The following is a 57,671-nucleotide window of genomic DNA, read 5'->3' on the forward strand; positions in this document are numbered from 1 at the left end:
CATATCATGGAGAATAATAACGACCCCTTTCGTGCCGGCTTTTTCGGTTTCGGTATAAACACCGAGGAATTTTTTTTCACCGGACTCCAGCCAGAGCGCCTTACCGATAGTCAGCGTCTTGTTAATGCCTTCGGCAAAATCGGCTTCCCGCTTTTCATCGCCGGCCCAACAGACATCGCCAAGCAAGTAGCCCATGCACAGCACAAAAACAACAGCCCTAAGCGACTTCATCGGCTCACTCCAGGCCGTAAAAATCGCTGTAGCGATATAAATCATGCACATGCCGTAACAACACCATAATGACCGACGCAACCGGCAATGCCAGCAGTATGCCCAGAAAGCCGAACAACTGGCCTCCGGCCAATACTGCGAACATAACCGCAACCGGATGCAGGCCGATTTTATCGCCCACCAGCATCGGCGTTAACACCATGCCTTCCAGCGATTGTCCGATGATGAAAACAATACCGACCGGCACCAGTTGTATTAAGTCATGAAATTGCACCAAGGCCGCCACGCAGGCCGTAACGATACCGACAATCGACCCCAGATAAGGCACGAAACTGACCAACCCGGCCAACATGCCAATCAACAAAGCCAAATCGAGGCCGGTCATCCACAAGCCGATACTGTAAATACAGCCCAAGGCCAGCATGACATAGAACTGCCCGCGGACAAAAGCCGCCAATACCGTATCGACTTCGCGTGCCAACTTGGAAGCGGTGGGCGCGACACGCCGGGGCAATAAATCGTGGATTTTGGCAATCAGACCGTCCCAATCGCGCAATAAATAGAACGTGACCACAGGGATGAGCAGCAGGTTCATCAGCCATGCGGCTATCACCCCCCCGGAATGCGAAACCGAGCTCATGACCGTTGCGGCAATGCCGCCTGCTTGCTCCCAATGGCCTTTAATCAGATTAATAATCTGGCTAAGATTAACCGGCCTGATGCCCAGGTGAAACCGCCGCTGCAACCAGGGAATGACGGTCTCATTGAGCCATGCGACATAGGCGGGCAGGTTGCTTACAAAATGCTCGACCTGGTATTCCAACAGCGGCACAAGCAGCAATAAAACCAATGCCAAAACCAGCGTCATCACGGCAAAAACCACCAACACGGCCTTGGTTCTGGATAATTGATAGGTTTCCAGCTTATCGGTTAACGGATCGCCGAGGTAAGCCAACATCGCTGCAAACGCAAACGGCATCAATACCGGGGCCAACAGGTAAACCAACCAAGCCGAACCTGCGATAAAAGCGAAAACCAGCCATTTTTGTGAATCGGTCATTACAAAACCTCAATGCAATATGTATCTGTGTAGTTTAGTACCGCCAATTACCGCCGCCGCAACAGGAAGAACAACCGATATGATTGGCGCAATAAATGTTCGCCGCATTCCTTTTGCAGTCTAACTGCGTATAAAGCCATATCGATATTAAGGATCGTGCATAAATTAATTTAGGCAATTACCATGAAGAGCATGAAGGGCATGAAGACTTAAACCTTTCATGCCGCTTCATGTCCTTCATGGTTAAAAAATGAAAAATAAAACTTGCTCAAGTTATTTCATGCATGTTTCTTAACAAACTCGTCCATTGCAAAAATAAGCGGCAATCGAACCGGTTTTTTTAGGACTTATCCGTTCCAGTGCGCAGGTCAACCGCCATGAACGCTTAATGCCGTCCTCCACCAGAATCGGCGCAGACATCGCCTCGACAGGCGTATGATGTAAAAAAGCGCTCCAACGCCTTGTTGCAGAACTTTTCATAACTACGGGTAGAAAGTGCCGTAGCACCGTGTATTCAATCGCTTATAAACAAGCCGATGCTTTCTGCCGCATCGGCTTGTAGAAAAACTTCCCCTACGATTACGGCGCCAGATTGAGCGCAACAACCGCAGCCGCGATAGCCACTAAGGCCAGTATTATCAGCACAATAGTGCCTTTCTTCGTACTGAAAAAATTAACTGGTTTATCTTCCAGAATTTCCACGCCTTCAATATAGGCATTAACCGCTTTGAACTTGCCCCGATTATCTCTTGCTACCTGGTAATGAATAACATCGCCGGTCAACGGGCGGCGACTCGTTCCCTTAAGCGCCGAAATATGAATAAAAATATCTTTTCCTCCATCATCAGGGCTGATGAAACCAAACCCTCGATCTTCTTTCCATGTTTTTAAAACTCCCTTAATCATTGTCTTTGTCATAAAATTTCTTTTGTTGTTTTTAGCCTTGTCCGCGCGAATGGATAAAAAGCGCCAGCCGTTTTACAGCTGTTTTTACGAAGCCTACAGCGAGTACCTGCTGTTTTATCGTTTAGCGAATCCAATCTCCGGCGCTTATAAAACAAATAATCCCGGTTAGATACAAGATCCAGCCGGGATATTTCGTGGCCTAGATTTGTTTCTTTATGATGACCTTATCATCGATAATCAACTCCGATATTCCGCCCAAAGACGCATGCAATGTACATGATGCCGTTTTGAACCCTTTTTCACCCACCCATTTCAACGTCACATAGGTTTCCTTATCGCTCTCGACTTCGGAAGGGAAAAATACCTGCTCCCCTGTTTGCTCCTTGATTTTTGGCGGACACTTTTCATTTGCCATGGTTTGCATTGCAACATTGTTTCTAATCTTAGCCGCAGCTTCGACTTGCTCAACAGGCTGATCTTCCTTACTTAAGCCAACCATAACAAAACCCATTACAAAAACGGCAATAACAGCCAGCATTATTTTTTGTGCTTCAGACATTTTTCTCTCCTCATTGTGACAATCGCCAACCATTTTACAGGTTGACCTGCGTATTTACCTTAAAATTCTATGAATGCAATCCATCCTCAACAATTTGCCTGCATTGTTGGCGCAACGCCTTTTAAAACTCAATCCCCTGTTCCGCCTTGATGCCTTGTTCATAAGCATGTTTTACTTTGACCATTTCGGTTACGGTATCGGCGCAATCGATGACCTCAGGCGCCGCATTGCGGCCCGTCAAAATCAAATGCATCCAGGCCGGTTTTTCATCGCGAATGAAATCGGCTATTTCCTGGCCAGAAATCCAATTATAGCCGCAGCAGTAATTGATCTCGTCCAGCAGCACCACGTCGAATTCTTCAGACAGGATCTTGGCTTTGCTAAACTCCCAAATCTCCCGGCTGGTTTTAATATCCTGCTCAGGATTTTTAGTATCCCAAGTAAAACCGTCGCCCAAGGCATGCCATTCGATATTATCAAAGCGTTCGGCGGCTTTTTGTTCGCCGGTTTGCCATTTCCCCTTAATATACTGGACCACGCAGATTTTCATATCCCAGCCTGCGGCACGGAACACCATACCTAAAGCACTGGAAGACTTTCCCTTGCCTGAGCCGGTATTGACCAAAACCAGCCCCCGTCGTCTATCTCTCGACTTCATAACACCATTCCGTAATTTGAGTATACATAAGAACTCTCGTCTTATAGCGACCGGCATTATCGCCTGAATCCAGTTAAAATCAAATGTCTGGCTTTGCACCGCACGCGCTGTTCAATCACGGAGCCGGATTTGCAGAACAGTTATTTCTAAACGCGCATGACATTGCCGTCATCAGGGACAGGAGGACCGGAACCGGGTTACAGCGGAATTTTCCAGCTAATGTTCAAGATGCGCGCGGTGGTAAAGCGGCGCTCGCAAAGATTTGAGGGATTTAAATGACTTCTACGCCGCCGCAATCGATTTTTGCGGCCCTTATAGTTTGTTAGCGACCAACACGGACGGCCTATTTTTATGGCGAGCGATGAGGATTATATACCATCGTGGTGTATTGAGATTTGATGCCTGTTTTTTGATAACACAGAGTTTGATACCTTGCCGTGCTTAGTTTTATTTTATAAGCACCGCTAAAATCGGCGCAGTGGCATCGATTAGCACTATTTTTTTTGCGCATCGCGGGCGCTTAACACCTCAAACTCAAGTTTTATGGCCCGCTGCACCCATACATCGCATGATAGTTTAAGTTTCCAGTTTTCCCGCTTTAACTTATAAATGTACTCGTTAGAATCTTTTAGATGGGACTCTATCACCTTAAGCTGGCTTTCAATCTCACCCAGAGTTTGAGTATTTCGTTTCAATGTTTCACGCAGCAAATGCTGAGCATGCTTGCTTTCGTTTAATTCAATTATTTTTTGATTTATTTCACTTTCAAGCTGCTCTATCTTGGTCACGCAAACTCCCCCGGCCATCGCCATAAAACTGCGGTATTGAAGCGGTTGTTCGATTCCTGTTTTTTATGCCCCGGATTACCTGATGCTCTGAATACCTGATGTTATGGTGCAAATAATTCCGTTATTTATTTGCACCTTATACATGCCCCAAAAACGCCAAACCGGACCTATCGAATTAAAACTCTTCCCATTCGCTATCGTCGTGTTTTGGCTCCCTATGAATAACGGGCGCTACCGGCTTTGGCCCCGCCACGCGAGCAACCGGAGCTTTGGCTTTTAGCGGAGCGGAAACTTTCTTTGATGAGTTTACTTTAAAAAAATTGAGCAACTTGGTCATGTTGGTGGACTGCTCGCTCATTGAAATACTGCCCGCTGCCGCCTGTTCCGCCAAAGCCGCATTTTGCTGGGTAATATCGTCCATTTGAGAAACCGCCTGGTTAACTTGTTCGATGCCTGCGGATTGCTCGGCGCTGGCGCTGGCGATGTGGGCGACAATGTCGCCGACTTTCGCAACGCTCTCGACAATTTCATTCAGCGCGGCGCCGGTTTCATTAACGAATGCCGTTCCGGCGCGGACTTTCTGCACACTGCTCTGAATCAGTTCGTTACTTTGCTGGGCGGCATCCGCGCTCCGCTGAGCCAAATTACGCACTTCCGTCGCCACAACCGAGAAGCCTCGCCCCTGCTCTCCCGCCCTGGCCGCTTCAACGGATGCGTTTAACGCCAACAGATTAGTTTGGAATGCAATTTCATCAATCACGCCGATAATCTCGGCAATCTTGTTGCTGCTGTCGTTGATTTCCTGCATGGCTGCGATAGCCGACTTAACCACATCACCGCCTTTTTGGGCCAATTGGCTGGCCGAATTAACAACCTCGGTCGCTTGAACCGTATTCTGCGCATTATTTTTCACGGTGCTGGCCAGCTGTTCCATGCTGGCTGCGGTTTCTTCGAGGCTCGCCGCTTGCTGCTCGGCACGGCCGGAAAGATTGTTGTTGCCGCTGGCCATTTCCTGCGATGAGCTGTCTATAAAATCGGCCGCATCCCGGATTTGAATAATAAAATCGCTCAATTTTGCCAGTGTGCCATTGATATTATTCTTGCATTCGGCATAGACGCCTTGGTAATCATTAGTGATAGAACTGGTTAAATCGCCTTGAGACATGCTTTCCATAACTCTATTGATGTCATTAAAGGCGCACTCTATGACATCCGTCAGTTCATTGATACCGGACGACAACATTTTGGCGAATCCTTGCTTGTCGCCCATGTTAATGCGGCTGCTCAAATCGCCTGCTTTAATATCCTGCACTAATTGTTCAATCTCCTGTTCAATTAAAATGTCCTGGGTTCTGTTCTTCCATTCCGCAACAAAACCGATGCGCTCGCCGTCATCATTAATAACCGGGCTGGCAACCACATTCATATGCTGGCCGGCAATAACCAGTTCCGAACTGTACGGTTGCGTTAGGCTTGCCAATAAGCGTCGCTGGTGAGCAGGGTCCTTGTGAAAACTATCGATATTGGCGCCGATCAGTTTATCGACAGCGAAATTCGGCAACTGCTTGCGAATATCCTGTTCGACTTCCTTGAGTATCTTCTCAACGCTCTCGTTGGTATAAATGATTTCCAGATTGTTATCGGCTACCATGACGCCGGACTGGACATTATCCAATGCCTGATTGATCCGCATGGCTTTTTCAGCAGCCTCTCTGGATTGCGCCAAATCCAGACTCAGATTTACTTCCATTGAATACAGGCCGCGCTGAAAATCGCCGACCAGATCATTCCGGGTTAAATCCTGCACATTGCCGAATCTCTTCTCTGCCAGACGATAAAAAATACCGATGGCTTTATTTAATACCGTGGTAAAGCTTTTGATCACATTGAAACCAATTGCCGATGCAACCGCAACTGATGCCGCAACACCGGTCAACAGCAAATAGTCCTGCACTAAAAACAACTGATACATCAGGTAAAAAACAGGTATCAGAAGCACCGCCAACGCCACCGCCATTTTTTTCCAGGCGTCCATCTCCTTGATTGACTTGACCACGGCAGCTAAACCGGTAGGCCTTATTGTTGCTTTCCTTGCATTAACCAGCTGATATAACTGTTCTGCCTTTTCAATTTTCTCACGGCTTGGAGCGCGCCGGACGGAAAGGTATTCATGAACTTTCCCATTTTTAAATACTGGCATTGCATTCGCTTCCACCCAGTAATAGTCGCCCGATTTCGCCCTGTTTTTTACCAACCCTTGCCAGGGTCTAAGCGATTTTAAAGTCAGCCACAAATCTTCAAAAGCGGCCGCCGGCATATCGGGATGACGAACAATATTATGACTTGCGCCTATGAGTTCATCGCGGGTAAAACCGCTGATATTGATGAACTCGTCATTGACGTAAGTAATAACGCCTTTCAAGTCGGTTCGAGTAATCAACAACCCACCTTTTTTCATCAGGATTTCCTGATTAGTTACAGGCATATTCATTTTCATTTGTGCTTCACCTTACGAACTAAAACATTCGTTATATTATTAATCGTTGGTTCGTACTTTCTAATTCAAGATTTGAAAGATACCCGCCGCACACCCTGCCTAACTCTTGGCGCTGATCACTTCGCACTCATGCCGTCAGTAAACTACGGTTTTTTCTCTTTTCCAGGATTTCCTCGACGCGCCCAATACAGCCCCCAATAACTGCCGATTTGTAATACTCGGATAACTTTCCGGTGGAATCGTGACTTTATCTATAACCTTTTTTATTTCCGATTTGGAAGCATAAAAACATAATGCTTTATTAGTTATATTGTTTTAGTTAACGAATTATTAAAACCCGGCTATCGGGAATACCCCCATCTCGGCGAACAACCGTCATTTATAATTGTACATAGCCATGTTGTTCTCAAGTGCTAAAACAGTTTTTAATCAACAATCCTGTTGCCCACTCTTTACCCGTAAGAATCATTAGCCGAACGTAAACAGCGTATTGCTGCATGGATTTCGCTCCGCACGCTGACAACGAAAAAGTGAAATACGGACTGACTGAATTTTTCTGCCGAAGAAGTAGCATGGCCGCGCGCTTAATAAAACTTCAAGAGGACATTCGTGAAATAAGCGACCCATTTTGGCTGGCGATTATGAGCCAAATCAGGACGGTTAGAAATCAGCCAACCGCCCTCAAATACATAAGACTCACAAGAAGCATTGTGTAAGCATATTCCTACACAACACAAATCAATCAGACAAATTTAATCACTCAAGCAAATCGTTCTTGAATGCGTAATGAATAATTTCGGCGTTTTTAGACATGTTCATCTTTTTCATCAGGCGGGTCCGGTAGGTGCTGATGGTTTTCACACTGAGCGACATCTGCTGGGCAAGATCAGTAATGCTTTTACCCGCACAAATGCCGCAAAAAACCTGAAACTCCCGGTCGGTCAGCGTAGCGTGCAGCGGTATTTCCTGGTTTGTATTCAATTCCGCAATCAGTTTTTCAGTCATCGTCGAGCTGATATATTTCCCTCCCTTGGCGACCTTGCGAATCGCCGCCACCAATTGCTCGGGAGCGCTCTCTTTGGTCAGATAGCCGTCCGCACCCGCACGCAGCATTCTGATCGCATACTGATCTTCAGGATACATGCTCAGGATCAGGATAGGCAACTGAGGAGATTGATGCTTCGCCAGCTTAATCAACTCCATGACATTTTTACCCGGCATGGCGATGTCGAGCAGCATGACGCTCCATCCCTCGCACCGTATAAGTTTCAAGGCCTCATCGCCGGAACCGGCCTCGCCGAATATTTCCATATCGGGAATATCGGCGAGGATTTGTTTCAGCCCTTGCCTGACAATGGCATGATCATCGGCAATCAATATTTTAATCATGGCCGCCTTCGGACGACTTTAGACGCATGTTTAACACGAGCGTGGTTCCCTTTCCCGGTTTACTGTCGATGGCGATTTCTCCGCCGCAATGGCGTGCGCGCTCATGCATGCCCAAAATACCGTATTTACCGGGTTTGTTCATCTGCGCCTCCGTCATACCGCAGCCGTTATCCGTTATTTTCATCACCAGACTATTTGCGGCGGTTTCAACATCAAGCGTTACTTTGGTCGCTCTGGAATGTAAAGCAATATTGGTTAATGCTTCCTGCATAATCCGAAAAATCGCTATATCCGTACCGTCATCGATCACGATATTATTTTCCGGCATCGTCAGAACGCATTGCATGCCGGTTTGCTGCCTGAATTCATCGAGTTTCCAGTCGATCGCGGCTAATAAACCCAGATGATCCAGAATGCTTGGCCGGAGGTCGGCAATAATACGCCTGACCGACCCAATCGCATCGTCCAATTGCCGATTCATCACCGTGATTTTTTCATGACATGCAGACCGGCCTGCCGGTAATTGTTTACTCAACCAGCTTAAATCCATTTTCAGCGCCGCCAGAAGGCTGCCCAATTCGTCATGAATTTCCCGCGCGATTCGGGTTCTCTCATCTTCCCTGGCCGTTTCCAGGTGACCGGACAAATCCCGTAGCGCTTCCTCCGCCTGCTTCCGTTCGCTTATATCATGTACCGTGCCGATAAAAAAATGACGCTGCTCGACGTCGAAATCACTGACCTTCAGTTCCATCGAAAAAACAGAGCCGTCTTTTCTGACACCGCTCACCTCGCGTTTGAAACCGAGTATTTTTGCCTTGCCGCCGTTCAGATAGGTTTTTAAATAAGTATCGTGCCGCCCCTGCTCAGGTTCAGACATCAACTTGTTAATATTATAACCGATCAATTCCTCGGCCGAATACCCGAAAAGCCTCTCGACAGACGGATTGATTTTTTCAATGATTCCAGATTCGTTAATAATGATAATGCCGTCGAATACGTTGTTAAAAATAGAGCGCATCCTTGCTTCGTTTTTACTCAACAAGTCTTCCATTTCGATACGCCCCGTCACGTCATTCTGCACTCCGACATAGTGGGTAATCTTGCCTTGCTTGTCGCGTATCGGCGAAATATAGACTTCGTTCAAGAATAAGCTGCCGTCTTTGCGATAGTTGCGCACAACCGCATGCCCATCGCGATAGCTGTGCAAGGCCTCGCGTAGTTCTGTAACGTTCGCTTGGTCTCGATCGCTCTGTTGCAGAAAACGGCAGTTTTGGCCCAACACGTCCTGCCTGGAATAGCCGGTTGTGCGCAAGAAAGCTTCATTAGCATAAATAATGGGAAAATCTTTATCCGCCAGCCCGGTAATAATAATGCCGTTGTTGCAGGAATCGATCGCGTGCTGCATCAGATACAATTCTTCTTCATTTTTTCGGCGGGAAGTGACATCATGCAAAACGCCGTATAACTGTACGACACCGCCATCAATCGGGTCGCGAACCGGCAATGAATGATCGCTGAAATAGCGGGTGTCACTGTCGTTAATGACCACCCGGTACTCGCTGATGTCTTCGCACCCCGCCAGTAGTTTTTCAAACCGGTCTTGAACGATTTTTATATCGTCCGGGTGAACCGGCAATACCCAATCGCAAGCCTGTTGTTTTGACTCGCCATCGAATCTTACACTGCCGATAAGCTTTTTTAACTGCTCCGTACTCCATTCCAATATTGGCTTGCCGTCCGGCGAAATAGTCATTGAATAAGCCAAGTCCGGCTCAAAACGGGAAATGAAAGGATCCCGTCTTTCATATCGCGGCGCCTTGCTTTCTGCATTTTTGCAAAATTCCGTTTTTTTTGTTTCCAGCAGGCTGGATTCTACCGCATCGAGTAACCGGCGCCTGTTGCGCTTGACAATATAATCGGCCATGCCGCTTTTAATCGCGGCGACTGCGATGTCTTCGCCGCCGGAATCGGTCAACATGATGACCGGTAAACAGGCATGGCTCGATTTAATTGCCTTAAACAAGGTCAGTCCGTCTGTCCAACCGAGCGTGTATTCTGTAATCGCCAGATCAAAACCGGTTTCGGCCATTTTTTCATCGAACACCTCACGGCTGCAAACCTCAACCATATCCGCATCGGCAAATTTACCGCGCAATGTTGCTATCGTTAACGAGCGCTCAACGGGGTCATCGTCAATAATCAGAAATCGCATGCTTTCTCTTATACATCATGTTGTGTTGCCCTATAAACCCACTGTAACTTGATATACGGCGGATGGAAACTCAAACCGCCTTGCCCTTCAAAAACGGCAAGGTGAAATCGGGCGCACCGCTCAGTCCGCCCCATACCCCGCCTTTCAGCCATCCCGCCCAAGTTGTTCGTTCGCTCTCCCTGTAAACGGCGGCGGCTTAGACCTTACATCACGTTCGGCAGGAATTTCCCGCTGGAAAGCACTTTCAGGCAGGCGTCCACAGCCGCACTGTCGAGCTTACCGCCCCGCATCGCAATAACTTGCCGTATCGCGTCGGCAATTTCCAACGACTGCCGGTAAGGACGATCCGAGGACATCGATTCCACGATGTCGGCGATAGTAACGATGCGCGCCTCCAACAGAATTTCATCCCCTTTCAAGCCGCGCGGATAGCCCGAACCGTCCAGGTATTCATGATGTTGGCGGATAATCTCGGCAATCGGCCAAGGAAAATCGATCTGGCTTAGAATCTTGTAGCCAACCTCTGGGTGTGTTTTGACCAAGCCGAACTCAGCAGCCGTCAGACGCCCCGGTTTAGCGAGGATATCGGCGGGAATGTGAATCTTGCCCAAGTCGTGAACGGTGGCCGCTAAATGCAGCCCGCGCAGACGGTGCTCCTCGAGCCCCATTTCCTTGCCGATGTCCATAGCCAAATCGGCAACGCGCTTTTGATGCCCGGCGGTATACGGGTCTCGCTGTTCCAGAGTGGAGGCTACGGCGAGCAATGTATCTTCCAGCGTTTTTTCCAGCTTGACGGCCTGATTAGCTATTTCCAGCAACGATCCTTCGTAGGCCGCGCGCGTCCTGCGCGACTGAATACCGAAACCGAGGTTGGAAACAAGCTCATCGAACAGACTGATTTCACTCTCGCCAAACGCTTCGGGATCTTTGGAATATACCGTTAGCACGCCGGCGATTCTGTCATCGACTTTGACCGGTAACGAAATCGAAGACCGGATGCCGAAATTCTCGGCTTTTTGCCGCCAAGGTGAAAAATCCGAACTTTCGAGGAGTTTGTTGCAGACCGTCGTCCGCCCAAAACGTATCGCCCTGCCGGCCGGCCCATTGCCGAACTTATCGTCGGCCCAACTGACATTGAGCCCGTCTATATAGTCGCGCGCCGCGCCGGACCCGGCGATAATTTCGACGCTACGCGTTTCATTCCGCCTAGCCCAGCCGAACCAGGCCAGCACATACATATCCTGCTGGGTAATCGCATCGCAAACAGCTTGCAGCAAATCGGCTTCCGTTTCGGAAAAAACCAGCGCTCTACCGCTGCAACGCAGCGCTTCCAACGCCCAGCTGCGACGCTTGAGCTGCTCGTTGGTACGCTTTCTTTCCGTGACATCATGAAAAATCACCACCACGCCGTTCACGTTGCAATCGCTGTCCAGCAGCGGCGCCTTGGTGGTGTGAATCCAGTGCTGCTCACCATCTCTGATATAGGGCTCCTCAATTGAAATGGTGACCTGTTCCGACATCACTTTACGGTCGTCGGCCCGATAGCGCTCCGCGAACTCTCTCGGGAAGAAGTCGAAATCGGTCCTGCCCTCAATATCTTCCGGCCGGATGTTAAGATCGCGGGCATAGCTTTCGTTGCAGGACACATAGACGGAGGCGGTGTCCTTGACCATGATCTTATGCGGCAAATGGTTTACCACTGCGCGGAATCTGTCGTCATTGAGTTTCTGAGCCTGCTTAACGACCAGCTGCTGTAACATATCGATGTATTCACCCTCCAAATGACCGACAATGTCATGCTCATTGAGAATCCCAACCATACATCCGCTTTCGTCCACCACCACGAAGCGGCGGATGTTCAATGCCTGCATTGCCGCCACCGCATCGACCAACAGCATGTCCTGCGTCACGCTATGCACCGGCCCGCTCATCACGTCGGCCAGCCGGGACTCCAGTTTTTGCAGGCGGAACAACCTGACCATGTCGCGCTCGGTGACGATACCGATAGGCTTTCGTTGTTCCAACACGACGACACAACCGATATTAAGTCTCTGCATTTCGACTGAAGCCTCCATAGCCGAATTATCGCCTCGCATGCCAAGGTGTTCCTGAGTCATCACTCCGGCGATATTGAGTGCGCCAACGAAGCGTTCGATACTGTAATTTTTACGAAAGTCGGTTTCAGTGACAATGCCGGTTGGCTTACCCTCGGCATCGGTTACCAGCAGGTGGCGGACACCATGCAGCACCATCCGTTGATAAGCCGAGTGCAGCTCTTCGGCTTCCTTGATGCAAATGACGCCGCGCGTCATCACCGCATCAACGGTTTGACTGACCGGAATCTTCCGATTCAGCGCCCGGATCACATCGCGTTCGGTCAATATGCCTATGATTTTGCCTGCGTCCTCGATCAACAAGCAGCTGATGCGCAAGGTTTCCATACGCTCTGCGGCCAACGCCAGCGTCAATCCGGCCGATACCGTAACCGGGTTGCGCGTGGTAATGTCGCGAACGAATTTTTGCCCTCCCTGCATCGAAGGGATATTAGCCGGATTATGATTGTTCATGTTTGCTTTCCCGGTTCAGGGAAGGTGTAACCTTTATCGCAAAACAGCCGGATACAGGCATTGATCACTTCAGGGTCGTAATGGCTGCCGCTGTAGATCTGCATTTGCCGCATCGCGTAGTCAATGTCATACGCCCGGCGGAAAGGCCGGTGCGACAGCATCGCCTCAAGCGCGTCACAGACGTGAATGATTTTCGCCTCGGGCAAAATCCGCTCATCGTTGAGCCCGCGCGGATAGCCTGAACCGTCTACATTTTCATGGTGTTGGTAAACGATTTCGGCAATCGGCCAGGGAAATTTGACGTCCCGCAGAATGTCGTAACCGGCCTCGCAATGCACCTTGATCAGCTCGAATTCTTCCGGCCCCAGCTTCCTGGGCCTAACCAATATTTCCGCCGGAACTTGGATTTGCCCGACATCATGCACCAGCGCCGCCAGATACAAGCCCTCCAGACGGTCCGGCTCAAATCCCAACTCTTTACCTACCGCCACCGCCAAATCGGCCACGCGTTTTTCATGGCCTGCGGTAGTCGGATCGCGATGCACCATAGCCGAAGAAAGAGCGCCGATGGATTGCTTGAGGATTTCATTCAATGTCTGGGTTTTCCGGCCGGATTCGGCTACCGCCTGCAAACGCTCATCCAGCAGCTTAAGCAAACCGCCGAACAGCATAGTGGATACAAACTGTACTAAGAACACTGTCATACCGATTTTATGGAATATCGACAGGCCGCCTGAAGGCCCTGGAATCAACAGTAGAGACAAGGATTCCGAAATACCGACGGCAATCCCCGCCAGCAGAATAGTTCCAAGCCGGACATCATTGGAAGCATTTTTTGCTCGGGAAAGCGCCACAAGGATTGCCGAAAGCAGAAAGCAGCCCATGATCCCAAGCAAACCTGCAAGCGCCGCCGCTCCCCCGATACGCCACCGGTAAACGGCTTCAACCACTGCTGTCGCAAATCCCACCCAATAGCCGCCGAAAATGTTTGCTATCGCAATGGCGGCGCCTCGAAGATCGACGATGACATCGTCTCCTATGTTCAGGTGAAATGTAAGCGCTACTATACCAAACAGAACAAATACGATATTTCTGACCTGTTTTCTGCTTTTGTCGGGAAAACCGGGTGGAAGCAACAGTTCCAAGACGATAAAAAAACCCAAAAAAGCCAGCATGACGCCGGTGGACAATAAAATGTATTGCAATTCTGACATGTGTTTTGTTGTCTTTTAGTTAATCGAGCCGCCCAATGGGCTGCGCAACGTGTTTTTACCGCTCTCGGCATTTATTTTTACTCGCATAGCTTATCATTAATAAAACAAAACAATACTTTAAGCCTACTTACGGGATAAGGCCGATATTGTGCGATAGTTTGGCTGATACGGCATGGTTATACCAATCCCAATAAGTTTTTATTTGCCCCCTCAACCTAACCTTCTCCCGCTGGAGAAGGGATAATATGCGAACTTATTGGGATTGGTATTACTTTATATTGCCCATGACGTTTTTCGCCCAGTTGATACTGTGAATATAAGTGTCGCCGATGATGGCTTGGTCGACATCCTTAAATGCTATTGATGAAATATCCCAACGTTCGTAACTGATAACGCAATCAAGCGCTTCCCCGCCCAGTCCTTCTTTGTGCAATATGGCGGAGACAATCTCATCGGCCAAAGGCAGTTGATTAAGCGCTTCATCCAAAGGCACATCCAGCAAGCTGTCCAGGTTGGATAAGATGCCGATCAGAAAAAAATCACCTGATTTATTGCCCGTCAGGCCCGCCAGTTCCTCGCACATTTTGCCGCGTATCAAGGCGTTTTGCATAACCGCTTCCGGCTTGCTGGATAAGGATGCCAGCATCAATATATTTATCCAGCGTCTCATTTCCTTGAGTCCCAGATAAGAAATGGCATGGCCGATGGATGAAATTTTATTGGGCAGGGCGAAAAACGCGGAATTGATGTAATGCAGCAACTTATAGCTAAGCCCGACATCCAGGGAGATTATCTTGGTCATGTCTTCAAATTCGACATCCGGGTTGTTGGCTGTGTTTAACAATTGAATGGCTGTCGCTTGATTAACGCTCATGCGCTTGCCGGAAACCGTATTGGGCTTGTTGAAAAAGAAGCCCTGGAAATAATCGCAGCCCAGTTCAACGAGGTATCGGTACTCGGCGTATGTCTCTACTTTTTCCGCCAGCAATTGTACGTTGTAAGGTTTCAGCCGATTGATCAGCTCGCGCGTTTTTAACTCGCCCATTTCCAGAATATCCAGCTTGATAATGTCGGCAAATTCGACCAGCGGCGTCCACATCTCGGAGAAAACGAAGTCGTCCAGCGCAATGATATAGCCCAATTCCGACAACTCTTTTAAGTTGGCGATAATTCTTGAATCGATTTCAACATTTTCCAGTACTTCAATGACTATTCTATCCTTAGGCAGGTGCAAAGGCGTTTTGTCCAGGATGTTCTGAGTCGTAAAGTTAATGAAGGCTTTATGAGGCCCCACTATGGTATTGAGGCCAAGCTCTAAAATCGTGTCGGTAATAACCTGCTGGGTCGCTTTGGCGGCGTCGTCCTTATAATTCAGGTTAAAGTCATTGCCTCTAAAAAGGAGCTCATAGGCGCAAACATTCAGCTTTTGATCGAAAATCTGTTGCCGCCCAATTATTATGTCTGCCATTTAAATTGTTTAAAGGATTAAATTAAAAAACAGGATGGAGCTTGCGCCCTATTCCAATAAGTTGTACCGGTTTCAATCGTCAAATCTACAGAACATCGCGAAATGCAAGGAAAGGCCTATTTTTTATAATGCGCTTTAGAGCGGAACAGGATCAGGTCGTTTTGCAACGCAATACCTGCTTTTTGTATACCGTTTCAATGGCCTCCAACCTCCGCCAAAGCTTCGTTATGACTTCTTGCCTTTTCACGCATCAAAACTCCTCCCAACCGCCTCCATCCTCATAGAAGCCTTCCCACTCATCATCATTCTCCTCGGTAACCGGCTTGGTCACTGTTGCTATCGGACGTTTCCAGACCGTATGAACGAACAAAAAAACTGTCTCTTTGGGTAATAAAAGACCACCCAGACATCGGCAATAATCCGGCGTATCGGGAAATGAAACTATTGTTACTTTGGGCAGGGAGGCTGCATAAAAAGCGTCGTTTAAAATCATTGCATCACCTCTAATTTGAAATGGGTTACTGCTTGGGTTTTATCGCTTCGTCTTGACTCTGCCTCCGGTGCATCCCGATCAACTCAAGCATCGGGTCGTCTTTTGCCAGCGTCTTGATAATGCCTATTTTCTCGGTCGCGGGGTCCGCCAGATCAAGAAGGCGGGCTTCCGGCAGCAACTGTTTTTGGGTATCGGCGACAATGCGCAATACCGGGCGTAACGGCTCTTGCGGATGGGTATCGGCAACCACGCCAACCTCTCCGGTATTAAGTTCGACCACACAATCCAGCGGATAAATACCGATCATCCTGATGAATTTTTCCACCAAATGCGCATCAAATCCCGATTTCACCGATCGATACAGATGCCTCAATGCTTCGGTCGGCGATAGCGTTTCTGCGTAAAGACGCTCCCGCGTTAACGCTTCATACACGGAAGCGAGCGTTACCATACGCGTTAGCAGGCTAATTTCTTTGTCTTGCAATTTTTTCGGGTAGCCATTGCCGTCCATTCGTTCATGATGGGAATGAACGATTTTTAGCACATCCACTGGGATGCCGGGCGTTTGGGTCAATACCGTCAAACCATATTCGGTATGTTTTTCCATGATCTTGCGTTCGGCGGTTGTCAACGGCTGTTCTTTTAATAAAATTCTGTTTGGAATCATCACCATACCGATGTCATGCAACAGCGCGCCAAAACCCAGCGTATACATTTTGTCTTTCGGAATACCTATATGCTTGCCGAAAGCCAACGCCAAGATACAAACATTGACCGATTTGCGCGCCAAGCCATCGTTTTTATCTTTAAGCCGCGTCAGACCGATCATAGCCTGGCTGTCTTTTACAATGTTGACGGTCAACTCTTCGACTATTCCCCTGATCTTGGGATTATCGATACTGCGCCCCAGCCTGACATCATTTAAAACTCCGGTTAATATTGTTTGGCTTTCATCGTAGACTTTTTTACACGAATTATTTTCAGGGCTTGTGTCAGATGGCTCGTCTTTGCGCGGCTCGATTATTGTCCTAGCTTCCGATCGGCTAATGACGTCAACACCTTTTTGGGTGTCGATATAAACCGACTCGCAATACTCCTGTAATATGTTTATTTCCTTGTCTAAGTTAATCAGGAATTTCCGGCGAAAAATGGGTATATCGACCCATTTCCGGTCTGTTCCGCAAATGAACATACCTTTTTGCAGTTGTTTTACATTAATTTTTTTAATCATTTTTATACAACATAAAATACTGTTTATCTATCTATGCGATACCCAATAGTTCCATCACGCAATACTATATTTATATAGCGTTTTAAAACCCTGTCCTTTAACTCATTTCCTATTGCCGATAGTATTCCGTGTTATTTTTTTCGCCGCCTCAAATAACCGGGCTCATGCCGCGCAAGCCCTATTTAATTCGCCGTCCGGTAAGGTGAGTCTAAAAAACGGGCGATCTGTGGCCGTCATGATGGCTTTCGGAAACGGCGAACGCCTTCGCGGCCGGATAGAAACAACACTTCTGTTGCGGAATCCGTGCTTGTGTTTTCTGATCGCGCCCGTATCCGGGCTCAAGGGTGTTGTACTGGGAGAAAAGCGGCTTTTGTTTGCCGCAAAAACGCGGGTGAAGGCCCGATTGCCTGACCGAAAACGGATAATTCCGGTATCGATTAGCGAGCGGTTCAACCTAATTGAATTGAATCTTAGCAGCGCGACGACTCAAGCGTCGGCGTTTATCTCTGCCAGTCGATAAAACAGGATCGTATCAAATATTTTTACGAATAAGCGCTTCCGTAAAAATATCCGCACAACTCATAGAGAGTAGAACAACACCCGAGATACCGTCCCATTGGTACTTTATTGCATCCTTGCGCCGTTGGTGTGACGTCGGCTCCGTTCTCAGCCTTACCGGCCTAAAAACTGGGGCAATTATATGAAATATTTTTAGAAAAGCAAGCCGATCTGCGGCGTTGCGCGACAAACAGCCGGCCGTTTCAGTGCCGCCGGGAATCATAGTAAGGTGCAAAGCGACTTTTATCGTCAACGCATTTGTCGCCTTACACACATTACAGCAAAGAGGGATTATTTTGAGTCGACCTGCTTGCCGTCTTCGATCATCCGGTTTCCGCGCTCAATTTTGGCTTTGCCTTGCTCAACCATGATTGCGCCTTGTTCCAATTGCGTATTGCCTTCGCTAACCAGTTTTTTTCCGCGCTCAACCATTTGATCGCCGAGTGTTGGGGCGCTTGAGCATCCCGCCAGTAAGGCGATGGTTGTTGCTGTCAATATGATGTTAAATTTTTTCATGGCTGTTCCATTTAGTTATATCAATTGACAGTTATTGTACAGTTAAAAATGTAATTGGTCGCAAAGACATTCAAATCACCGGATATGAAACTTAATGATTTCAACAACACGGGAAAGGCCTTACGCCAGAGCCGGCTTTTCCGTTGTATTGCCTTGATGATCGGCTAAATCCGGCTTGGTTGCATGCTCCAGCAGCAATTTAAGAGGGCTTCCCTGCCGAACAACGACGCCATCATCAATGCGGTTTGGCCTGCCCGGTTTTGATGATTGACACCGCATGGGGCGTGTTCCAACAGCCAGTAACCAAAGCCCAATCCGCTGGGAGCGGATCGGGCCGCCAAAGGCGCACTAAGTGCGAGCGCCGGGAAGGCGCGACAAACGGGAGAAATACCATCCGTGCATAAACATTAGTGAGTGGTTACGGTTTTTTGAGAGGCGGATTATTGCAACCCCGGTAATCGTCAAAAACTGATATTCCCCTGCACCCAGATTTTCTGGGTATCGGTGCCGAATTGATCCGCATCGTAATAAGCGTATTTCGCCAGCACCGAATAATGCTTACCGAATTTCTTCAGCGCCTGGACATCCCATTCCTTGCCGTAATGAAGCTGGCCGGTGTCATCGGAAAAATCATGATAAACCCCGGTTAATACGACGTTGCCGCGATCCAGCGTGGTCAATACGGTGCCGAAGACATCGCGGATACCGTCAGCAGGCGTAGCCAGGAATAAGTCCGCCCAGCCCTGGAAGGCATGATTGGTGCCCAACGGCGTATCAAAGGTTTTATTGAGCCCCTTGCCGTCAAGCTGCTCCATCGCCCCCTGGAAGGTAAAGTTGTAGGCGGTAAAGCCGCTCATCAGGTTGATGCGGTCCGCTTCATATTTGGTCGCGCCGTGTCCGTAATCAATCTGGCGGCCCCATTCGGCGGTATAAACCAGGCCGTAGTTGTCGCCGAGCTTATAAGCATCCCCAGGCTTTTGAAAATTGCTCATCCGCAAACCGTAAGTTTGGCTGGATTTTTCATAATTTTCCCGCTCGGTATAATCCAACAAGTAGGCGTAACCGACCAAGTTGCCGTAATCGCCGACTTTATAATTGACGTTCAGGATCGGCGCTTCGATGTTTTCGGTCGTGGACGTAAACGTTTGCACATTGCCGATATAACCGGCGTTAACGGTTAGGCCGAACAGCTGCTGGTTGTTGTGGGTAAGCAGTACCGAATCGAAGGTTGTTTCCATTTGCCGCCAGCCGACGTTGCCGATAAAACGGTCGTCATCCAACTTGATGCGTTGCCGTCCGCCCTTAATGACCGTGTCGGGGATGCCTGCATAGCTGAGCCATAGTTGATTCACTTCGCTTTGTTGAGGGTCTGCAACCGTCGAATAAGCGGTATTGTTGTTGCGCGTACTGTTGAAATCCTCCTGCATCGCAAGGTTGCCTTCGTATTCTGCGTAGCCTTGCAGGCCGTGAAATACCGGCGACAACAAACCCGCCCGCAAGCGGGCGGTGTTGGCGTTGGCGGTTCTTTGCGCGCCCCGGTCCTGATCGACGTTTTCGTAACGGTAGTTCAGGTCGACCTTGACCGCGCCGTTTTTGCCGTAATGATAGAAGTTAAGCGCGTCTTCGACTTGCTGGGTAACGTCGGCCAAGGCCGAGCCACTGATCACGGAAAGCGCCAGCAAAGAAGCGGGGAGTTTGGTTTTTTTCTTCGGCATAAAGCCTCCTGATGGATTGATTTAAAATGATAACTCAGCGTAATGGATTGATTCACCGCGAAGGCACGAAGAAATAACATGTGAGATTTCATGTTGAGCTTGATTCCCAAGCTTCATAGACCGTGAAAGTATTAAGAACGTGGAGTACAAGCCTAGGTTTGTACTCCAGTACTCAATTGAAAATCGATAAGTTAAAAACAATAAAACCGGTTTTTACAATACTTTCACTGTCCCTTCAGCTTGGTAAGCCGCAAACTTCGTGCTCTTCGTGTCCTCTGTGGTAAATAATTTTTCTAATGCGTATGGTCGCACTCGGTCAGGAAGCTCAAGATGCTCTCCCGGTATTTGTAGTAATCGGGATGTTCCAGCAGGGCTTTGCGGCTACGCGGCCTGGGTAAATCGATGTCCTGGATTTTGCCGATTTTGGCGTGCGGGCCGTTGGTCATCATCACCACCCGGTCCGCCAGCAGGATGGCTTCATCGACATCATGGGTGACTACAATCGCGGTGACGTGGGTTCTTTCCCAGACTTCCATCAACACTTCCTGCAATTCCCAGCGGGTCAAAGAATCCAGCATGCCGAACGGCTCGTCCAATAGCAGCAATTTGGGCGACAAAGCAAAGGCGCGAGCGATACCGACCCGCTGCCGCATGCCGTTGGACATGTCTGCGGCTTTCTTGTACAGGGCGTCGCCCAAACCGACGCGGGTCAGATAGTATTCGGCGATGTCGTCGCGTTCCGACTTGGCGGCATGGGGGTAGACCTTATCAACGCCCAACATCACGTTTTCAAACGCGGTCAGCCACGGAAACAGGCTGGGCGCCTGAAACACCACGCCGCGATCGGGTCCCGCGCCGTCGATTTCCTTGTTGTCCAGGATGATGACGCCTTCGGATATGCTGTTCAGCCCGGCTGTCATCGATAACACGGTGGACTTGCCGCAGCCGGAATGGCCGATGATCGAGATGAATTCGCCTTTTTTCATTTTCAGGTCGAAGCCCTCCACGACTTTGACCGAGCCGTTGCCGTCGGGTGTCGGGTAAATTTTGGACAGCTGCGAAAACTCCAGGTAACGCGGGCGGACAATATCGTCATGCCCGGATGCCAAGACCGGGGAGACGCGATCCCATTCGGTGTTGGTGTTGGGTTTGATTTTGGGCAGGACGATTTTATCAACGGCGGAGCCCAGGTTTTTTTCCATGCCGATGTCCATCAAATAACGGGTGATTTCGGCGCGTAAGCGTTTAAATTCGGCGTTATGGTTTAACGCGGTTCGGTCTCGGGGACGCTCGATATTGACAGGAAAATCCGGGCCGAAGGTTGCATCGGGCCCGGGATTAAGCGGGATAACCCGGTCCGCCATGTAGATGGCTTCATCGACGTCGTTGGTGATCAGGATCACGGTTTTCTTCTCCTGCGCCCAGATTTGCAAAATCTCATCCTGCAAGTTGCCGCGCGTCAACGCATCCAGCGCGCTGAGCGGTTCGTCGAGCAGCAAGATGTCGGGGCCGGCGGCCAAGGCGCGGGCGACATTGACCCGTTGCCGCATGCCGCCGGACAGTTCGGCGGGTTTTTTATCCATCGCCGCGCCGAGATTAACCATCCTGACGTATTTTTCGGTATGCGCCCGGCGTTGCTCGGCAGGCCAGTGCTTGAAAATCTGATCGACCGCCAGCGCGACGTTTTCAAACACCGTCAGCCACGGCATCAGCGAATAGTTCTGGAACACCACGCCGCGATCCGGCCCCGGCGCGGTGATCGGCGCTCCCTGTTTCAGCACCTCGCCGCTGTCGGCCTGGATCAAGCCGGCAATGGTTGAAATCAGCGTGGTTTTGCCGCTGCCGGAAAAGCCGACAATGGCAACGAATTCGCCTTCTTTAATACTCAGGTTGATGTTGTTGAGGATCGATGTCGCGCCGTAGCTTTTGCAGACAGACTTTAATTCCAGCAAAGGCAGTTGGGCGTCATTCGATGGCGCAAGCGGCTTGTTCTGCATACGCTTATTTACAATGTTAAGATTTACGACGGACATCTTCGGCTCCTGATTTAAAGTGCTCTACCGAAAGAGAATAGGTTTTGTAAGGACTGCATGATGCGGTCCAACGCAAAGCCGATCAGCCCAATAGTAAAGACCGCGACCATGATCCGGCCCAACGAATTGGAACTGCCGTTCTGGAATTCATCCCAAACGAATTTGCCCAGCCCCGGATTTTGCGCGAGCATTTCCGCAGCGATCAGCACCATCCAACCCACGCCCAGCGACAGACGCATGCCGGTGAAGATATAGGGCAACGCGGACGGCAATACGATTTTCTTGATTTGGGTGCTCCAGCCAAGGCGCAGCACCTTGCCGACATTGATCAGGTCCTTGTCTATCGATGACACGCCGACCGCGGTATTGATCAGCGTCGGCCACAGCGAGCACAGCGTGACGGTAATCGCGGAAGTCAGGAACGATTTTTCAAACCAGGAATCACTGGTAGTAACGTACACGGCGCTGACCACCAGCGTGACGATCGGCAGCCAAGCCAACGGCGATACCGGCTTGAAAATCTGCACCAGCGGGTTGATCGCGGTGTTGAATACCGGACTCATGCCGCAGAGCAGGCCCAGCGGCACGGCGATCAATGTCGCAATCACAAAGCCTGCAAACACCGTGTAAAGGCTGGTGAAAATCTTGTCCAGATAAGTGGCCTGGCCGTTATAGGGGCGGACTTTGATTTCGGCAGCAGGATCTTCGGCGTGTTTTTGCTCGTTGCGGGCTTGCTGGCGTTGGTAATACTCGGCTTCTTTGGCCCGTTCGGCGAAATGGTCGTCCAGCAATCCGGCGGCTTCATGCCACACCGCGACCGGGCCTGGAATCGCGCCCAGGCTGGTGTTGACCTTCGATGCGGAAAAGCTCCACAGTCCCAGAAAGACCATAAAAGCGAGCATCGGTACGCCCATGACCAGCCACAGTTGGCGGATTTGCAGCGAGGGATTTTCTCCGGCGGCTATTTTCGCCAGCGGAACAAACCAAGTGAGGCCGGTTATGTTTAAAAATTTTATCAGTTGCTTATACATGGTCGGTACCTTTAAAAGCAGGTGGAAGGCAAAAAGTTAAAGGTAAAAAAAACGCGTCCTTGCGCCAATTCAACGTCCGGTGTTTCGGTCGGCACTTGCACTTTTTTCGGGCCGGTTTCCAAGCTCTAGCTTGGGAACCGGCGAGCCGCGACGCCGGAGCGTTCTACTGCATTCCTACGCCGGAGCGTGGGAACATACTTTTACTCAACAACCTTGCCTCCGGTCACTTTTTGCTTGCCCTTAAGACCGATAGCAAACTTGCTCAGATAATCATTGGGCTTGGTGGCGTCGAAACTGATGCCGTCAATAAAGTCAGCACTGGGCGGTTTGATGCCGGTTTCGTTGTCGGCCGGAAAATCGCCTGCTTTCGCCTTGCCTTCGGCGACCAGCGCCTTGGCCGCAGCCATGTAAATATCGGGGCGATACACTTTCTTGGCGGTTTCCAAATACCAGTCGTCGGGCTTGTATTCGTTGACTTGCCCCCAGCGGCGCATTTGGCTCAAATACCATATTGCATCGCTGTAATACGGATAAGTTGCGTTGTGACGGAAGAACACGTTGAAATCGGGCAGGTCGCGTTTGTCGCCTTTTTCATATTCGAAGGTGCCGGTCATGCTGTTGGCGAGAACTTCGTAATCCGCACCGACATATTGTTTCTGCGACAGCATTTCCACGGCTTCGGGACGGTTTTTGTTGTTTTCCGCATCCAACCACATGGCGGCGCGGATCAGTGCTTTGACCACTGCTTTGTGGGTGTTCGGGTTTTTGTCGGCCCATTCTTTACTCACGCCGAAGACTTTCTCCGGGTTGTTCTTCCAGATTTCATAATCGCTGACCACCGGTACGCCGATGCCTTTGAACACCGCCTGTTGGTTCCACGGCTCGCCGACGCAGTACCCGACAATCGTGCCTGAATCCATCGTTGCGGGCATTTGCGGGGGCGGTGTTACCGACAGCAGCGCTTCGGCGTCAATCTGACCCGATGTATCCTGAGGCGGCGCATAAAATCCAGGTTTGATGCCGCCGGCCGCCAGCCAGTAACGCAATTCGTAGTTATGGGTGGATACCGGGAACACCATGCCCATATTGAAGGGTTTGCCTTCGCTTTTAAATTTCTCGACAACCGGTTTTAACGCATCGGCTTTGATCGGATGCACGAGTTTGCCGTCTTTGACCGGAATCTGCGGCTTCATTTGTTTCCAAATGTCATTCGATACGGTGATGGCATTGCCGTTTAAATCCATGCTGAATGCTGTAATGATGTCCGCTTTAGTGCCAAAACCGATGGTTGAACCAATGGGTTGCCCTGCCAGCATGTGCGCGCCGTCCAGTTCGCCGCTGACGACGCGGTCCAGCAAGACCTTCCAGTTGGCTTGCGCTTCCAGTTGCACCGAAAGGCCTTCATCCTCGAAATAGCCTTTTTCCAGCGCAACCGCCAACGGCGCCATATCGGTCAGTTTGATAAAGCCGAGTTTTAGGCTGTCTTTTTCCAGCTTTTCAGCAGCACCGGCACAGTTTGCAAAGGACAAGGTTGATATTGCGGTCACGGCAATGAGCGCCATAACCCGTTTTTTGATAGTAAGTCGTCCGGTTTGTTTCATATTGACCTCAGCAGGTTTGAAAAAATCAGCAAAAAAAAGGCGTCACCCGGCTAAATACAGGGTGTATTCATCCGGGTAGACGCCTTTGTCTGTTTGGGTTCGCCGTTGAACCCCTCTATTTTTTAGCGCCCCATCGTTGGAGCCTCTGTATTGATTAAAGCAATCGTTATGCCAAAGTTGTCAAATCGCTATTTCATAGGTTTAAGCCAGGAATACAGGCGGTCATGGCTGTTATTGGCGTGGCAAGGTGAGGCGGGTTGATGTCGGTAATGCATCAATTCTGTGCATCCGATTGTCTGTTTGCACCAACGGTGAAAATTTATGGCTAATAAGCTTCCCTCTTCTTCTAACTCCAATAGAACAGGGATAGGTTAGGAACCGATATTACGCACGGGTAGTTTTTATCCTGTTTGGCGCGCTGCCTGGATGGGGTGCGTAAAATGCATTTAATTCGCGGCGTAGCGCGACACTGCCATTAAGGAACGTGCATGAAATAACTTGAGCAAGTTTTATTTTTCATTTTTTAACCATGAAGGACATGAAGCGGCATGAAAGGTTTAAGTCTTCATGTCCTTCATGCTCTTCATGGTAATTGCCTAAATTAATTTATGCACGATCCTTAGTTAGAAAGGCTGGGACTGCACGGTGCAGGAGGTAGAGCACCAACAGTAGGCGCTTTAGGCGACGCAGGAGCAGTTGCCGAGAGGGGCGGGGTGAGAAGAATAAAAATAAGGAAAAAAGCCTTATTTGATCCCCTCATCCTAACCTGATCATGCCGGACTATCCTGTCCGGCACCCTGCGGGCGAGTGCAAATCCGCTCCCGGCGAATTTGTCCCTGAGGGAGAAGGATCTGTCCATCCTTAACTTAATGGCGGTGACGTAGCGCGTGGGAACGAGAAAAAATGAAGAAAACCGGCCGCTGGCAGGCGGCCCAATCCCGTAGGCAGTTACATTAAAACGTTTCCCACTCGTCACTATCGGCAAGTTGTAACTGTAATTTTTGAAGGACAGGCGGATTCTTAACGATACTTGTTCTGGCCGGTGCCGTTTTCTTTGGCGCAGGCGCGGCATGGAAAGAACTGCTGGCATTACGGGAACTGTCGGCGATTTTAAAACCGCTCACTATGAGCGCCAGGTTTTGCGCCTGTTCTTCCAGCGACTCCGCTGAAGCGGCGGCTTGTTCCACCAGGGCGGCGTTCTGTTGGGTGACGTCGTCCATTTGAGTAATGGCCTGGTTGACCTGCTTAATGCCGGAACTTTGCTCGGCTGAAGCTGCGGTGATTTCGGCCATCATGACGGTCACTTCGCGGATGGAATCGACGATTTCTTCCATGGTGCGGCCGGCTTGAGTGACCAGTTTACTGCCGTCGGCGACTTTATCCACTGAATCGCCAATCAAACGTTTTATTTCTCCGGCAGCCGTCGCGGCGCGTTGCGCCAGATTGCGCACCTCCACCGCCACCACTGCAAACCCCCGGCCTTGTTCGCCGGCGCGGGCGGCCTCTACCGCGGCGTTGAGGGCAAGTATGTTGGTCTGGAAAGCGATGTCGTCGATCACCGAAATAATATCCCCAATTTTACGTGACGATTGGTCGATGCCGTTCATTGTGGCGACGACTTGCCCGACTACTTCGACGCCTTTGCCCGCAATGCCGGATGCGTCAACGGCAAGCTGGTTGGCATGTTCGGCGTTTGCAGCATTATGCTGTACCGCGGAGGTTAGCTGTTCCATACTGGCGGCGGTTTGCTCCAGACTGGCGGCTTGCTCCTCGGTGCGATGGGACAAATCATTGTTACCGGAGGCTATTTCTTTAGCTGCGGTGTTAATGCTGTCGGTGGAGTCCTGGATATCTCTGACCATGTTTGTGAGGCTTTCTACAAGCGTATTCATACCCGTGATCGCTTCGCCAAAAGTGCCCGGGTAGTTTTTGTCTATAGTTCGGGTCAAATCGCCTTGAGCCAGTGCGCCGGCGATACGCAATATATCGTTGAAGCCGACATCGCAAGTTTCCATCAGGTTATTGAGATTGGTCAAAATCCCTTTGAACATGAACTCAAATTTATCCGCATCGCTACGCTTTGAGAAATCGCCCTTAGCGCCGGTTTCTGCGAGCATTTTGATTTCGTTGTTAACACCGAGGAAGGTTTTTTTGGCATTGTCCATAATTTCGGTAATGACAATTGTCTCGCCCGGCAAGACATCCATATCCATAGAAAAGTCGCCTTTGGCATACTGATTGACAATATTGATCAGTCGTCTGTTTATAGCGATGCGCGATTGAATCAGTTCATTAACTTCATGCGCCATCTTGCTATAGGTGCCGGAGAACTTTGAAGCGTCGAGCTGCTCTTTGACCCAGCCTTCCGCATGTTTTTTAGCCATGTTGTCCAGATCGGCAACGAAGACGTTAATGGAATCCTGCATGGTTTTCATAGAACGTAACAGCTCCCCGATCTCATCTTTTTGATGAATGTCAATACTGGAGTTCAAGTCACCTTTTGCGATGGCTCCCGCTACCTGTTGGATCGTTTTGAGCGAGCGTAAAATGCCGCGGCTGGTCAGTACGGTTAATACGACACCCAGCGCGACGCTGATCACGAAAATGCCGATCAAGACGATCCTGTACCCGGATGTGGTATTCCGGGCCTGCGCCTCGTCTTCTGTGTTGCGCGTTGCTGCAAGTCTTGCCACCTGATCGATGACAGTACGGTGTTGTTCATAAGCGCGGCGCATTTTTAGGAGACTGGTCCGTGCGCTGTCGCGGTCGCCCGTCTGGATGCTTGGCAGAAACTGTTGGTCGGCTTCATTGTAAAAGGCTTGTGCCGGCAGGTAAGCGCGTTCAAGGAAAGGAACCTGTAGTTCCTGTTCCAAAGGCTGGCTTAACCAATAATTGCGACGGGATTCGTATTCCGCTTTTAGCGTTTGAAAACGGGTGACTAAAGCGCCGATTTCATCGGGGGTGGAGGCTTGGGTCAGTTGCAGCGCGACCAGATAGGATTCGATGATGTATTCAGGGGGCGGTGCAATATCGGCAATAATATCTTTACCCTGAACGAGATGTTGATAACTTGGGCTGTCGATATTAACGGTATTCATGGCCTTGAATGTCGCTAAACCAAACAACGAAAAACCGATGACCAAGGTGCTCAAGATTATCGTAAAACGCATCTTAATAGTTAACTGCCTAGAATTTTTCATCTTGGTTAGCATGATGCAATTTCCTCTCTGTTTGTATGATATGGATTGTTAAAACGCTTCGACCGCCCCCCTGTTTTTCGGCTCATTGTAAATGTTTGGGCGGATATGTGTTGAATGCCCGAAAGCGACGGCTGTTCAAAGGGCTATGCATAGCCTTCGGCAGCAATATCGATTAACAGGATGCGCTCATCGTCCAGTCTGAGCGTTAAGGTTTGGCAAAGTACATCGGTATTGAAGTCCTTATAGCGTTCGGACGTTATCAGGCGATAGCTGTCTTTTATCGATTCAAGCGCCAGCAATTGATAAAAATACGGCCGCCATGCCCAGTTAAAACCGATGCGTGTAGGGTCCTCGAACCATTCGCCATCGGCAAAATTAAAGTTCGCTGAAATTTGTTCGCCGTCGTTATTGCACAAATAAAGCCGCAACAGGCCTTTTTCTTCAAACGGGTATGCCGAGATCGAGTTGAGATTGAAGCCTGTTTTCAATGCTTTCTTAAGGTGGTTGCACAAGCTTTTAATTTTGGAGATATATTGTATTTTGTGTTGTTCTTTAGTCAGCGTGTTGTTCAGGAATGATTTTCTTAATGCTTTAATTTGCTTTTGGTAATGCGTCGGATTTTTGAATTCAGCCTCGGCCGATGAAAACAAAGCCCCCTGCATGTATTGCGCTCCGCAGTTTAAACCGAAAAAGAACTCGTCCTGGGTTTCGACGCCTACGCAGACGATGCGGCAACCGGTGCGTTTCGCCAAACGGGTTAACAGATGGACTATATCGCTGGCAATGCCGCCTTGAGTCGCCTGTTTAAATAGCTGTACATCCAATTTGATCAGGTCGGGTTGAGCGGACATCACTTGTTCCAGCTGAGAAAAACCAGCGCCAAAATCATCGATGGCGACTTTTAACCCCAGTTTTCGATACACACCGATAATTTCAACGAGTCTGTTCAAATCGCCTTTTGCTTCGGTGATTTCGATAATAATGCGGCTTCTGTCTACACCCAATTCATCGAGCATCAGCAGGGTCGGCAATGAATTAAGGTCTGCGACCTTGCCGATCCAGTCGGCTGAAATATTGATGGTTAAGTAGGCGTTGCAATTTGACCGGCTGAATTTTTGCAGCGCTTGACGGCGAACGCAACGGTCCCATGAAATCAGCCGCTCATCGGCCGTATCCGGGCCGGAGAATAACTCGCCTGCGGAACTAAGCCGGCCAACGGCGTCCGCTTGCCAAGTCAAAACCTCATAACCGACGATGGCGCCGCTTGCAATACCGACAATAGGCTGAAAATAAGGAAACAGTCTTTTTTCTTGATTCATATCGAAAGGATTGATTTAAGGAGTTCGGGCTTAGGAATAACGTTTTTTGCGGCTTTATCGATTGCGCTTTTCCGTTATTCAAGTTTGGATTAATTTACGCTCAACTTTTGCCGCTCCTTAATAGTGCAAAAAATAGGGCGAAAAAAGCGCCTCCAGTTGGAATGCGCGATGCATGCAGTCCGGTGACGCTTTGCCGGTCGGGTTCGCCGTTGAATCCCTATTTTTAGTGCTCCGCCGTTGGAGCATCGGCTTGTTTAACGCAATCGTTGTGCCAAAGTTGCCGTATCAGTTCTTTGTTGGGCTTGTTTAATAAATACAGCTGCTTATCCGGTGTATTCCGTGAGATCGGAATGGTTTTTTTATGAACCCAATGCCCCGAATATGTGCAATTTTTCCATGTGTTGCACCAATTGAATACTCTTGATCTGCGAATGACGGCTTTGGAGCCGCAGCCTAGGTCGGCCAAGCTGTCGGCATAGAACCTGCTAACGTCAGGGTAGTTATTGTCAATCCGCAGGCATTTTACCGATGCCTAAAACACGCTCTCGCAATGTAATATGAAAACATTTATTAAGGTGACGGAGATATGGGTTCCCGCAAAAGACCGCGCCCGGCTGGAATTCAGCGCGGGATTGTACGGCCCCTTGAATGAGTTTCGGGTCGCCAGCGAAAAGGAATCTTTCGCTTACGACGAGGGTTTGCCCGGCAAGGCGTGGGCCGCTGGCCATCCCGTGGTATTAATGGAGTTCGATCATTCTTATTTCAAGCGGACCACATCGGCTAAAAAAGCCGGTTTAACCTGCGGTATCGCGATACCCGTGTTTTCAGGCGAATTCATCATGGCCGTGGTGGTTTTTTTATGCGGCGACGATCAACATCATGCCGGAGCTATCGAAGTCTGGAGTAACGGTTCGGGCGAAAACACGGAGCTGGCCGTGGTCGACGGCTATTACGGTACGCTGGACGATTTTGAGGACATATCCAGGAAAATGAGCTTCGGCAAGGGCGTCGGTTTGCCTGGGCAGGTATGGGCGGCAGGCATGCCGGTGCTTATAGAAGACCTGGGGCTATCCCCGGCTTTTATCAGAAGCGCGGCGGCCGGAAAAGCCGGTATAACGACGGTGCTGGGCATTCCGGTTTCGGTTGTTGGCGATCAGGTTTACATCATGACTTTTCTGTCGGCTAAGGCTACGCCGATTGCCCAGCGGATCCAGATATGGGCGCCGGACCCATGCGGCCGGCGCTTGGTGTGCCAGTCAGGCTACAGCAAACAAAATGATGAGCTGGCAGAAATGTTTGAAACCGTCCCGGTCCGTAAAGGCGAAGGCGTATTGGGCAGGGTATGGTTGACCGGCGTGCCGGTTATCAGGAATAACTCGAAAATGGCGGTTGCGGAAGGCCGCTTGAATTCGATGCTTGCAATGCCGGTCATCGATGGCGGGCATTTGAAAGCGGTGGTTACGTTTCTGTTTTAACCTGAAAATCAGTTGGAACGCGTGAAATCCGTTCGTGCCGAGCCCTTCGGCTACGCCCAGGAGAGCCTTGTGAAGCATCGGCGGATTTCACGCCCCACCCGTTTGCAATGCTCAACTGATTTTTCTAGGTTTAATCGATCATTACATCTCTTCCATGTCTTCCAGTTCGATATTGAGCGCTTTGGTTGAAAGCAGTAACTCGCTGACCGACGCCAGCAGCGATAAGACGATAAAGGCCATGCTGAATCCGAACGTAATGTTGCCGGAATACTGTAAGCCGTAAAAAATAAGGCCCATGGCGATTATGCAACAGATAATGCCGATGACTGCGAACAATTGCATAGCCACAATAAAGCGGATGCGCAGCCTCAAGCTGTCAATCTGTTTGACCGCCACCGGGCTTTGGGTTTTGTTGAACAGGTTATGCTGTTCCCTGATCCGGCTGGCGATCGCCAGAAAACGGTTGGAGTAGGCCAAAAACAAAACCGAAATGGCTGGAAACAGCAGGGCGGGGGTCGTGATGGTGATGTCCATGGTTTTATCCAGTCAGCTTTAAGTTCTTGCGGTCGCCAGGCTTTTTCAACAGGCGCGGGTGCGCGGAAGCGAATATTACCTTATTTCAGCCGGCAGCTGAATTCATAACCACTCGGCGGCAATATCGATCAATAAAATACGCTCCTCGTCGAGCCTGAGCGACAGGGTTTTGCAAAGCATGTCGGTATTAAAATCCCGGTAGCGCTCCGAGGTGACAATGCGGTAGCTGTCTTTTGCCGATTCCAGCGCCAGCAATTGGTAAAAGTAAGGCCGCCAGGCCCAGTTAAAACCCAGCTGCGTGGTGTCCTCAAACCATTTGCCGTCGGCAAAATTAAAGTTGGATGAAATTTGGTCGCCGTCGTTATTGCATAAATAAAACCGCAGCACGCCGCTTTGTTCAAACGGATGCGCCGATAATTTATTGAGATTGAAATCGCTTTCGAGGGCTATTTTCAGCAGATCGATCAAGCCCTTGATGTTGGAGATAAACTGTATTTTGTGTTCTTCTTTGGCTAAGGTTTTTTTCAGGAAAGTCTTTCTCAATGAGCTGATTTGCTGTTGATAATGCTTGGGCTCTTTAAACTCCGGCATGGCCGGCGAAAACAGATAGCCTTGCATATATTGGGCGCCGCAGCTCAAGCCGAAATGGAAGTCTTCATCGGTTTCAACGCCTTCGCAAACGATGCGGCAGCCGGTGCGTTTCGCCAGACGGGACAGTAGATGCACGATGTCGCTGGCGATGCCGCCCCGGGTCGCATTCTGGAATAACTGCATATCCAGTTTGATGATGTCGGGTTGTATGGCCATGACTCTTTCCAGCTGGGAAAAGCCCGCACCAAAATCGTCGATGGCTATTTTTAGTCCGTGCCCGCGATACACGGCGGCAATTTCAACAAGTTTGTCCAAATCGCCTTTTGATTCGGTTATTTCAATAATGATGCGGCTTCTGTCGATATTAAACTCATTCAGCATCATGATGGTGGGTAACGCATTCAGGTCGGAAACCTTGTCGATCCATGCAGCTGAAATATTGATGGTTAAATAACCGTTGTAATTCGATTGACTGAATCGCTCCAGCGCCTGTCGCCGCACCATGCGATCCCATGCGATCAGTTGATCGGCCGGAATATCCGGCGAAGAGAATAATTCGCCCGCCGAAATAACCCGGCCGGCCGCATCGTGTTGCCGGGCTAATGCCTCATAGCCGATGATAGTGCCGCTGGCGGCGCCGATAATCGGCTGAAAATAAGGAAAGAGTTTTTTTTCTTGATGCATATCGAGATGATTGATTTAAGGAGTTCGCCGTTGAACCCGTATTTTTGCGCTCCGCCGTTGGAGTTCTATGTTGTTTTTAGCAATCGATATGCCAAAAACGGAAGACGGTTGCAGTATCGGTTTTGTTGACCCAGATTAAACGGTTATAGCTGTTCTCCAGGCACGGCTCGGCTTTCGTGGCGGGGGTAAAGTGCTCCAATTACGTGCAATCTTGCCGAATGCTGCACCAATTTGATCCTTTTGAGGCGGCCACCGTATCCTCCCCGGCGGAGTCCTGTCATGCTCAAGGGAATACCCGCCAAATAGAGGTCGAGCATGCATGCGTTGATTGTGTTTGATTTGTTTACTATTTATTTCGCCGACGTTGCATTACTCGGCCGGTACGGAGTGTCGCCATGTGGTATATTCAATAATAATTCCGCTAGAATGGCCGGAAACGCCTCGTTGGCGCTGAGCTTTTACCTGGAGATTTTCACTTTAGGAACGTGCATGAAATAACTGAGCAAGTTTTATTTTTCATTTTTAACCATGAAGGACATGAAGCGGCATGAAAGGTTTAAGTCTTCATGTCCTTCATGCTCTTCATGGTAATTGCCTAAATTAATTTATGCACGATCCTTAGGTAAGACCTCGCTGTTATAGTCGCAGAGTCTTTATGTCGGCTTGGACAAGTAGCGTTGATGCGGTTGGGTAATCGCGATAAGACGGAAACGTGTGATGGAATGTGGACGGCTTTGCTGGCAGAATAACCGCACAGGGACGCCAAAAGCAGAAGCCGCAGGCGAAGGATTTGATCGAGTAAATAAGGAAAGGCCAATAGTTTTTCAGCCTTGAACCCGTAAACAACAAACTATCAATTGACATTATGACTACAAAATTTACTCCCCTAAAAGACCACGATACGCCTATCAAGGTGTTGTTTACCGGTTATTTGTGTACGGTTGGCATAGGTTATCTTTTCGCGTTAATCCAGATATTGTTTACTCACGGCATGGCCGACGGCAAGTTCGGCCTCTCTGTCGACGATATTGTTTACAGTTATTACGGTAACCGCTCAGGCACTGTTTTGGAGCAGAAACTGAACGGCTCGATGAAGGATAACGCGCCGGAACTGGAGCGTTTTAAGATCATGGAATGGGTTAGGGAAGGCGCCGATAGCGATGATTACAAGTCGGAGGGCATCGATAAAATAATCGAGAGCCGTTGTGTGATGTGCCATAACAAGGAGGCGTCCGGCATACCGGATTTTACCGAATTTGAGAGCTTAAAAGCCTTAACTACAGAGGATACCGGCGCCACATTCGCGTCATTAACACGGGTTTCGCATGTGCATATGTTCGGTATCAGCTTTATCTTTATGTTCGTCGGGCTTATTTTCAGTTTTGCCGAGACCACCACAACGCAATATAAGTGTATTGCGATCGGCATGCCTTATGTGTTTCTTGTCGCCGATATATTGTCATGGTGGCTGACCAAGATTCACCCGATGTTTGCCTGGCTGGTGATTTTCGCCGGTATGGGCATGGGCGTTTCATTCATATTCATGTGGGTGACCGCTATCCTGGAAATGTGGCTGTTTAAACCGGTGTTTATTAATGGTTGGGGCTCACGCTATTTAGAGTTGCGCGACAGCACCGACGCGTCGCTTGCGGACAGGCTATGGTCTTACGCCAAGGCGCTTGGCAGGCAGATTAAACCGGCGGCGGCTTTCGTGGTCGATCTATGGCTGACGCGCGGCTGGCCTGTTGTTAAAGGCTGGTTTAAAAAAATATCATAATTACTCGGCAGTTGGACAAATAGAGCATAGATGGTGAAGGGTAAAAAGCGAAAGGTGCAATAATTTTTTTGCCTTTTGCCTTTTGCCTTTTGCCTTTTGCCTTTTGCCTTAAAAGATTTTATTTAAGCAGTTCAGCCATGGCGATAACGTTTTTCGCCATTTCCCCAATCGCGATATTGCGGTCCATCGCCAGTTTCCTCAAGGTGTGATAAGCATCGTCTTCGGTAAATCCACGGGTTTTGATCAAAATGCCTTTGGCCCGATCCACCAGCTTTCTTTCTTCAAGCCTGGATTTTGTTTTTTCAAGTTCATTTTTAAGCCGTTGTTGCTCATTGAATCTTGCGATGGCGATATTGATAATGCTGTCGATGCGGTTGGGTTCGCCGCTGTTGACCACATAAGCGCTGACACCGGACTTAATAATTTGATTGATGGTGTCGGCGGTATCATCAGAAGCAAAAATTATAATCGGAAGCGACTGTTTTTGACTAAGACAATGAATATCCTGGAAATATTTTTTGGGGCTGTCAATATTGAAAATAACAATGTCGGTGCTGTTCTCCACTAGAGACTGAATGTCTGTTTTAGATGTTGCTGTGTTTGCGACCAAATAGCCCTTGGCAACCAGTATTTTTTCCAATAACTGATCGGCAGTTTCATCTTCAATAAGTAATACATTCAAAGCGTTCATTCTCGAATAATTAGCACAAACCAGGCCATTCACCATCGGAACCTGTGGAAACAGTTTGTGCTGGGGTTCGGGGCGAACGGGAGTAATGTGTTCGGCGCTTGCTGGCCGGCGGCGTTCCGAATCGCGTTATCACGAGTGTTTGCGAAACGCCGTCATCCCGGCATCAACAGGCCTCGCAGTTGTGGTTTGACGAGCCCCGAGCGTGGCAACGATGAGTTAAGTTATTGCCGATCGTATCCTAAGCGGACAGATGAAGTCAGACTGTTTCAACAATGTGCAGGATTATTCGGATTGTATTGGTGCAATGCCGAATGAACATTCAGTTGGCGTTGCACACATAAGGAGCATTATTCATCTATGCGCACCATCTTGGCTCGCACGGGTGCATGGTTTTCAGTTTAATGATTGAACAAGCCGTTAAAATCACTGGTTTGTTAAGGATGGCACAGGCATTGCTCTACAACCCGAAACAACAAACATCGTTACCGAGGTTGTATATGAGCGTAAAACAAACACTGGTCGTTATCGGCAATGGCATGGTCGGGCAGCATTTTTTAGCCGGCCTGGCCGAAAGCACCATTAAAGAGCAGTATCAAATCATCACTTTTTGCGAGGAACCCAGAGCGGCCTATGATCGGGTGCATCTATCTTCATTTTTCACCGGCACAACGGCAGAGGAACTGTCGCTAGTCGAAGACGGCTTTTTCGATCGGCACGGCATTATCCTTCATCTGGGCGACAAGGCCGCAAGCATCGACAGGACCGCTAAAACCGTCACCTCGGCAAAAGGCCTGACGATAGCTTACGACAAGCTGGTATTGGCGACAGGCTCCTACCCGTTCGTACCGCCCGTTCCTGGGCATGACCGCGCGCAATGCCTGGTTTACCGTACCATTGAGGATCTTGAAGCCATTGCCGCCGCAGCCAAAACCGGCACGGTCGGCACCGTCGTCGGCGGCGGCTTATTGGGTTTAGAAGCGGCCAAAGCGTTAATGGATTTAGGCCTGGAAACCCATGTGGTCGAATTCGCCCCGCGCTTGATGGCGGTGCAACTCGATGACGCGGGCGGCGCAATGCTGCGGCGCAAAATCGAGAATCTGGGCGTCATCGTGCATACCGGCAAAAACACCAGCGTCATTACCGACGGCGAACGGTGCGTCAACAAAATGTGTTTTGCCGACGGCGAAGAGCTGGAAACCGACATCGTGCTGTTTTCGGCGGGTATCCGTCCGCGTGACGAACTCGCCAGGGCTTCAGGCCTTGAAGTCGGCCAGCGCGGCGGCATCGTGATCGACAACCAATGCCGCACGTCCGATCCCAGCATTTATGCGATCGGCGAGTGCGCGTTGTGGAACGGCATGATTTACGGCTTGGTCGCGCCGGGTTATACGATGGCGCGCACCGTAGTGGCCGATTTGGCGGGCGACTCGCTAAGTTTTACCGGCGCGGACATGAGCACCAAGCTGAAACTGATGGGCGTCGATGTCGCCAGCATCGGCGACGCTCACGCCAAAACCCAGGGCGCGATGGTTTACACTTACCAAAACGGTGCAAGCGAAGTTTATAAACGCCTGGTGGTCAGCCAGGATAAAAAGCAATTGCTCGGCGCGGTGCTGGTCGGCGATGCGTCGGGTTACGGCACCTTATTGCAGTATTGCCTGAACGGTATCGAACTGCCGGAGAATCCCGATGCGCTGATATTACCGCACCGCTCCGACGAGTCGGTCGGTTTGGGCCCGGATGCCCTGCCCGCTTCGGCGCAAATTTGTTCCTGTTACGACGTGACCAAGGGCGCGATTTGCTCGGCGATTGAAGGCGGCTGCATGACGATGGGCGCGCTAAAAGCCGAAACCAAAGCCGCGACCGGTTGCGGCGGTTGTTCCGCGTTGCTTAAGTCGGTATTGGATTCGGAACTGTCGAAACAGGGTTTTGAAGTCAATACCGATATTTGCGAGCATTTCGCCTACACCCGGCAGGATCTACATAACCTGATCCGGGTCGAACAGATCAAAACCTTTGCCGACTTGCTGCACAAACACGGCAAAGGCCAAGGCTGCGAAATCTGCAAACCGACCGTCGGCAACATCCTTGCTTCGCAATGGAATGAGCATATCCTGGAAAAGCCGCATCTGGGACTGCAAGACACCAACGACACCTTTTTAGCCAATATGCAAAAAGACGGCACGTATTCGGTCGTGCCGCGCATCACCGGCGGCGAAATCAGCCCGGACATGCTGATTGCGTTGGGACAGGTCGGCAAAAAATACAAACTCTACACCAAAATCACCGGCGGCCAGCGCGTGGATTTATTCGGCGCTCGGGTCGATCAATTGCCGCATATCTGGAAAGAGTTGATAGACGCCGGTTTCGAATCCGGCCACGCTTACGGAAAATCCTTGCGCACCGTTAAATCCTGCGTCGGCAGCACCTGGTGCCGTTACGGCGTCGATGACAGCGTGGGGCTCGCGATAGAATTGGAAAACCGCTACAAGGGCTTGCGCTCCCCGCATAAGATCAAATTCGCGGTGTCCGGCTGCACCCGCGAATGCGCCGAGGCGCAGGGCAAGGATGTCGGCGTTATCGCGACCGAAAACGGCTGGAACCTCTACGTCTGCGGCAACGGCGGCATGAAACCGCGCCACGCGGATTTATTCGCGACCGGCTTGGACAAGCCTACCCTGATCAAATACATCGACCGTTTCTTGAGTTTTTACGTGCGCACCGCCGACCGTCTGCAACGCACCTCGGTATGGATGGAAAACATGGAAGGCGGGTTGGATTACCTGAAATCGGTAGTGATTGAAGACAAGCTGGGGCTGTGCGATCAGCTGGAGCAGCAAATGCAGTATGTGATCGATACCTATCAATGCGAATGGAAATCCGCGATTGCTGACGAAGCCAAGCTCAAGCGTTTCCGGCATTTCATCAACAGCGACCGGCCCGATGACAATGTGGTCTTTGTCGAGGAACGCGGCCAGATTCGTCCCGCCAGCGACAACGAGCGGAAACATTTTAAACTGATGGAGATGGCGTAATGGCTAAGTGGATAGATGTTTGCAATGTTGACGACTTGCAGCCCGACTCCGGCGTTTGCGCATTGCTGGATGGGGAGCAGGTGGCGATTTTTTGGATGCCTGTCCTGAGCGAAGCCGAAGGGGCGGACGCAAAGGTTTATGCGGTCGGCAATTACGACCCGTTCGGCAACGCCAATGTCCTGTCGCGCGGCTTAATCGGCGACATCGGCGGGCAGCCGGTGGTCGCTTCGCCGCTATACAAACAACATTACAACCTGGAAACCGGCGTTTGCCTGGAAGATGAATCCGTGAAAATCCCCGTTTATGCGATCCGCATCGAAAACGGCAGCGTTCAAGTCGACCTTTCCTCATTGCCGCTTCACGGAGAGCCAGCGTTATGAAATACAACTATTACATCGCCGATGTATTCACCAAACAGATTTTCAGCGGCGCGCAAATAGCCGTCTTCCCGAATGCCGAAGGTTTAAGCCAACAGCAAATGCAATTGGTCGCCAGGGAATTGAACCTGTCGGAAACAGTGTTTGTATTTCATCCCGATAAACAAACCACCAGCCGCGTAATGCGGATTTTTTCGCCATTAAGCGAAATCGATTTTGCCGGACATCCGATAATCGCCACCGCTTTCGTATTGGCTCATTGCGGCGATATTCAACTGACCGATGCGATTACGCCGATGGTTTTCGAGCAAAACACCGGCCCGGTCAATATCAATATTACCGCTGAAAACGGCCAGCCCAGTTTTGTGCAGTTCACCCGCAAGGTGACGTCCATCATCGACCGCTTTACGCCCAGCGATGAGGAATTGGCGAGTTTTCTGGGCATACAGCAGTCGGAACTCGACCATAAAAAATATGCCACACGTTTAGTGTCTTGCGGCGTTCCGTATCTGATCGTCCCGGTTTGGCGTTACGAAAGCGTAAGAGCCGCAAAATTCAATTACGCGGCCTGGAGCCAATCGACCGCCCCGCAAACCGCCGCCCAGGAAATCCTGCTTTTTTCCCCGAAAACGCCGTATGCGGATGCGGATTTTAACGCCCGCCTGCTCGGCCCTCGTATCGGCATGCATGAGGACCCACCTGTCGGCAGCGCGATGCCTGCGTTTGCTTCGTATTTGTGCTCGTTTGAATTCATGCAGAAAGGCACCTACACCTTTGCCGTGGATCGCGGCGATGACCGCAACCGGCGCAGCGTACTGAATCTGGAAATGGATAATAAAGGTAGCGACACGCTGACTATACGGGTCGGCGGCGCGGCGGTGATGGTGGCTGAGGGGGTTATGAATATACCCGATTAAACACGAATAGACGTTATGAAGGTGTATTTTTGGTTTGCTTAAAAAGTTGCTATCGATAATTGAATGTCTATAGTATCTTGCCTAACGGATTGCGGGAGTTGCGTTTACACCTGCGATTGAAAATTAGTATATACCTACTTAGCTGCTCGCTTGACGTTATACCTATTCAAAAAAATGGAATTCTAACTCGATGGAATTTTTTAAGAAGTTATTCTTTTTGGGCAAAAAGTCTTTGCCATACGCACTTTTCATGGCTTTTGCCATTTTATGTTGGAGATGGTTTGAGTTTTCTAATGCTCAACATCACAATTTAGCTGAACCAATCGTAAATGGCGTAATAGGCGGTATTGTCACCTCCCTTCTGATATTGCTATTTTCAATTATTTGGAAATCAAATATAACCCCTTGGGTCGAGAATCTTTTGTATAAAGATACTAAAGTCGAGGGGGTATGGGATGGCCTCTTGATTCCCTATATCGGTATCGATGAAATTGATAAGCGTCGTCTTAAAATAGCTATGGGAGTTATCGAGCACCGAAGAAGAAAGCGTAAAGATGGCAATGGAGAAAGTCCAAATAATACCTCAAGCTCTACTGAGATTTCCGCAACTTCGATAGGGAAAAATGGCGAAGAAGAAGATGTAGAGGCTGAACTCATTCTAAAAAATAAGGGGAAAATCTCTCTGGAAGAAGATGAGCTTATAGATAGAAAATTCTTTATAAAAATTTCATCAGGCGCTGCTCCAATTGAAGTACGAGCAGAGATAAAAAGAGTTGGGCACTCTATCGCTGCCCAATTAGTGGAAATTGGGGGGGCCAGCCAAATTCATACTTATACAGTCAAAGGTTCGTTTAAAAATCTAATTTTAACTGGAGAGTATGAGAACGATGATTGTTCAAATATTGATAGAGGAAGTTTAAGTCTAATGCTTAGAGAAAATGGGAATACGCTTGAAGGCTTCTTTTCTTCATATTCCGACCATGATCATCAAATGGCCCCTTTTAAATGCGTGTTAAAGCGCCACTCAAAATCAACGCTGTAACGGGAAAGGTCCGTAGGCTGGGTAGAGCATCGCGAAACCCAGCTTTCGATGTCGGCCAATGCTGGGTTTCATTGCATTCAACCCAGCCTACTATCACTATTCCCAGGATTGCTCGACAATAGCTGGAGGTGCGGCCCACAATCCGGCGGATAAATTCCGCGTTTTACACAACGATGGAAAGACGAATACGGCCAATCCGCAACTTTTGTTACATAACCGTGTTTGCGCTGGTTCCCAAGCTCCAGTTTGGGAACCCAGTCCGGGAAGCTCCAGCTTCCCGTCCACGATCACCATACAAAGGGGGCCGCCATGCCCAGAAGCCGCTATCGTGTCCAATGCAACCCCTGTCGCACTTCCTAACCGCAACAGTAAACCACTGGCTGCCGTTGTTTACCCGCCCGGAAACCGTCAATATCGTGCTGGACTCTTTTGCGCTGGTTCCCAAGCTCCAGCTTGGGAACCCAGTCCGGGAAGCTCCAGCTTCCCGTCCACGATCACCATACAAAGGGTGCCGCCATGCCCAGAAGCCGCTATCGTGTCCAATGCAACCCCTGTCCGCAACTTCCTAACCGCAACGGTAAACCACTGGCTGCCGTTGTTTACCCGCCCGGAAACCGTCAATATCGTGCTGGACTCTGGCTTCCAGCTATACGATTACGTCATCCTTGAGAACCACGAACCACCTGCATCTTATCGCCGCTTCGGAAGATTTAAGCCATGATATACAGCGATTCAAATCTTACACGGCGAAGCAAATCATTGCGCATCTGGAACAATGTCATTCGGCTAAGCTGTTGGAGTTGCTGGCGTTTTTTAAACGTGCCCATAAACAAGACACTACCTATCAGGTTTGGGAAGCAGGCAGTCATCCGCAAATCATTGAATCCGAGGTGGTTATGCGCCAGAAGCCGGATTACATCCACCAAAATCCGGTGAAACGCGACTATGTCGATCAACCGGAACATTGGCGTTATTCCAGTGCGCGTAATTATGCCGGACAGGCGGGGTTGATTGAGGTGATACGGGCGTGGTGCGTGACTCGGGAAGCTGGAGCTTCCAAAACGGCATTCCCAAGCTGGAGCTTGGGAACGAGCGCATTGCTGGTTTTCTACGCGGGACGACGTTCACGACTTGGTTTAAATTAATCTGCATTGACAGCCGCTAACTATTTGGGCTACTTTGGCTTATCAGAATTCAAACGTCCAATAGGATGGGATAAAAACCATGTCCACGATTACTTTTGACACACACAAATTTATACGCAAATTGCGAGATGCAGGTTTTGAATAACAACAGGCCGAGGGCGGTAGCGGATGCTTTTCAGGAAGCCCAGTCGGAATCGCTCCCTGTTACTCGCGACTACCTTGATTCAAGATTATTTGAACTTGAAAATGGTTAAGTGGAGCATTGGCTTAGCTCTGGGACAGATGGCTGTAATAACTGCACTGGTTAAGTTGTTATGAATGTTTTGCGCTTGCTTTCGATGGTGTCATCAAATCGCCACCGTCATTAAGCCCTTGGTTTTTGTCGGCAAGCTTTGCATTGAATAGTGAGATCAAAAAGAATATTTATAGCCATTGCAGTAAGCCCTTGCAGTGAATACAACATACCGTGTTTGCAGTCACTTTAAATAATGCGGTTACTGACAGCGTTACTGCTAAAAGTGCTGATTGTTGTATGTTACTGCATTTCACTGGACAATAAAAAACCCGCTAAGCCTTATGGCTTGCAGGTTTATGAGCTTCTTTGAATCTGTATGAACTTTTTAATGGAGGCTGCGGGCGGAATCGAACCGCCGTAGATGGCTTTGCAGGCCACTGCATAACCATTTTGCTACGCAGCCGTAAAAGTTAAATAAAAAAGCCGCGATAGTTCGCGGCTTTTTTGAAATTAATTGGAGCGGGAAACGAGATTCGAACTCGCGACCCCAACCTTGGCAAGGTTGTGCTCTACCACTGAGCTATTCCCGCGCTTCAATTTATTTGGCCATTATAGGCTTTTTTTAAGCCTTGTCAACTTTTATTGAACATCAATTGACAAAACCCAGCCTGAACTACCTTTACATTCGCCATCTTCAACCTGAACTTTAGCAAATGCATTTTTCTTCCCTGCAAAGTCCTGGAATTCCATAACAGTTACGGCAGTTCCCTGTGCTATACGTCTGCAAGACTCAACTTTATCTTTGCCTTTAGCGTCATCTTCACTGTCATCAAATGCCGCTATAGCTCCAGGTACTGCGACCAATTGAATAGGAGATTCAACTTCATAAGTATTCGGGTTTTTCAAAACATAGCGCTGCCCGACCGCAAGATTCTTGGCCGTTGGTACCGGCATAACCTTTGAATCACCACCGCTCATCATAATGATGATCAACAATAAAACTACGCCACCGACAGCGCCAAAAAAGACTTTCGGATTCTTTTCCTTTAAATCCATCATTACTGAAAACAGTTTACCGGCCGTTTCTTTTGCTGCATCTGCAGTCTTGTTAGCGTTTTCTTCATTACTCATTTCTTATCCTCACAATTGTAATTTTTTATTATTTTCAAGTTACTTGCTCAAGGCATGTTACCTGATCGCCCCGATAACTCATATAGGCAAACAACGAGTCAGTACCTTCAATTTTATTCAAAAATCCATTCTAAAAAGCCGACAATTCTCTATCAACAATCGGCTTGACGCACCAACTTACCACGATAAAAAAACTTTTCAAGTGCTATATGTATATAGCCCTATATTTCAATGATATGCATAGTCAAATGAAATCGTAGCCTTTTTTAGGCTGTGTAGATACCGGCTCGCTCCTTTCCGCTACCCTTCTACATTCAAACTGCCAGTAGCCCAATCCGACATTCTTCCTGTCGCTCAAAGCAGCTGGAAAGTCCCCGTTATGCATAAATAGCCTAATAACATCGTTATCTTTCAGCATAAAACTATCGGTAATGATGTAGTTTTTCTCATCTTCCAACTCTTGCTTGCTGTAAAACAGGCCTTTTTGCGGCATATTTTTTCCCGTATCATCCAATTGAACATAGGTGACGGCAATGGATTGATGGGCCAACAATTGCATGCCGAAGTTTATTCTGCCGTTTTGCTTATCGACAACGATCTTGTTGACAATGCCTAATGAGCGCTTATGTTCGGGGCTGTCTATTTTTCTAAAACTGACCAGGCTCCCCACCGACAAAACGCCCGTTTGTTTAAATACGCCGGACAATAATCGGTCAGACGCCGATTGAACGAGAAACTCCAGATCTTTTTCGCCTGTGGACTCCAACGCACTTTGCAACTCATGGGTTGACTCCAAGCCTATGGCGATATAACGATCCGACCTGTCGCTAAAAAAGGGCACGCCTTGCAAATCAATTCCCAGCCATCTTTGTTCGAGATAATCGAGCAATTCCGCCGAGGGTTTTCCGGTGTCATTTTTCAACCCATGCATCGAGCTAAACCTGGCATCCGCCGCATTAATCAATTTTTCTTTCTGCTTGAGGGCCTTGAACAATTTGGAAAAATCCAGATACAGCGCGGCCGAATCGTTTTTGGTGCTCGCTTCAAACTGGTAATGCGGCGCTTTATCCTCGTCGGTTAAGACCACACACTGTATTTGCTGCCCGTTCACCGGTTCTTTTTTTAAACTGACCAAAGAACCTATCGTTTCTATAAAGCTATAAACCAGCAAAAGTTCCTTCTGCATTAATCCGGTCGGATCAGCGAGACTGAGCAACAGGATCTGTAGATAACACTGCTCGGGGCTACTGGCTTTGCTGGACTGGCTGGCGTCATTGCCAACCTTGGCCGAGCTGTTTTTTATGGTCACGCTCAGGTTGTAAAGCGAATGCAAGTCTATCCATACCCAATCAGGTATCGGCATACCCATAATGAAATGGCTGACAATAATACTGCCCAGCCCTCTAATGCAGCGCTGCACCGCTAATGCCGCATTTTTCCCTTGAAACCAGCCGACATTGCGCCTGGTCAGTTCCTTAAGCGCTATCCAATAGCCGATAGTGAATTCCTTTTCAATTGAAACCAATACATTCAAAATTTTCTTGTCATTATCTTCTTTGGGAAATCCCGCTTTAATCAACCTGGAGCGAAGATAATCTTCAATGACGTGAACGCTGGGGCTTAAACGCTCCAGCGCATCCAGTCTTAACGAGACGGTCATTTGAATGGCATTGAAATCGACAAGAAAATCGTGAAGCAAGCGCGTAGCCAAGCCGGGATTAGCCGTAGGCAATTCGTCAATCCAATGTTGCAGCGCCTTGGCTTCAAATTCCTTTAAGCGGTGGGAATTATTCTGTTGCGTTGGAATAACAAGAAAAAAAGAGTTCTTCACATGTTCACCGAAGTTATTTTAATGCTGTCCAGCGGCATCACGCCCCGCCTTTTCTCGTCATCATCCCTTTTGACGGGTTATAGCCAACAATCGCCGCCGCCATGAATACGATAAAAGCAACCAAGGTATAAATAAACGCGTGACTGTTAAACTGGCCGTACAGCGCGAAGCGGATCAATTCGACAGCTTGGGAAAACGGGTTGTATTGCGCCAGATTATGCAGCAGCGCGCTGGACTCTTTGATTTTCCATAAAGGATATAATGCGGTTGACATAAAAAACATCGGAAAAATAACAAAGTTCATCACCCCGGCAAAATTTTCCAGTTGTTTTATAAAAGACGACAACAACAAGCCCAGAGCGCCGAGCATTAATCCCGACAGCAACAGTGCCGGCAATATCCACAAATAGCCCTGCCACGGCGCCTGAATGTCATAAAACCACGCAATCGCTAAAAACACGTAGACTTGCAAAACGGATACGCCGGTCCCGGCCAGCAACTTGCTGAGCAATAAAAACCAGCGCGGCAACGGGCAAACCATCAAGATCCGCATACTGCCCATTTCCCGGTCGTAAACCATCGACAACGAGCTCTGCATGCCGTTAAACAGCTGGATCATGCCGATCAGGCCGGGGGTGATATAAACCTCGTAAAGAATATAGGTCTCGTAAGGCGGGGTGATCGCAAGCCCTAGTGCGGCCCTGAATCCGGCCGCAAACACAAACAACCAGACCAAAGGCCTGACCAGGGCGGAAATAAATCGCTCGCGCTGGGTCACAAAACGCCATAATTCACGCCAGATAATGCCCCACATGGCGCGCCAGTAATGTAGTAACTTCACACCTGCTCTCCCTGGGTCAAGCTATAAAAAGCATCTTTAATCGTTAGGGTGTTGGTTATTTTAAGCACGTCGTCAACCGTTCCATTGGCTTTAACCTGCCCTTTATGCAATACGATTAAATGATCGTCAGGATAAATTTCGTCAATCAAATGGCTCGCCCATAAAACCGCCAAATTTTCTTCGGCGGCTAATTGATGCACATATTCGACGATAGCCAGCCGGCTGGGCACATCCAAACCGACGGTGGGTTCATCCAGCAGCAGCACCGACGGCTTGTGCAACAAGGCGCGGGCAATCTCCACGCGCCGCCTGTGCCCGCCATTGAGCTGGCGCGCCCTCTCAAAGCGCCGGTCGTACATATTCAAGCGCTCCAGCTCCTGCTGAATCCTTTGCTCGGCCTGTTTCCGCCCCATGCCGTGCAACGAGGTGTGATAGCGCAGGTTTTGCATGACCGACAAATCCATATCCAGGGTAGTCTGCTGAAACACCACGCCCAGCTTTGCCAACGCGGGCAGCGTTTGCCGCTTAATATCGAAACCGCACAACTCGATGCGCCCGTCTCGGGTGTCGTACAACCGGGTAATCAGGGAAAATAACGTGCTCTTCCCTGCCCCGTTAGGCCCCAACAAAACCGTGCATTCGCCCGGCTGGATCTTGAAATTGACTTGGGACAGTGCTTTTTTGTCGCCGTAAGAAAAACTTAAATCTTCGACGGACAGCGCTATGGATGAGTTCATGGCTTGACTGCGACTCCCCACGGGTAAGTACCCACGCCAATCGATTTGGTCACCGTCTGAGCCTCGAGATCGATCAGCGAAATATCGTTGCTGGCGCCGTTAGTGGTATAAAGCCGTTTTTGATCCGGCGAGAACGCCAGATTCCAGACCCGCTGCCCAACCAGCAGGTATTTTTCCACTTCAAAGGTCTGCGCGTTAATCACCGCCACACGATTTGCGGGTCCCAACGCCACATAACCGCGTTTTCTGTCCTTATCGATCACCACGCCTACCGGCTGGATTTTATCGGGCGTCACGCCTTGCACATCAAACTTGATGCTTTTGACGATCTGTTTGGTTTTAACGTCCAGAATCATCAAGGTTCCGGCCATTTCCGAAGTGACCCACAACTGCTGGCTGTCGGCAGTAAAACTCAGTGCGCGGGGGCGCGGATCAACCAGCGTGTTCTCGACGATCGCATTGGTTTTGGTATCGATCCAATGCACCATATTGGTTGTTTCGGAAGCGCTGGCTACCCAAAGATTATCGGGGCTCACAGTGATGCCCTCCGGCTCCACGCCGACCTTAATCTGTTTGACGGCTTTTTTATGTTTAATGTCGATCACCGTTACCTGGCTGTCATCTTCATTGGACACATACAGCCGGTCGCCCGCCGGGTTTAACGCGAAAGTCTCGGGGTCTTCGCCGGACGGCAACTTTCCGGTTTCCTTCAGCGTCTCGGTATCGATGATTTTGATGGTGTTGTCATCGCTGGTCGCCACATACAAAAACTTATTATCCGGGCTGATCGCTATGCCTCTGGGGCGCTGGCCGATTTCTACCGTTTTGACTAATTTACCGGCGACAGGATCGACTACCGCCAGCGCATTATCTTTTTCCAGCGTAACGAACACCGTTTCAGCCTGCGCCGTTCCGGTCAGCGCAACGGTCAAAAACAGCCCTAAAACATTTTTCTTCATCATCATTTGCTCCATTTACAGGTTGACTCAGGTTGATCATAACCCAGGGTATCGAGTTCGGTTTTTGGGTGCAAAAAACCATCAATCGGCGCGACCGCAACCAGCGATCTCGGCGCCGCCAGCAAAACAGGCTGCCGCAACTGCCCGTCCCAGGACCGGAACGACAAAGGATTGCCCTTATAACCCTGCAACGCAAACGCATCGCTGAATATATAATCCTTCAGCAGTTTTATGTCGTTGGACTTGGTGCGGGTGGCCGCTTCGCCGATGGCCCTGACCGCCAGATAAGCGCCATAATCCTGCTCCTCCATCCAGCGTCCTGCCTGGTCTTTAAAGCGGTTTTGAATCTGCACCGCGCCCCATTGTTCGTGGGTTCGATGCCATGCCGTTGCAACCAGTCCCTGCGTACCGATCACCGGTCTTGCACTCCAGGTTCTGTATTCAAGGTATTCGCCGAATTGGCCTTGCTCGTCGGCAACGACCAGCACATCGTAATCGTCCACCTGGGTAAACACCGCCACATCGGATTGCGCCGTGCGCCGCGCATCGTAAGTGTGCTCCCAGGCTTTTTCCTCGACTATTTTCATGCCGAAGCGTTTAGCCGCCCGCCTGATCGCATCGGCAAATAAACGGTCTTCATCGGTAGCGCCTACGACCAGAAACCACTTGTTCCAGCGTTTTTTCATCATGTATTGCGCCAGCGCATCGGCCCGCATCGCCCGGCTGGGTAAAAGATGCAAAACGTTATTGCGGCATTGCTCATTGCGTAGCGCATCATCGATCGTCGCCGCGTCGAATAACAACTTTTGTTTTGCGGCGGGTAAATCGGCGATTTTATTGGTAAGTTCGGCAGGCAAGTTAACAACGACATAGGGATATTGATCGTCAATCTCCTTATTAAAAGCATCGACAACATTACCATCCAACGGCACGATGAATTTTTTCAGCACAAACTGCTGCCCGGTAAACTGCCCGGTCGTATTATTGTCGGCAACCGCCAGTTCCGACCCCAGCACGCCCTTGTTCGGGATAAAAGCATCGAGGTTGGACAGCGGCGGAGGAACTTTCCGCTCTTGCGTCAAATAAGCAATATTGATCGTCTGCTTGGCTTCTGCATAAACAAGACCAGAGCTAAATAGATGAATAATAAATAAAAATTTAACAGTTACCTGGAAAAACAAGTTAATTGGTCGCATCATTTTCTAACGGAAATAAAACATACAGGCGCTAATTTTAACGTATTCATTAACTTTGTTTCGTTTTTCGATGGAGTTCACTAAAACCGGCAAAATAATTTGCGCCCAGGTTACCGTATTTAACTGAAAAATCATCTCGTTATGCTTAGACAAGATGCATTCCGTTGACTTGTTCAATACCCGTTACAAATAGGACATTGACTTCGATCGACAAAGAGTTCAGCATCAACAAATAACCCTGACTCCAGAGTTATTTGTTAGAATGAAGATAAAACCAACGCCGTTTTTTACGGCCCTATTACTCTGTTAAGAGGACATAAAAATGGACGCCAGTAAAATACAACCGCGACAAGAGACGCTCGTTAGCCCGGCAACTGCCCAGCGGACGAAAAATGTGGACAATAACGAGCCCGCTATCGAAACCCGGCCGGACAACGGTCAGGACGACAGCCTGAAAGTCCCCAAAGAAACAATCAATCTTTCCGACACATCGTTAAAACTATCGTCGTCTTCGCCGGTAAAAAGCAGCGACCAATCCGCGCCGATAGAAAACCAAGATCAAGCTCAACAAGCGCTCAGCCGGCTTCTCGCCGACATGCAAAGCAATCCGTCTCAGGCACATGGCGCTCACAGCAACGTTTTCTCCGGCGCTGTACAATCATTGCTAGGTTAATATTACAGCTTATCGCCAATGACGCACTTTGTATTAAGCGGAATATTCGTTTATCCGGTCAAGTCATTAGCGGGCATCAGCGCAAACAGCTGGCCTGTCACTGAAAAAGGCTTTCAGCACGACAGAAAATGGATGATTATCGACAATAACCGGCAATTCCTCAGCCAGCGGAAGTTGCCGAGAATGGCTTTAATTAAAACCGCACTGACCGATCAAAACCTGATCCTGTCCGCACCGGGCATGGAAAACCTGTCGCTTCCCCTAAACCCCGCCGATGGACACATCATTAACAGCACCATCTGGCATGACCAGTGCGACGCCCGTAGCGTTTCAACAGAAGCTGACCAATGGCTTGGCGACTTTTTAAAACGGGACTGCCGACTGGTCTACCAGCCCGACGAGGTCGTTCGGCCGGTCGATCCCGATTACGCCAATCCTGCGGACAAGGTGGCGTTTGCCGACGCATTTCCTTTCCTGATTGTTTCCGAAAACTCGCTGGCTGCGTTAAACGATGACATGCAACTGAATTTACCGATGACCCGTTTCAGGCCCAATCTGGTTGTTTCCGGCTGCCCCGCCTACGGGGAAGACAGCTGGCGCGAGATCAGCATCGGCGCTATAGACTTCAGGCTACCCAAGCCCTGCTCCCGGTGCTCCATTCCGGCAATAGATCCTGAAACCGCGCAAATCGGTAAGGAACCGCTAATCACGCTGAACCGCACCCGGAAATGGCAAAATAATATTTATTTTGGGCAAAATGCGCTGCACAACCAATGCGGCCGCTTGACCGTCGGTGATACGGTACAGATCAAATCCACCGGCGCAAAGCAACCGCCGATCTAGCTTGTTTAGGCGACTCATCAATCGCCTGTCATTTAATAAATTTCCCGAACATCCATGCATAAAGCCCTTTTGCTGATCGTCATCCCGCTGCTGTCTTACGGCTTTTGGCTAAGCGCGGAATTTAAAGGCATTGCGGCCGGCGTCTCGATTTTCCTGTTCGGCATGTTGTCGCTGGAGCAAGGATTTAAAGCCTTTACCGGCGGTGTGCTGGAGCGGATTCTGCAAAAAACCACCGATACCTCCTGGAAAAGCTTCGGCTTCGGCTTCCTGTCCGCCACCTTGATGCAGTCCAGCGGCCTGGTCTCGGTCATCACCGTTTCATTCCTAAGCGCTGGCTTGCTCGATTTAGTCGCCGGCATCGGCATTATTTTCGGCTCCAATTTAGGCACAACGACCGGCGCATGGCTGATCGCAGGGCTGGGACTGAAGGTCAACATTGCGACCTACGCCATGCCGCTGCTGGTTTTCGGCGTGTTATGCGTTTTCCAGAGCGGCAAACAGTTAAAAGGCGTCGGCTATATCCTGACCGGCCTGGGCTTTTTGCTGCTCGGCATCCATTACATGAAAGAAAGTTTCGAACACGTTGAAAGCACCATAAACCTGTCCGAATTCGCAATGCCCGGCGTCAAAGGGCTATTGACCTACACCGCCGTAGGAATCATCGCGACCATTATCATGCAGTCCAGCCACGCCACGATGCTGCTAACGATTACCGCTGTTTCGGTGCATCAAATCACCTATAACAATGCACTGGCGCTGGTCATCGGCGCCAATATCGGCACCACCGTCACCGCGATCATTGCTGCTTTCGGCGCCAATATTCAGGGCAAACGCCTGGCGGGCGCGCATCTGTTAATTAACCTGTGCACCGGAATCTTTGTGCTGCTGTTTATCAAGCAATTCGGCATCGCGGTTGACATCATCAGCGCAAGCTTGGGTATTGCCGCATCGGACAACGCGATGAAACTGGCAACCTTTCACAGCCTGTTTAATCTTGCGGGCATCATGATCTTTTTCCCGTTCATTAATCAACAAGTTGCATTACTGGAAAAGCTGCTCATAGAAAAGCGTCCCGTTATTTTCCAACCGAAATATTTGGACATATCCGCCATGGATTTCCCCGAAACAGTCGTCGAATCGGTCCGGCTCGAAAGCATCCATTTATATGAGAACGCCATTCATATTATTTTGCGCACCTTTGGCCTGCGTAAACACGATCTGCAAAAAAATGACGACGCACTCAAGCAACTCATCGGACAGGATAACAACTCCGTCGAATACAATATCGATGCCGGCTATGAAAAGCGGATAAAAGGCCTCTACAGCGCCATTATCGCGTTCATCAGCCAAGCCGGATTCACTTGGGCAATGAGCCAGTCTTCCAAGCTCTCCTGGCTGCGCGAGGCCAACAAGCATCTTGTCGAAGCCATTAAAGACACCAAGCACTTGCAAAAAAACTGGATCCGTTTCAGGGTGTCAAGAAATCAAGCCGCAACCGACGAATACAACAAAATCGCCTACCAGATAGTCTTGCATATCCGGCAGATTGAAGATTTCAGGCATGACATTGAGGACAACGAATTGCCGCTGTTATCGTTGGACGCATTAAAAGCAAGTATTAGGAATGACGACATGCAAATGAATCGCGCCATTGAAACGCTGATCAGGGAACGAAAAATAACCCCTGAAACCGGCTCTTCCCTGATTAATGACAGCTCGTACATGCGCAGCATTAAAAAGAATTTGTTAAAAGCCGCCGAAACACTGTTCCTGCACAGCGATACCGGCGCCGCCAAAGCCGAGCAGCAATTAACCCTGAATGAAACTGAAATTAACGATGTTGTTCACACCGTGGATACCCAATAGCACCATCCCTGCACTCACCTAATCGGTAATTAAAGCGATGAAAATAGAAAAGTTGCTCCATAAATTACAGGCCTTTTTCGATACCGACAAACATAAAAAAAGGCAGCACATCGAGGAACTGAAAAAAATCCTGTTAAAACTGAAGAAAAAAGAGCGAAAAATCACCCGCTCTATGCAACAGGCTGACGAGGATTGCTTAAGGAAGCATTATCAAACCGAATTGGAAATTATCCGGGTGCAAAGGAAAAAGGGCATTGAAACTTTACAACAGCTTAAAGAACACAAAAAAACGTAGACACACCCTCCTGAATACACTCAACACTCACGTTATCTTTGTTGAGCAACAAAATGCTCAGGAAGATTTAAGTAACACAGTATTGTTTATCCTAAAAACCGCATCTAAACGGACGGGTCTGCGATTTTTAGGTTTATGCGTTAGCGGACCTTAAACCAAGTGTCCCCACAAATCATATTCATCCGCTTCTTCCAGCTCGACATCGACAAAATCGCCGACTTTAAGATGCGTCGCGCCATCAATAAACACCTGACCGTCTATTTCCGGCGCATCGGCTTTGCTTCTAGCCACGGCGCCCTCTTCGACGACCTCATCGACCAGCACCGTTTCGATTCGACCGACCCGTTGCTGCAATCGCGCCGCGCTGATTTCGGCCTGATGCGCCATAAACCGCGCCAGACGCTCCTGCTTGACTTCTTCGGGGACCTGGTCGGGCAGCTCATTGGCGACCGCGCCTTTGACCGGCGAATAGGCAAAGCAGCCAACCCTGTCCATTTGCGCCTCGCTCAGAAAATCCAGCAGCTGCTCGAATTCCTGCTCTGTTTCGCCGGGAAAGCCGACGATAAACGTGCTGCGCAAGGTAATATCGGGGCAAATTTTCCGCCATGCCTTGATACGCTCCAGATTATTCTCGCCGGCAGCCGGACGTTTCATCAGCTTAAGAATGCGGCTGTTGACATGCTGGAACGGTATGTCCAGATAAGGCAGGATTTTGCCCTCGGCCATCAACGGGATCACTTCGTCCACATGCGGATAAGGATAAACGTAATGCATCCTGACCCAAATGCCCAGGTCGCCCAACGCCTCGGCTAACTCATAAAAACGGGTTCTGACCGAACGGCCTTTCCAGTCGTAGCTTTGATATTTCAAGTCCAGGCCGTAGGCGCTGGTATCCTGCGAAACCACCAGCAATTCCTTAACCCCGGCATTGGCCAAACGTTCCGCTTCCCGCATCACATCATCGACCGGCCTGCTAACCAAATCGCCGCGCATCGAAGGGATGATGCAGAAAGTACAGCGATGGTTGCAGCCTTCGGAAATCTTCAAATAGGCGTAATGCCTTGGCGTCAGTTTGATGCCTTGCGGCGGCACCAGGCTGATAAACGGATCGTGCGGAGGCGGCAAATGCTCATGCACGGCAGAGACAACTTCTTCGAGGGCATGCGCGCCGGTCACTTTTAGGACTTGCGGGTGACGCTCCCGGATTTCCGCTTCCCTGGATCCCAAGCAACCGGTCACGATGACCTTGCCGTTCTGGGCCAGCGCCTCGCCGATGCTGTCCAGCGATTCTTCGACCGCCGCGTCAATAAAGCCGCAGGTATTCACCACGACCAGATCGGCGTCTTGGTAAGTCGGCGAAATCGTGTAACCCTCTGAACGCAGCTTGGTTAAGATCCGTTCGCTATCGACCAGGGCTTTGGGGCAGCCCAAACTAATAAAACCAATGTGTGGGGCAGTCATTTAAATCTCAGATAATGTTAAAGCGCGTTAGTTTATAGGAGTGGCTGCGCAAATAAAAATTAAAAAGCAATCACCACGAAGACGCGGACGACTGCATGAATGCAGGAGCAATTGTCGAGGGCACGAAGTTTTGTTTCTTCATGCCCTTCGTGGTGAACTAAATATTTCTGCCTACCTGCTAAGTAGTTAGGGATTTTCCTTAACCGCACTCGGATGACGGATCAACATCGACCAATGCCCCTTGTTTTTGTTCAGCCAGCCGCGCACTTCGATGGTTTTGCCCAAATAGCCGTTAACATCGGGGAATAAATCCAACCATTTGCTTTCGATGCGCGCCTCAAAGGTATCCCCTTCGGCTGCGCTCAGGACAGGGGAGAATTCCAGGTAAACCGACTTCCGGGTCTTGCGGATATTAGCCACCTTGCCGACCAGACGCGTCCAGCCCGGATGCCCGGCTTCGGTAAGGCTGCCGACCGGTGTTGCGGCATATTCCGGCCGCCCCCAAACACCGATTTTGGCTTGCTCCGCCTTATCTTGAGCCTTAACCAACTCGTTAACGTAACGCAGCTCGGGCGGATAGATGCTGACCGCCGCCAAGCCCGCTTCAACGAGTTGCAGATTAATATGTTCTTTGTTTTCGGTGAACAAATGCGCCAATGTTCTGCCGTACTTATCGGTTTTTTCGACGCCGATTTCAAGGCGTACCCTGGTGTTTTTCAGCTTGTCGCTCAGCCAGTGCTTGGCTTCGTCGCCGCCCGCATCGGCAGGCTTATCCCGGTGCTGAACCTCCGGCGTATTGATGCCCAATAAGCGGATTTTACGGCTATCCTCCAACACCACCGTGTCGCCGTCGTAAACCGTCTTGACCTTGTAAAAATCATAGCCCGGTTTTATATCGACTGTTTTTGCATCGGCAACCGGCCGGTCGGAAAAATGCGTGCTACCGTTCGCGTCCCTCCATTCGTAGATTTCGGCGTTAGCCCAGCCGGGCAGGCATAATAATAAAACCAGTAAAATTCTCATGAGTCTGTCTGTGTAAATGAGTAAATGAGTAAATAGAACACGGATGGCACGGATTTAACTGATAAACACGGAAAAAACCGAGCCTCTCTATAAAAATCACGGCAAAAGAAGAAAGGCGTTTTTTCGCCCTTCGCCCTTCGCCCTTCGCCCTTCGCCCTTCGCCCTTCGCCTTTTGCCTTTTGCCTTTTGCCTTTTTTATCCGTTTAAATCCGCCCAATCCGAGTTCCATTGTTAAATGAACATCACTGCGGAGTATTCAACTCAGCATCAAATTTTTGCATATCCAATTCGTTTTCCCATTTCGCGGCAACCACGGTGGCGACGCCGTTGCCGATAAGATTGGTCAAGGCGCGGGCTTCGGACATGAAGCGGTCTATCCCCAAAATCAGCGCAAGTCCCGCAACAGGAATAGTCGGAATAACCGAGAGCGTTGCCGCCAGGGTGATGAAGCCGCTGCCGGTCACGCCTGCCGCGCCTTTCGAGGTCAGCAGCAACACGCCGAGCAAGGTCAGCTCCTGCGTCATGGTCAATGGGGTGTTAGTGGCCTGGGCGACAAAAACAGCGGCCATCGCCAGATAAATCGAGGTGCCGTCGAGGTTGAACGAGTAACCGGTCGGAATGACCAGGCCGACTACGGACTTGGAACATCCCAACCTTTCCAGTTTGGCCATGATGCGCGGCAACACCGATTCCGACGACGACGTGCCTAACACAATCAACAGCTCGTCCTTGATATAAGCGATGAATTTGATGATGCTGAAACCTGCGAATCGTGCGATCGACCCGAGTACGATAAAGATAAACAACAGACAGGTCAGATAAAAACTGCCCATTAAACTCGCCAGCGGCACCAGAGACGCCACACCGTACTTGCCGATGGTAAACGCCATCGCGCCGAAAGCGCCGATCGGGGCCAGCTTCATAATGGTTTCGACAATGCCGAACAAGGCCTGTGAAACCTTGTTGATGAACGCCACCACTTCCGCCCCCGTCTCCTTCATCGCGGCCAGAGAAAAGCCGAACAGCAGTGAAAACAGCAAAACCTGCAATATGTCGCCTTTGGCAAACGCATCGATTACGCTGGCAGGAATAATGTTGAGCAGGAAATCGACCGTATTCTGCGTTTTCGCGGCGGCGGTATAAGCGGTGAGGCCAGTGGCATCCAGCGCGCTTGCATCGACATTCATGCCCGCGCCGGGTTTAATGGCATGCACGACAACCAGTCCGATGAGCAACGCCAGCGTACTGACGACTTCAAAATACAGCAGCGCCTTAATGCCGACGCGGCCTACCTTATCCAAGACCTGCATACCGGCAATGCCGGTTACCACGGTGCAGAAAATAATCGGCGCGATGATCATCTTAATCAGCTTGATGAAGCCGTCGCCGAGAGGCTTCATCGCAACACCGGTTTCAGGGTAGAAATGACCAAGCAGAATGCCGATAAAAATAGCGGTCAGGACTTGAAAATACAGATGCTGATAAAGCTTTTTAGGTGCATAAGCAATTTGCACGGATAACCTTCCGATGGGTAAAAATACAGTTTCAAATAAAGAAAGGCTGATTGTATTCGATATTGCATCTGTAAATGAAACGGCGCCTTTATTTAGCATCGACAGGCAGCCTTGATAGCCGACGGTAGGCAATAGAGCTATCAAAACCCACTGATAAACCATCAAAAACCGACTTGATTTTTTGCCATAACACCCCCATTCTCGATATACCCGACTCTCCGGCGCGAGAGTGTTTCTGTCAAATTGCAAATTAGCTCTCTTTTAGAGGATAATATACGGCTACGCATAAGCTTTACTATGCTTTTGATTGCCCCCGTAACACGCCATACGCTCGATATAGAGCCGCTGTGCAAGCTTTGGAATACGCTATGAAAAAGACCATGTACGAAAAAATCTGGGACAGCCACCTTGTCGTTGACGAGGCCGGGCAAGCTCCTTTGCTTTATGTTGACCGGCATTTGATGCATGAAGTCACCAGTCCACAGGCCTTTGAAGGCCTGCGTTTGTCAGGTCGCAAGGTGCGCAATCCGCACAGCATTCTGGCTACGATGGATCACTGCGTACCGACCAAAAATCGCGACCTGCCGATTGCCGACCCGATTGCTAAAAAGCAGATCGAAACCATGGCCGAAAACTGCCTCGAAAACGGCCTGAACCTGTACGACATGAAAAACCCGAACAACGGCGTAATTCATGTCGTGGTGCCTGAGCACGGTTTCGTCCACCCCGGCATGGTCGTGGTCTGCGGCGACAGCCATACCGCAACGCATGGCGCGTTCGGCGCACTGGCTTTCGGCATCGGCACGTCCGAGGTTGAGCATGTAATGGCGACTCAAACCCTGCCGCAGAAAAAATCCAAAACCATGCAGGTCGTGGTCAACGGCGCGTTATCCAAATACGCGTCTGCGAAAGACATTGCGCTGGCGATTACCGGCAAAATAGGCACGGCAGGCGGCACCGGTTATGTCATCGAATATACCGGCTCGGCGATCAGGGAACTGTCGATGGAAGGCCGGATGACGCTGTGCAACATGGCGATTGAAGCCGGAGCCAGAGCAGGATTGGTCGCACCGGACGAAAAAACTTACGAATATCTTAAAGGCCGCGAGTTTGCGCCATCCGGTCAATACTGGGATCAGGCGCTGGCTTACTGGAAGAGCCTGCCCAGCGATGAAGGCGCGGTATTCGATGCTGTCGTCACGCTGGATGCAGCCGATATTGCCCCTCAAGTATCATGGGGAACGTCGCCTGAACAAGTGGCCGGCGTCGATAGCGTTGTGCCTGCCCCCGAAAGCTTTGCCGACGAAACAAAACGCAAAGCCTGCGAGGGCGCGCTGGCCTATATGGGCTTAAAACCGAACACCAAAATAACCGACATTGCGATAGATTATGTTTTTATCGGCTCCTGCACCAACGGCCGTATCGAAGATTTTCGGATCGCCGCCGAAGTGGCAAAAGGCACCAAAGTAGCGGGCGGCGTCACCGCGATTGCAGTCCCCGGTTCCTATCACGTCAAGCAACAGGCCGAAGCCGAAGGCTTGGATAAAATCTT

General features: G+C 49.7%; 46 protein-coding genes, 2 tRNA genes and 1 pseudogene (2 of these 49 cut by a window edge). 12 read left to right on the forward strand and 37 right to left on the reverse strand.

Features of this window, described 5'->3' with window-relative positions:
- From B0F88_RS08870 to B0F88_RS08995, 22 genes are all read right to left on the reverse strand, one after another.
- A protein-coding gene (locus B0F88_RS08870) for a DUF3530 family protein (protein WP_104423587.1) crosses the window boundary here: on the reverse strand, positions 1-231 show its 5' portion. Its footprint begins 591 nt before the window's first position; the window shows 231 of its 822 coding nt (coding positions 1-231); it begins with the start codon at positions 229-231; the stop codon falls past the left edge of the window.
- 4 nt (positions 232-235) lie between these two features.
- The gene (locus B0F88_RS08875; RefSeq protein ID WP_104423588.1) at positions 236-1,291 is read right to left on the reverse strand and encodes an AI-2E family transporter; all 1,056 of its coding nucleotides are present in this window, start codon (positions 1,289-1,291) and stop codon (positions 236-238) included.
- Between the two features lie 579 nt (positions 1,292-1,870).
- Positions 1,871-2,209: a cold shock domain-containing protein gene (locus B0F88_RS08885; RefSeq protein WP_181049864.1), complete on the reverse strand. Its 339-nt coding sequence runs from the start codon at positions 2,207-2,209 to the stop codon at positions 1,871-1,873.
- Positions 2,210-2,396: 187 nt separating this feature from the next.
- Positions 2,397-2,756: a hypothetical protein gene (locus B0F88_RS08890; RefSeq protein ID WP_104423590.1), complete on the reverse strand. Its 360-nt coding sequence runs from the start codon at positions 2,754-2,756 to the stop codon at positions 2,397-2,399.
- A gap of 121 nt (positions 2,757-2,877) precedes the next feature.
- The gene (cobO, locus tag B0F88_RS08895) at positions 2,878-3,414 is read right to left on the reverse strand and encodes a cob(I)yrinic acid a,c-diamide adenosyltransferase (protein ID WP_104423591.1); all 537 of its coding nucleotides are present in this window, start codon (positions 3,412-3,414) and stop codon (positions 2,878-2,880) included.
- 494 nt (positions 3,415-3,908) lie between these two features.
- Entirely contained in the window at positions 3,909-4,202 is a 294-nt protein-coding gene (locus B0F88_RS08905) for a hypothetical protein (protein ID WP_146083339.1), read from the reverse strand.
- 175 nt (positions 4,203-4,377) lie between these two features.
- On the reverse strand, positions 4,378-6,687 hold the full coding sequence (locus tag B0F88_RS08910; protein WP_258076608.1) for a methyl-accepting chemotaxis protein: 2,310 nt from the start codon (positions 6,685-6,687) through the stop codon (positions 4,378-4,380).
- A 768-nt stretch (positions 6,688-7,455) separates the two neighbouring features.
- On the reverse strand, positions 7,456-8,088 hold the full coding sequence (locus tag B0F88_RS08920) for a response regulator (protein WP_104423596.1): 633 nt from the start codon (positions 8,086-8,088) through the stop codon (positions 7,456-7,458).
- Positions 8,081-10,300 carry a PAS domain S-box protein gene (locus tag B0F88_RS08925; RefSeq protein WP_104423597.1) on the reverse strand — a complete coding sequence of 740 codons (2,220 nt, stop codon included), beginning with the start codon at positions 10,298-10,300 and terminating at the stop codon, positions 8,081-8,083. The genes B0F88_RS08920 and B0F88_RS08925 overlap by 8 nt, the downstream gene beginning before the upstream one ends.
- Positions 10,301-10,503: 203 nt before the next feature.
- Positions 10,504-12,867, reverse strand: coding sequence for a CBS domain-containing protein (locus B0F88_RS08930; RefSeq protein ID WP_104423598.1), 2,364 nt, complete (start codon positions 12,865-12,867; stop codon positions 10,504-10,506).
- On the reverse strand, positions 12,864-14,081 hold the full coding sequence (locus B0F88_RS08935) for an HD-GYP domain-containing protein (protein WP_104423599.1): 1,218 nt from the start codon (positions 14,079-14,081) through the stop codon (positions 12,864-12,866). The genes B0F88_RS08930 and B0F88_RS08935 overlap by 4 nt, the downstream gene beginning before the upstream one ends.
- A 268-nt stretch (positions 14,082-14,349) precedes the next feature.
- Entirely contained in the window at positions 14,350-15,549 is a 1,200-nt protein-coding gene (locus B0F88_RS08940; protein WP_104423600.1) for an EAL and HDOD domain-containing protein, read from the reverse strand.
- Positions 15,550-15,799: 250 nt separating this feature from the next.
- On the reverse strand, positions 15,800-16,042 hold the full coding sequence (locus B0F88_RS08945; protein ID WP_104423601.1) for a hypothetical protein: 243 nt from the start codon (positions 16,040-16,042) through the stop codon (positions 15,800-15,802).
- A gap of 25 nt (positions 16,043-16,067) precedes the next feature.
- Positions 16,068-17,273: an HD-GYP domain-containing protein gene (locus B0F88_RS08950; RefSeq protein WP_104423602.1), complete on the reverse strand. Its 1,206-nt coding sequence runs from the start codon at positions 17,271-17,273 to the stop codon at positions 16,068-16,070.
- A gap of 849 nt (positions 17,274-18,122) precedes the next feature.
- Entirely contained in the window at positions 18,123-18,347 is a 225-nt protein-coding gene (locus B0F88_RS08965) for a lipoprotein (RefSeq protein ID WP_104423605.1), read from the reverse strand.
- Between the two features lie 120 nt (positions 18,348-18,467).
- A complete protein-coding gene (locus B0F88_RS19350; protein ID WP_181049865.1) occupies positions 18,468-18,626 on the reverse strand; it encodes a hypothetical protein in 159 nt (52 codons plus the stop codon).
- A gap of 182 nt (positions 18,627-18,808) precedes the next feature.
- Entirely contained in the window at positions 18,809-20,062 is a 1,254-nt protein-coding gene (locus B0F88_RS08970) for an alginate export family protein (protein WP_104423606.1), read from the reverse strand.
- 293 nt (positions 20,063-20,355) lie between these two features.
- The gene (locus B0F88_RS08975) at positions 20,356-22,095 is read right to left on the reverse strand and encodes an ABC transporter ATP-binding protein (RefSeq protein WP_104423607.1); all 1,740 of its coding nucleotides are present in this window, start codon (positions 22,093-22,095) and stop codon (positions 20,356-20,358) included.
- Positions 22,096-22,109: 14 nt separating this feature from the next.
- Complete coding sequence (locus B0F88_RS08980; RefSeq protein ID WP_104423608.1) at positions 22,110-23,126, reverse strand: ABC transporter permease; 1,017 nt, start codon at positions 23,124-23,126, stop codon at positions 22,110-22,112.
- Between the two features lie 200 nt (positions 23,127-23,326).
- Positions 23,327-24,727, reverse strand: a complete 1,401-nt coding sequence (locus tag B0F88_RS08985; RefSeq protein WP_104423609.1) for a CmpA/NrtA family ABC transporter substrate-binding protein — start codon at positions 24,725-24,727, stop codon at positions 23,327-23,329.
- Between the two features lie 953 nt (positions 24,728-25,680).
- Positions 25,681-27,897 (reverse strand): methyl-accepting chemotaxis protein, encoded by a 2,217-nt coding sequence (locus tag B0F88_RS19840; RefSeq protein WP_308472008.1) that lies wholly within the window; start codon positions 27,895-27,897, stop codon positions 25,681-25,683.
- Between the two features lie 173 nt (positions 27,898-28,070).
- Positions 28,071-29,246, reverse strand: coding sequence for an EAL domain-containing protein (locus B0F88_RS08995; RefSeq protein ID WP_104423611.1), 1,176 nt, complete (start codon positions 29,244-29,246; stop codon positions 28,071-28,073).
- 557 nt (positions 29,247-29,803) lie between these two features.
- Between B0F88_RS08995 and B0F88_RS09000 the strand changes: the two genes are divergently transcribed.
- On the forward strand, positions 29,804-30,721 hold the full coding sequence (locus tag B0F88_RS09000; protein WP_104423612.1) for a GAF domain-containing protein: 918 nt from the start codon (positions 29,804-29,806) through the stop codon (positions 30,719-30,721).
- A gap of 141 nt (positions 30,722-30,862) precedes the next feature.
- Here B0F88_RS09000 and B0F88_RS09005 read toward each other — a convergent pair whose 3' ends face one another.
- Positions 30,863-31,255, reverse strand: coding sequence for a DUF2721 domain-containing protein (locus B0F88_RS09005; protein WP_104423613.1), 393 nt, complete (start codon positions 31,253-31,255; stop codon positions 30,863-30,865).
- A gap of 102 nt (positions 31,256-31,357) precedes the next feature.
- On the reverse strand, positions 31,358-32,530 hold the full coding sequence (locus B0F88_RS09010) for an EAL domain-containing protein (RefSeq protein ID WP_104423614.1): 1,173 nt from the start codon (positions 32,528-32,530) through the stop codon (positions 31,358-31,360).
- Positions 32,531-33,395: 865 nt separating this feature from the next.
- Here B0F88_RS09010 and B0F88_RS09020 point away from each other — a divergent pair.
- Positions 33,396-34,307, forward strand: a complete 912-nt coding sequence (locus B0F88_RS09020; protein ID WP_104423616.1) for a hypothetical protein — start codon at positions 33,396-33,398, stop codon at positions 34,305-34,307.
- 118 nt (positions 34,308-34,425) lie between these two features.
- Here B0F88_RS09020 and B0F88_RS09025 read toward each other — a convergent pair whose 3' ends face one another.
- Positions 34,426-34,998: an ANTAR domain-containing response regulator gene (locus B0F88_RS09025; RefSeq protein ID WP_104423617.1), complete on the reverse strand. Its 573-nt coding sequence runs from the start codon at positions 34,996-34,998 to the stop codon at positions 34,426-34,428.
- Between the two features lie 497 nt (positions 34,999-35,495).
- Here B0F88_RS09025 and nirB point away from each other — a divergent pair, with 497 nt between their 5' ends.
- From nirB to B0F88_RS09045, 4 genes are all read left to right on the forward strand, one after another.
- The gene (gene nirB / locus B0F88_RS09030; RefSeq protein WP_104423742.1) at positions 35,496-38,033 is read left to right on the forward strand and encodes a nitrite reductase large subunit NirB; all 2,538 of its coding nucleotides are present in this window, start codon (positions 35,496-35,498) and stop codon (positions 38,031-38,033) included.
- A complete protein-coding gene (gene nirD / locus B0F88_RS09035) occupies positions 38,033-38,413 on the forward strand; it encodes a nitrite reductase small subunit NirD (protein ID WP_104423618.1) in 381 nt (126 codons plus the stop codon). The genes nirB and nirD overlap by 1 nt, the downstream gene beginning before the upstream one ends.
- Positions 38,410-39,327, forward strand: a complete 918-nt coding sequence (locus B0F88_RS09040; protein ID WP_104423619.1) for a PhzF family phenazine biosynthesis protein — start codon at positions 38,410-38,412, stop codon at positions 39,325-39,327. Before nirD ends, B0F88_RS09040 begins: the two co-directional genes overlap by 4 nt.
- Before the next feature lie 190 nt (positions 39,328-39,517).
- Positions 39,518-40,369: a hypothetical protein gene (locus B0F88_RS09045; protein WP_104423620.1), complete on the forward strand. Its 852-nt coding sequence runs from the start codon at positions 39,518-39,520 to the stop codon at positions 40,367-40,369.
- A 77-nt stretch (positions 40,370-40,446) separates the two neighbouring features.
- Here the strand turns inward: B0F88_RS09045 and B0F88_RS19990 are convergent.
- Positions 40,447-40,602: pseudogene (locus B0F88_RS19990) on the reverse strand (REP-associated tyrosine transposase); the annotation flags it as partial.
- A gap of 432 nt (positions 40,603-41,034) precedes the next feature.
- On the opposite strand from B0F88_RS19990, the gene B0F88_RS09055 reads away from it, so the two are divergent.
- Positions 41,035-41,514: a transposase gene (locus B0F88_RS09055; RefSeq protein WP_308472009.1), complete on the forward strand. Its 480-nt coding sequence runs from the start codon at positions 41,035-41,037 to the stop codon at positions 41,512-41,514.
- A 624-nt stretch (positions 41,515-42,138) separates the two neighbouring features.
- Here the strand turns inward: B0F88_RS09055 and B0F88_RS09065 are convergent.
- The 8 genes from B0F88_RS09065 to B0F88_RS09100 form a co-directional block, all read right to left on the reverse strand.
- Positions 42,139-42,212 (reverse strand) — tRNA-Cys (locus tag B0F88_RS09065).
- Between the two features lie 52 nt (positions 42,213-42,264).
- Positions 42,265-42,339, reverse strand: a tRNA-Gly gene (locus B0F88_RS09070).
- 49 nt (positions 42,340-42,388) lie between these two features.
- Positions 42,389-42,880 carry a hypothetical protein gene (locus B0F88_RS09075; RefSeq protein ID WP_104423621.1) on the reverse strand — a complete coding sequence of 164 codons (492 nt, stop codon included), beginning with the start codon at positions 42,878-42,880 and terminating at the stop codon, positions 42,389-42,391.
- 244 nt (positions 42,881-43,124) lie between these two features.
- Positions 43,125-44,711: a hypothetical protein gene (locus B0F88_RS09080; protein WP_104423622.1), complete on the reverse strand. Its 1,587-nt coding sequence runs from the start codon at positions 44,709-44,711 to the stop codon at positions 43,125-43,127.
- Positions 44,712-44,748: 37 nt separating this feature from the next.
- Positions 44,749-45,552 (reverse strand): ABC transporter permease, encoded by an 804-nt coding sequence (locus tag B0F88_RS09085; RefSeq protein ID WP_104423623.1) that lies wholly within the window; start codon positions 45,550-45,552, stop codon positions 44,749-44,751.
- A complete protein-coding gene (locus B0F88_RS09090; RefSeq protein WP_104423624.1) occupies positions 45,549-46,289 on the reverse strand; it encodes an ABC transporter ATP-binding protein in 741 nt (246 codons plus the stop codon). Before B0F88_RS09090 ends, B0F88_RS09085 begins: the two co-directional genes overlap by 4 nt.
- Positions 46,286-47,248, reverse strand: a complete 963-nt coding sequence (locus B0F88_RS09095) for a PQQ-dependent catabolism-associated beta-propeller protein (RefSeq protein ID WP_104423625.1) — start codon at positions 47,246-47,248, stop codon at positions 46,286-46,288. Before B0F88_RS09095 ends, B0F88_RS09090 begins: the two co-directional genes overlap by 4 nt.
- Positions 47,249-47,250: 2 nt before the next feature.
- On the reverse strand, positions 47,251-48,444 hold the full coding sequence (locus tag B0F88_RS09100; protein WP_104423743.1) for an ABC transporter substrate-binding protein: 1,194 nt from the start codon (positions 48,442-48,444) through the stop codon (positions 47,251-47,253).
- 394 nt (positions 48,445-48,838) lie between these two features.
- Here B0F88_RS09100 and B0F88_RS09105 point away from each other — a divergent pair, with 394 nt between their 5' ends.
- The 4 genes from B0F88_RS09105 to B0F88_RS09120 are packed head-to-tail and all read left to right on the forward strand — an operon-like array spanning position 48,839 to position 52,121.
- Positions 48,839-49,117 (forward strand): hypothetical protein, encoded by a 279-nt coding sequence (locus tag B0F88_RS09105; protein ID WP_181049866.1) that lies wholly within the window; start codon positions 48,839-48,841, stop codon positions 49,115-49,117.
- An 18-nt stretch (positions 49,118-49,135) separates the two neighbouring features.
- Positions 49,136-49,960: an MOSC domain-containing protein gene (locus B0F88_RS09110; RefSeq protein ID WP_104423627.1), complete on the forward strand. Its 825-nt coding sequence runs from the start codon at positions 49,136-49,138 to the stop codon at positions 49,958-49,960.
- Between the two features lie 54 nt (positions 49,961-50,014).
- Positions 50,015-51,826 (forward strand): Na/Pi cotransporter family protein, encoded by a 1,812-nt coding sequence (locus tag B0F88_RS09115; protein WP_104423628.1) that lies wholly within the window; start codon positions 50,015-50,017, stop codon positions 51,824-51,826.
- Positions 51,827-51,863: 37 nt separating this feature from the next.
- Positions 51,864-52,121 (forward strand): hypothetical protein, encoded by a 258-nt coding sequence (locus B0F88_RS09120; RefSeq protein ID WP_104423629.1) that lies wholly within the window; start codon positions 51,864-51,866, stop codon positions 52,119-52,121.
- A 150-nt stretch (positions 52,122-52,271) separates the two neighbouring features.
- Here the strand turns inward: B0F88_RS09120 and rimO are convergent, their stop codons facing one another.
- The 3 genes from rimO to B0F88_RS09135 form a co-directional block, all read right to left on the reverse strand.
- Positions 52,272-53,582: a 30S ribosomal protein S12 methylthiotransferase RimO gene (gene rimO / locus B0F88_RS09125; RefSeq protein WP_104423630.1), complete on the reverse strand. Its 1,311-nt coding sequence runs from the start codon at positions 53,580-53,582 to the stop codon at positions 52,272-52,274.
- 186 nt (positions 53,583-53,768) lie between these two features.
- Complete coding sequence (locus B0F88_RS09130; RefSeq protein ID WP_104423631.1) at positions 53,769-54,605, reverse strand: thermonuclease family protein; 837 nt, start codon at positions 54,603-54,605, stop codon at positions 53,769-53,771.
- A gap of 242 nt (positions 54,606-54,847) precedes the next feature.
- The gene (locus tag B0F88_RS09135; protein WP_104423744.1) at positions 54,848-56,119 is read right to left on the reverse strand and encodes a dicarboxylate/amino acid:cation symporter; all 1,272 of its coding nucleotides are present in this window, start codon (positions 56,117-56,119) and stop codon (positions 54,848-54,850) included.
- 368 nt (positions 56,120-56,487) lie between these two features.
- Here B0F88_RS09135 and leuC point away from each other — a divergent pair, with 368 nt between their 5' ends.
- A protein-coding gene (leuC, locus tag B0F88_RS09140; RefSeq protein WP_104423632.1) for a 3-isopropylmalate dehydratase large subunit crosses the window boundary here: on the forward strand, positions 56,488-57,671 show its 5' portion. It continues 214 nt past the right edge of the window; the window shows 1,184 of its 1,398 coding nt (coding positions 1-1,184); its start codon is at positions 56,488-56,490; its stop codon lies beyond the right edge, outside the window.

This window comes from Methylobacter tundripaludum (assembly GCF_002934365.1).
In the GTDB taxonomy this organism is placed as follows: Bacteria; Pseudomonadota; Gammaproteobacteria; order Methylococcales; family Methylomonadaceae; genus Methylobacter_A; species Methylobacter_A tundripaludum_A.

Excerpts from the sequence above, each read along its gene's own strand:
- B0F88_RS09020 (WP_104423616.1), top strand. The coding sequence starts at position 33,396 with ATGACTACAAAATTTACTCCCCTAAAAGACCACGATACGCCTATCAAG.
- B0F88_RS08985 (WP_104423609.1), bottom strand. The coding sequence starts at position 24,727 with ATGAAACAAACCGGACGACTTACTATCAAAAAACGGGTTATGGCGCTC.
- B0F88_RS09025 (WP_104423617.1), bottom strand. The coding sequence starts at position 34,998 with ATGAACGCTTTGAATGTATTACTTATTGAAGATGAAACTGCCGATCAG.
- B0F88_RS08995 (WP_104423611.1), bottom strand. The coding sequence starts at position 29,246 with ATGAATCAAGAAAAAAGACTGTTTCCTTATTTTCAGCCTATTGTCGGT.
- rimO (WP_104423630.1), bottom strand. The coding sequence starts at position 53,582 with ATGACTGCCCCACACATTGGTTTTATTAGTTTGGGCTGCCCCAAAGCC.
- B0F88_RS08965 (WP_104423605.1), bottom strand. The coding sequence starts at position 18,347 with ATGAAAAAATTTAACATCATATTGACAGCAACAACCATCGCCTTACTG.
- B0F88_RS08910 (WP_258076608.1), bottom strand. The coding sequence starts at position 6,687 with ATGCCTGTAACTAATCAGGAAATCCTGATGAAAAAAGGTGGGTTGTTG.
- B0F88_RS09100 (WP_104423743.1), bottom strand. The coding sequence starts at position 48,444 with ATGCGACCAATTAACTTGTTTTTCCAGGTAACTGTTAAATTTTTATTT.
- B0F88_RS09000 (WP_104423612.1), top strand. The coding sequence starts at position 29,804 with ATGAAAACATTTATTAAGGTGACGGAGATATGGGTTCCCGCAAAAGAC.
- B0F88_RS09120 (WP_104423629.1), top strand. The coding sequence starts at position 51,864 with ATGAAAATAGAAAAGTTGCTCCATAAATTACAGGCCTTTTTCGATACC.
- B0F88_RS09010 (WP_104423614.1), bottom strand. The coding sequence starts at position 32,530 with ATGCATCAAGAAAAAAAACTCTTTCCTTATTTTCAGCCGATTATCGGC.
- B0F88_RS09005 (WP_104423613.1), bottom strand. The coding sequence starts at position 31,255 with ATGGACATCACCATCACGACCCCCGCCCTGCTGTTTCCAGCCATTTCG.
- B0F88_RS08935 (WP_104423599.1), bottom strand. The coding sequence starts at position 14,081 with ATGTCAGAATTGCAATACATTTTATTGTCCACCGGCGTCATGCTGGCT.
- nirB (WP_104423742.1), top strand. The coding sequence starts at position 35,496 with ATGAGCGTAAAACAAACACTGGTCGTTATCGGCAATGGCATGGTCGGG.
- B0F88_RS08920 (WP_104423596.1), bottom strand. The coding sequence starts at position 8,088 with ATGATTAAAATATTGATTGCCGATGATCATGCCATTGTCAGGCAAGGG.
- B0F88_RS09040 (WP_104423619.1), top strand. The coding sequence starts at position 38,410 with ATGAAATACAACTATTACATCGCCGATGTATTCACCAAACAGATTTTC.
- B0F88_RS09090 (WP_104423624.1), bottom strand. The coding sequence starts at position 46,289 with ATGAACTCATCCATAGCGCTGTCCGTCGAAGATTTAAGTTTTTCTTAC.
- B0F88_RS09115 (WP_104423628.1), top strand. The coding sequence starts at position 50,015 with ATGCATAAAGCCCTTTTGCTGATCGTCATCCCGCTGCTGTCTTACGGC.
- B0F88_RS08890 (WP_104423590.1), bottom strand. The coding sequence starts at position 2,756 with ATGTCTGAAGCACAAAAAATAATGCTGGCTGTTATTGCCGTTTTTGTA.
- B0F88_RS08975 (WP_104423607.1), bottom strand. The coding sequence starts at position 22,095 with ATGTCCGTCGTAAATCTTAACATTGTAAATAAGCGTATGCAGAACAAG.
- B0F88_RS08940 (WP_104423600.1), bottom strand. The coding sequence starts at position 15,549 with ATGGCAGACATAATAATTGGGCGGCAACAGATTTTCGATCAAAAGCTG.
- B0F88_RS08950 (WP_104423602.1), bottom strand. The coding sequence starts at position 17,273 with ATGATTAAAAAAATTAATGTAAAACAACTGCAAAAAGGTATGTTCATT.
- B0F88_RS19840 (WP_308472008.1), bottom strand. The coding sequence starts at position 27,897 with ATGCGTTTTACGATAATCTTGAGCACCTTGGTCATCGGTTTTTCGTTG.
- B0F88_RS08885 (WP_181049864.1), bottom strand. The coding sequence starts at position 2,209 with ATGACAAAGACAATGATTAAGGGAGTTTTAAAAACATGGAAAGAAGAT.
- B0F88_RS09095 (WP_104423625.1), bottom strand. The coding sequence starts at position 47,248 with ATGAAGAAAAATGTTTTAGGGCTGTTTTTGACCGTTGCGCTGACCGGA.
- nirD (WP_104423618.1), top strand. The coding sequence starts at position 38,033 with ATGGCTAAGTGGATAGATGTTTGCAATGTTGACGACTTGCAGCCCGAC.
- B0F88_RS09130 (WP_104423631.1), bottom strand. The coding sequence starts at position 54,605 with ATGAGAATTTTACTGGTTTTATTATTATGCCTGCCCGGCTGGGCTAAC.
- B0F88_RS08945 (WP_104423601.1), bottom strand. The coding sequence starts at position 16,042 with ATGATTTTAAACGACGCTTTTTATGCAGCCTCCCTGCCCAAAGTAACA.
- cobO (WP_104423591.1), bottom strand. The coding sequence starts at position 3,414 with ATGAAGTCGAGAGATAGACGACGGGGGCTGGTTTTGGTCAATACCGGC.
- B0F88_RS08930 (WP_104423598.1), bottom strand. The coding sequence starts at position 12,867 with ATGAACAATCATAATCCGGCTAATATCCCTTCGATGCAGGGAGGGCAA.
- B0F88_RS08980 (WP_104423608.1), bottom strand. The coding sequence starts at position 23,126 with ATGTATAAGCAACTGATAAAATTTTTAAACATAACCGGCCTCACTTGG.
- B0F88_RS08970 (WP_104423606.1), bottom strand. The coding sequence starts at position 20,062 with ATGCCGAAGAAAAAAACCAAACTCCCCGCTTCTTTGCTGGCGCTTTCC.
- B0F88_RS08875 (WP_104423588.1), bottom strand. The coding sequence starts at position 1,291 with ATGACCGATTCACAAAAATGGCTGGTTTTCGCTTTTATCGCAGGTTCG.
- B0F88_RS09075 (WP_104423621.1), bottom strand. The coding sequence starts at position 42,880 with ATGAGTAATGAAGAAAACGCTAACAAGACTGCAGATGCAGCAAAAGAA.
- B0F88_RS08925 (WP_104423597.1), bottom strand. The coding sequence starts at position 10,300 with ATGCGATTTCTGATTATTGACGATGACCCCGTTGAGCGCTCGTTAACG.
- B0F88_RS19350 (WP_181049865.1), bottom strand. The coding sequence starts at position 18,626 with ATGCGGTGTCAATCATCAAAACCGGGCAGGCCAAACCGCATTGATGAT.
- B0F88_RS09110 (WP_104423627.1), top strand. The coding sequence starts at position 49,136 with ATGACGCACTTTGTATTAAGCGGAATATTCGTTTATCCGGTCAAGTCA.
- B0F88_RS09045 (WP_104423620.1), top strand. The coding sequence starts at position 39,518 with ATGGAATTTTTTAAGAAGTTATTCTTTTTGGGCAAAAAGTCTTTGCCA.